The 55522-nt window shown below is 67.6% G+C and carries 54 protein-coding genes, 1 pseudogene and 1 riboswitch (1 of these 56 running past the window's edge); of the genes and pseudogenes, 29 read left to right on the top strand and 26 right to left on the bottom strand.

What is annotated here, in order from left to right:
* Positions 1–509: pseudogene (locus AB0L70_RS18280) on the top strand (hypothetical protein); the annotation flags it as partial.
* Positions 510–995: 486 nt separating this feature from the next.
* On the opposite strand, the gene AB0L70_RS18275 reads toward AB0L70_RS18280, so the two are convergent.
* Complete coding sequence (locus AB0L70_RS18275) at positions 996–1997, bottom strand: hypothetical protein (RefSeq protein ID WP_363685378.1); 1002 nt, start codon at positions 1995–1997, stop codon at positions 996–998.
* A complete protein-coding gene (locus tag AB0L70_RS18270) occupies positions 1991–2593 on the bottom strand; it encodes a hypothetical protein (RefSeq protein WP_363685376.1) in 603 nt (200 codons plus the stop codon). The genes AB0L70_RS18275 and AB0L70_RS18270 overlap by 7 nt, the downstream gene beginning before the upstream one ends.
* 118 nt (positions 2594–2711) lie before the next feature.
* Between AB0L70_RS18270 and AB0L70_RS18265 the strand changes: the two genes are divergently transcribed.
* Together AB0L70_RS18265 and AB0L70_RS18260 are read left to right on the top strand one after the other, a co-directional pair.
* Complete coding sequence (locus AB0L70_RS18265; protein ID WP_363685374.1) at positions 2712–3548, top strand: isoprenyl transferase; 837 nt, start codon at positions 2712–2714, stop codon at positions 3546–3548.
* A gap of 153 nt (positions 3549–3701) precedes the next feature.
* Entirely contained in the window at positions 3702–4544 is an 843-nt protein-coding gene (locus tag AB0L70_RS18260) for a hypothetical protein (protein ID WP_363685372.1), read from the top strand.
* Here the strand turns inward: AB0L70_RS18260 and AB0L70_RS18255 are convergent.
* The 4 genes from AB0L70_RS18255 to AB0L70_RS18240 are packed head-to-tail and all read right to left on the bottom strand — an operon-like array spanning position 4541 to position 8236.
* A complete protein-coding gene (locus tag AB0L70_RS18255; RefSeq protein WP_363685370.1) occupies positions 4541–5182 on the bottom strand; it encodes a response regulator transcription factor in 642 nt (213 codons plus the stop codon). The genes AB0L70_RS18260 and AB0L70_RS18255 overlap by 4 nt on opposite strands.
* Positions 5179–6522 (bottom strand): sensor histidine kinase, encoded by a 1344-nt coding sequence (locus AB0L70_RS18250; RefSeq protein WP_363685368.1) that lies wholly within the window; start codon positions 6520–6522, stop codon positions 5179–5181. Before AB0L70_RS18250 ends, AB0L70_RS18255 begins: the two co-directional genes overlap by 4 nt.
* The gene (locus AB0L70_RS18245; protein WP_363685366.1) at positions 6522–7346 is read right to left on the bottom strand and encodes an ABC transporter permease; all 825 of its coding nucleotides are present in this window, start codon (positions 7344–7346) and stop codon (positions 6522–6524) included. The genes AB0L70_RS18250 and AB0L70_RS18245 overlap by 1 nt, the downstream gene beginning before the upstream one ends.
* A complete protein-coding gene (locus AB0L70_RS18240; RefSeq protein WP_363685364.1) occupies positions 7346–8236 on the bottom strand; it encodes an ABC transporter ATP-binding protein in 891 nt (296 codons plus the stop codon). Before AB0L70_RS18240 ends, AB0L70_RS18245 begins: the two co-directional genes overlap by 1 nt.
* Positions 8237–8474: 238 nt before the next feature.
* On the opposite strand from AB0L70_RS18240, the gene AB0L70_RS18235 reads away from it, so the two are divergent.
* On the top strand, positions 8475–9569 hold the full coding sequence (locus AB0L70_RS18235) for an S-(hydroxymethyl)mycothiol dehydrogenase (RefSeq protein ID WP_363685362.1): 1095 nt from the start codon (positions 8475–8477) through the stop codon (positions 9567–9569).
* Here AB0L70_RS18235 and AB0L70_RS18230 read toward each other — a convergent pair.
* From AB0L70_RS18230 to AB0L70_RS18200, 7 genes are all read right to left on the bottom strand, one after another.
* Positions 9533–10060 carry a GNAT family N-acetyltransferase gene (locus AB0L70_RS18230; RefSeq protein ID WP_363685360.1) on the bottom strand — a complete coding sequence of 176 codons (528 nt, stop codon included), beginning with the start codon at positions 10058–10060 and terminating at the stop codon, positions 9533–9535. The two genes, AB0L70_RS18235 and AB0L70_RS18230, sit on opposite strands and share 37 nt — an antisense overlap.
* Positions 10061–10129: 69 nt before the next feature.
* Positions 10130–11125 (bottom strand): aldo/keto reductase, encoded by a 996-nt coding sequence (locus tag AB0L70_RS18225; RefSeq protein ID WP_363685358.1) that lies wholly within the window; start codon positions 11123–11125, stop codon positions 10130–10132.
* Positions 11126–11176: 51 nt separating this feature from the next.
* Positions 11177–11611, bottom strand: a complete 435-nt coding sequence (locus AB0L70_RS18220) for a MerR family transcriptional regulator (protein ID WP_363685356.1) — start codon at positions 11609–11611, stop codon at positions 11177–11179.
* Positions 11612–11661: 50 nt separating this feature from the next.
* Positions 11662–12051 carry a Fur family transcriptional regulator gene (locus tag AB0L70_RS18215; protein WP_363685354.1) on the bottom strand — a complete coding sequence of 130 codons (390 nt, stop codon included), beginning with the start codon at positions 12049–12051 and terminating at the stop codon, positions 11662–11664.
* 67 nt (positions 12052–12118) lie between these two features.
* Positions 12119–13123: a metal ABC transporter permease gene (locus tag AB0L70_RS18210; RefSeq protein ID WP_363685352.1), complete on the bottom strand. Its 1005-nt coding sequence runs from the start codon at positions 13121–13123 to the stop codon at positions 12119–12121.
* 115 nt (positions 13124–13238) lie between these two features.
* Positions 13239–13997 carry a metal ABC transporter ATP-binding protein gene (locus AB0L70_RS18205; RefSeq protein ID WP_363685350.1) on the bottom strand — a complete coding sequence of 253 codons (759 nt, stop codon included), beginning with the start codon at positions 13995–13997 and terminating at the stop codon, positions 13239–13241.
* Positions 13994–14941 (bottom strand): metal ABC transporter substrate-binding protein, encoded by a 948-nt coding sequence (locus AB0L70_RS18200; protein WP_363685348.1) that lies wholly within the window; start codon positions 14939–14941, stop codon positions 13994–13996. Before AB0L70_RS18200 ends, AB0L70_RS18205 begins: the two co-directional genes overlap by 4 nt.
* A 52-nt stretch (positions 14942–14993) precedes the next feature.
* Here AB0L70_RS18200 and AB0L70_RS18195 point away from each other — a divergent pair, with 52 nt between their 5' ends.
* Together AB0L70_RS18195 and eboE are read left to right on the top strand one after the other, a co-directional pair.
* Positions 14994–16319 carry a YibE/F family protein gene (locus AB0L70_RS18195; protein ID WP_363685346.1) on the top strand — a complete coding sequence of 442 codons (1326 nt, stop codon included), beginning with the start codon at positions 14994–14996 and terminating at the stop codon, positions 16317–16319.
* 104 nt (positions 16320–16423) lie between these two features.
* Positions 16424–17575 (top strand): metabolite traffic protein EboE, encoded by a 1152-nt coding sequence (eboE, locus tag AB0L70_RS18190; protein WP_363685344.1) that lies wholly within the window; start codon positions 16424–16426, stop codon positions 17573–17575.
* 1 nt (position 17576) lies between these two features.
* Here eboE and AB0L70_RS18185 read toward each other — a convergent pair whose 3' ends face one another.
* Positions 17577–17885: a DUF6703 family protein gene (locus AB0L70_RS18185; RefSeq protein WP_363685342.1), complete on the bottom strand. Its 309-nt coding sequence runs from the start codon at positions 17883–17885 to the stop codon at positions 17577–17579.
* 126 nt (positions 17886–18011) lie between these two features.
* Between AB0L70_RS18185 and AB0L70_RS18180 the strand changes: the two genes are divergently transcribed.
* The 5 genes from AB0L70_RS18180 (at position 18012) to dusB (ending at position 21995) form a co-directional block, all read left to right on the top strand.
* Positions 18012–18365, top strand: a complete 354-nt coding sequence (locus AB0L70_RS18180) for a YciI family protein (protein ID WP_363685340.1) — start codon at positions 18012–18014, stop codon at positions 18363–18365.
* A 62-nt stretch (positions 18366–18427) separates the two neighbouring features.
* Entirely contained in the window at positions 18428–18718 is a 291-nt protein-coding gene (locus AB0L70_RS18175; protein WP_363685338.1) for an antibiotic biosynthesis monooxygenase family protein, read from the top strand.
* A gap of 81 nt (positions 18719–18799) precedes the next feature.
* On the top strand, positions 18800–20185 hold the full coding sequence (locus AB0L70_RS18170) for a glycine--tRNA ligase (protein WP_363685336.1): 1386 nt from the start codon (positions 18800–18802) through the stop codon (positions 20183–20185).
* 2 nt (positions 20186–20187) lie between these two features.
* Entirely contained in the window at positions 20188–20871 is a 684-nt protein-coding gene (locus tag AB0L70_RS18165) for a hypothetical protein (protein ID WP_363685334.1), read from the top strand.
* Between the two features lie 2 nt (positions 20872–20873).
* Positions 20874–21995, top strand: coding sequence for a tRNA dihydrouridine synthase DusB (gene dusB, locus AB0L70_RS18160; protein WP_363685332.1), 1122 nt, complete (start codon positions 20874–20876; stop codon positions 21993–21995).
* Between the two features lie 5 nt (positions 21996–22000).
* Here dusB and AB0L70_RS18155 read toward each other — a convergent pair whose 3' ends face one another.
* From AB0L70_RS18155 to AB0L70_RS18140, 4 genes are read right to left on the bottom strand one after another with little or no spacing between them, the layout of a single operon-like run.
* On the bottom strand, positions 22001–22384 hold the full coding sequence (locus AB0L70_RS18155) for a PPOX class F420-dependent oxidoreductase (protein WP_363685330.1): 384 nt from the start codon (positions 22382–22384) through the stop codon (positions 22001–22003).
* An 11-nt stretch (positions 22385–22395) separates the two neighbouring features.
* Positions 22396–23316 carry an NAD(P)-dependent oxidoreductase gene (locus AB0L70_RS18150; RefSeq protein WP_363685328.1) on the bottom strand — a complete coding sequence of 307 codons (921 nt, stop codon included), beginning with the start codon at positions 23314–23316 and terminating at the stop codon, positions 22396–22398.
* On the bottom strand, positions 23313–23909 hold the full coding sequence (locus tag AB0L70_RS18145) for a dihydrofolate reductase family protein (RefSeq protein WP_363685326.1): 597 nt from the start codon (positions 23907–23909) through the stop codon (positions 23313–23315). The genes AB0L70_RS18150 and AB0L70_RS18145 overlap by 4 nt, the downstream gene beginning before the upstream one ends.
* A gap of 28 nt (positions 23910–23937) precedes the next feature.
* Positions 23938–24819 (bottom strand): helix-turn-helix transcriptional regulator, encoded by an 882-nt coding sequence (locus tag AB0L70_RS18140; protein ID WP_363685323.1) that lies wholly within the window; start codon positions 24817–24819, stop codon positions 23938–23940.
* Positions 24820–24989: 170 nt separating this feature from the next.
* Here AB0L70_RS18140 and AB0L70_RS18135 point away from each other — a divergent pair, with 170 nt between their 5' ends.
* The 9 genes from AB0L70_RS18135 to AB0L70_RS18095 are packed head-to-tail and all read left to right on the top strand — an operon-like array spanning position 24990 to position 34456.
* Positions 24990–26315 carry a hypothetical protein gene (locus tag AB0L70_RS18135; protein ID WP_363685321.1) on the top strand — a complete coding sequence of 442 codons (1326 nt, stop codon included), beginning with the start codon at positions 24990–24992 and terminating at the stop codon, positions 26313–26315.
* The gene (locus AB0L70_RS18130) at positions 26288–27619 is read left to right on the top strand and encodes a sugar ABC transporter substrate-binding protein (protein WP_363685319.1); all 1332 of its coding nucleotides are present in this window, start codon (positions 26288–26290) and stop codon (positions 27617–27619) included. The genes AB0L70_RS18135 and AB0L70_RS18130 overlap by 28 nt, the downstream gene beginning before the upstream one ends.
* 2 nt (positions 27620–27621) lie before the next feature.
* Positions 27622–28527 (top strand): sugar ABC transporter permease, encoded by a 906-nt coding sequence (locus AB0L70_RS18125; protein ID WP_363685318.1) that lies wholly within the window; start codon positions 27622–27624, stop codon positions 28525–28527.
* The gene (locus AB0L70_RS18120) at positions 28524–29417 is read left to right on the top strand and encodes a carbohydrate ABC transporter permease (protein ID WP_363685316.1); all 894 of its coding nucleotides are present in this window, start codon (positions 28524–28526) and stop codon (positions 29415–29417) included. The genes AB0L70_RS18125 and AB0L70_RS18120 overlap by 4 nt, the downstream gene beginning before the upstream one ends.
* Positions 29418–29420: 3 nt before the next feature.
* Positions 29421–30518 (top strand): ABC transporter ATP-binding protein, encoded by a 1098-nt coding sequence (locus tag AB0L70_RS18115; RefSeq protein WP_363685314.1) that lies wholly within the window; start codon positions 29421–29423, stop codon positions 30516–30518.
* The gene (locus AB0L70_RS18110; protein ID WP_363685312.1) at positions 30515–31441 is read left to right on the top strand and encodes an acetylxylan esterase; all 927 of its coding nucleotides are present in this window, start codon (positions 30515–30517) and stop codon (positions 31439–31441) included. The genes AB0L70_RS18115 and AB0L70_RS18110 overlap by 4 nt, the downstream gene beginning before the upstream one ends.
* Positions 31442–31444: 3 nt before the next feature.
* Complete coding sequence (locus tag AB0L70_RS18105; RefSeq protein ID WP_363685310.1) at positions 31445–32290, top strand: acetylxylan esterase; 846 nt, start codon at positions 31445–31447, stop codon at positions 32288–32290.
* Between the two features lie 54 nt (positions 32291–32344).
* A complete protein-coding gene (locus AB0L70_RS18100; RefSeq protein WP_363685308.1) occupies positions 32345–33463 on the top strand; it encodes an aminotransferase class V-fold PLP-dependent enzyme in 1119 nt (372 codons plus the stop codon).
* A gap of 9 nt (positions 33464–33472) precedes the next feature.
* Positions 33473–34456 (top strand): ATP-dependent DNA ligase, encoded by a 984-nt coding sequence (locus AB0L70_RS18095; protein WP_363685306.1) that lies wholly within the window; start codon positions 33473–33475, stop codon positions 34454–34456.
* A gap of 183 nt (positions 34457–34639) precedes the next feature.
* Here the strand turns inward: AB0L70_RS18095 and AB0L70_RS18090 are convergent, their stop codons facing one another.
* From AB0L70_RS18090 to AB0L70_RS18070, 5 genes are all read right to left on the bottom strand, one after another.
* The gene (locus AB0L70_RS18090) at positions 34640–37948 is read right to left on the bottom strand and encodes a hypothetical protein (RefSeq protein WP_363685304.1); all 3309 of its coding nucleotides are present in this window, start codon (positions 37946–37948) and stop codon (positions 34640–34642) included.
* Between the two features lie 26 nt (positions 37949–37974).
* Complete coding sequence (gene mug / locus AB0L70_RS18085) at positions 37975–38487, bottom strand: G/U mismatch-specific DNA glycosylase (protein ID WP_363685302.1); 513 nt, start codon at positions 38485–38487, stop codon at positions 37975–37977.
* 105 nt (positions 38488–38592) lie between these two features.
* A complete protein-coding gene (locus tag AB0L70_RS18080; protein WP_363685300.1) occupies positions 38593–39270 on the bottom strand; it encodes a hypothetical protein in 678 nt (225 codons plus the stop codon).
* A complete protein-coding gene (locus AB0L70_RS18075; RefSeq protein ID WP_363685298.1) occupies positions 39270–39554 on the bottom strand; it encodes a hypothetical protein in 285 nt (94 codons plus the stop codon). The genes AB0L70_RS18080 and AB0L70_RS18075 overlap by 1 nt, the downstream gene beginning before the upstream one ends.
* Complete coding sequence (locus AB0L70_RS18070) at positions 39554–39874, bottom strand: hypothetical protein (RefSeq protein ID WP_363685296.1); 321 nt, start codon at positions 39872–39874, stop codon at positions 39554–39556. Before AB0L70_RS18070 ends, AB0L70_RS18075 begins: the two co-directional genes overlap by 1 nt.
* Positions 39875–39963: 89 nt before the next feature.
* On the opposite strand from AB0L70_RS18070, the gene AB0L70_RS18065 reads away from it, so the two are divergent.
* The 6 genes from AB0L70_RS18065 (at position 39964) to AB0L70_RS18040 (ending at position 47270) form a co-directional block, all read left to right on the top strand.
* Positions 39964–40491 (top strand): hypothetical protein, encoded by a 528-nt coding sequence (locus AB0L70_RS18065; protein ID WP_363685294.1) that lies wholly within the window; start codon positions 39964–39966, stop codon positions 40489–40491.
* 10 nt (positions 40492–40501) lie between these two features.
* Entirely contained in the window at positions 40502–41671 is a 1170-nt protein-coding gene (locus AB0L70_RS18060) for a serine/threonine protein kinase (RefSeq protein WP_363685292.1), read from the top strand.
* A 52-nt stretch (positions 41672–41723) separates the two neighbouring features.
* Positions 41724–42458 (top strand): Clp protease N-terminal domain-containing protein, encoded by a 735-nt coding sequence (locus AB0L70_RS18055; protein ID WP_363685290.1) that lies wholly within the window; start codon positions 41724–41726, stop codon positions 42456–42458.
* A 9-nt stretch (positions 42459–42467) separates the two neighbouring features.
* Positions 42468–43748 carry a serine hydrolase domain-containing protein gene (locus AB0L70_RS18050; protein ID WP_363685288.1) on the top strand — a complete coding sequence of 427 codons (1281 nt, stop codon included), beginning with the start codon at positions 42468–42470 and terminating at the stop codon, positions 43746–43748.
* Between the two features lie 44 nt (positions 43749–43792).
* The gene (locus AB0L70_RS18045; RefSeq protein WP_363685286.1) at positions 43793–45190 is read left to right on the top strand and encodes an ATP-binding protein; all 1398 of its coding nucleotides are present in this window, start codon (positions 43793–43795) and stop codon (positions 45188–45190) included.
* Positions 45191–45311: 121 nt separating this feature from the next.
* Positions 45312–47270: a VWA domain-containing protein gene (locus AB0L70_RS18040; RefSeq protein ID WP_363685284.1), complete on the top strand. Its 1959-nt coding sequence runs from the start codon at positions 45312–45314 to the stop codon at positions 47268–47270.
* Positions 47271–47308: 38 nt separating this feature from the next.
* Here the strand turns inward: AB0L70_RS18040 and metE are convergent, their stop codons facing one another.
* Both metE and AB0L70_RS18030 read right to left on the bottom strand, forming a co-directional pair.
* Positions 47309–49726, bottom strand: coding sequence for a 5-methyltetrahydropteroyltriglutamate--homocysteine S-methyltransferase (gene metE / locus AB0L70_RS18035; RefSeq protein WP_363685282.1), 2418 nt, complete (start codon positions 49724–49726; stop codon positions 47309–47311).
* 127 nt (positions 49727–49853) lie between these two features.
* Positions 49854–50077, bottom strand: a riboswitch (cobalamin riboswitch).
* 43 nt (positions 50078–50120) lie between these two features.
* Positions 50121–50987 carry a cobalamin-binding protein gene (locus AB0L70_RS18030; protein ID WP_363685280.1) on the bottom strand — a complete coding sequence of 289 codons (867 nt, stop codon included), beginning with the start codon at positions 50985–50987 and terminating at the stop codon, positions 50121–50123.
* A 556-nt stretch (positions 50988–51543) separates the two neighbouring features.
* On the opposite strand from AB0L70_RS18030, the gene ppdK reads away from it, so the two are divergent.
* From ppdK to AB0L70_RS18015, 3 genes are all read left to right on the top strand, one after another.
* A complete protein-coding gene (ppdK, locus tag AB0L70_RS18025; RefSeq protein ID WP_363685278.1) occupies positions 51544–54195 on the top strand; it encodes a pyruvate, phosphate dikinase in 2652 nt (883 codons plus the stop codon).
* A 40-nt stretch (positions 54196–54235) separates the two neighbouring features.
* Complete coding sequence (locus AB0L70_RS18020; protein ID WP_363685276.1) at positions 54236–55042, top strand: class I SAM-dependent methyltransferase; 807 nt, start codon at positions 54236–54238, stop codon at positions 55040–55042.
* A 133-nt stretch (positions 55043–55175) separates the two neighbouring features.
* Positions 55176–55454, top strand: coding sequence for a YciI family protein (locus AB0L70_RS18015; RefSeq protein WP_363685274.1), 279 nt, complete (start codon positions 55176–55178; stop codon positions 55452–55454).
* Here AB0L70_RS18015 and AB0L70_RS18010 read toward each other — a convergent pair.
* Positions 55447–55522, bottom strand: partial view of an acyl-CoA thioesterase/bile acid-CoA:amino acid N-acyltransferase family protein gene (locus tag AB0L70_RS18010; RefSeq protein WP_363685272.1) — the final stretch only. The gene runs 1178 nt beyond the window's last position; the window shows 76 of its 1254 coding nt (coding positions 1179–1254); its start codon lies off the right edge, out of view; the stop codon is at positions 55447–55449. The genes AB0L70_RS18015 and AB0L70_RS18010 overlap by 8 nt on opposite strands.

Raw genomic sequence — 55522 nt, 5'->3', positions numbered from 1 at the left:
CTCCGCAGCTGGGATTGTCGCCGTATGTCCAAAGTGCCACCCATGAAGGCATCGTCAATGTTCCGATCTGGATGTGGGTCAGCGATCCAGGGGCGACGACGACCGGTCCGCAAACCAAGCGGGCGGCGGTCGGCGGCGTCGCAATCGAGGCGACCGGGACTGTGGACCGGATTGAGTGGTCGATGGGCGCGGGCGAGACGATCACTTGCAAGGGAGCGGGTACGCCGTTCAGCCGCGCGATGGCCGAGGGCAAATCACTCAAGGACATACCGGCGTCGCCGACCTGCGGATACAAGTACCGGAAGACGTCACGCTGCGCGAAGTCCGGCAGCTACCAGGTCACCGCGACCGCGTACTGGAACGTCCACTGGACCGGCGGCGGGATGGAAGGCGACATCCCCCTCAACTTCAGCCGCTCAACACCCCTCAGAGTCACCGAGCTCCGCCCAGTCCTCGTCGACCCAGCCGGCGCCCCAGCAACGACACCACCCGCAACCCGCACTTGCTGATCGCGCGACAACCCGTCGCCCGCAGTTGCTGACTACACCACCACAGCCGGTCGTCAATCAACCGTTCACCGGCATCGCGATCGTCAGCGGACTAGGTGCCGCCGGCAACACCGGTCCACGACCACCATCCATCTGAGCAAGCATCTGCCTGATGCGTTCGCCTCCGGTCTTCCGAAGCTTTGCCGCGGATCGAGGACGAAGGCCGAGCGTTAGCGTGCGGTTCTCGGGCAGGTAGCGGGACGTTGGAGTGTCGCGTCGATAGATGCATGAGCTGCGAAGACTCGGGGAGTCTTGCCAGGACGCGAGGACGCGAGGACGCGAGGACGCCCGGACGCCAGGACGGGGATGGCGAAACCACTGTGGCAGGAGGACGAATGGTGTCTCGCTTGGACGCGGTGTGGGTCTCCACTTGGATTGCCCGTAGCGAGCGTCTGCGTGCGGCAACGCTGGCGCGCCCGGCGGTCTGAAGGTGCCGCGGCGGGCGGCTCAGCAGGTGGTGTTGGTGGGGGCGGCTTGGTGCGATCCGCCGTCGGGGTCGACGAGGACGGGGACGGCTTCGGCTATGCGGAGTTGGGTGGGGGCTTGTTGGGTCATGGAGATCTGGCCGGTGTCGCCGAGGGTGCTTTGCCAGGTGATGTTCCATTGGGCGGTAGCGGTCACCGGGTACTTGCAGTTCGGCAGCTCGCGGGACGTCTTCTTGTAGCGGTGCCCGCAGTCAGGAGAGTCCTTGACTTCCATGGACTTGTCGTACGGCGTCCCTGGGCCCGCGCACCGAATGGTGTTCCCGTCCCCGAGCGACCAGTTGACCGCCTTCACCTGAGCAGTAGCAGTAACAGTCAGCCCAGGCACACTCGCCGACCGCACAATCGGCCCCCAAGTGTTCTCCGTCTTATCCACCCAGAACCAGGCCGGCATATTCACCAACCCAACCTGCCCAACCCCAGGCGCCGTCTTAACAAGAGGCGGCGCCAACTGCATGGCCGCAATAGCCTGATACGCGAGGGTGACCGGATCGATCACCACGGTGTCAGGCCGTCCAGGCAGCCACACCCATTCCGTCACGAGATGCCGACCTTGGTCGTACCCGATCTCCCGCACACAAGCCCAAATGCTGCCGTCGGTGTGCCCTTTCCAGCGCGGGTCATTGGGCTGAGGTTGTGGCACTTCCCGGCGCATGTAGCACTGCTGGCTGTTCGACCAGTTACCGAGCTGCGTGTCGACGCATGCCTGCGCGGCACCATGGAACTCGCACACAGGCTTCGTTTTCTGGTCGTGCGTTCCAGCTTTTCCGGGCTTACCAGGCGTGGGTGTGGGACTCACGAGGCTGGTGGCGACCCATCGGCAGTAGCGGAGGGCACAGACCCATTCGTAGTTGGGACCTGGTGGTGGCGGCTTGTCGAGCGCCGACGCGGTGCTGCCACAACAGGCAATGACGCTGGCCAGAATCACCAAACCGATCAGGGCGAGTTGTCGAGGTCGACTCAGCATGTTCCGGAGTCCTTGTCGGAGATCAAGAACCACATCTTTGTCCCACCCGGAGCGGGTGGGGCATACACCAGACGAGACGCAAACTGGTGACGACGCCCGTTGTCGGGGCCTGTTGGTACCGGCTTACCGTCCTTTTTGAATCTGATGACCAGCTTCGAGCTGTCGAGGCAGTTGGTGAGCTTCACCTCTGGTTGTGCTCCGCCTGCATTCACTGACGTGACTGCCGTGCTGGCAACCACGGTCCTGCCGGTCTGATACCAGCCGCTACGCGTCATTGACCTGGCTTGATCGATGACGGTGATGATCCATTCCCCGCCGACGCCAGCCTTCTCGAGAGACGCACGATTCAGTGCGGCCGGGTTCGCGAGCGCTTGATCTACTGCCGCGGTGGCTGTCAGATAGCGGGCCTTGGCGGCGGTGATCGCGGTTTGTTGTTCTGGGGTCCAGGTTGGGGTGGACGGGGCTGTTGGGGTGGGGGTGCTGGTGGGGGGCGGTGGGGTTGTGTTGGGGTGGCCGGCCTCGGGGGAGCCGGTGCAGGCGGTCAGCAGGAGGAGGCTGAGCGTGGCGGCGGCTGTGGTCAGGGGTCGGCGGGTCATGCGAGGCGGCTCCGTTCGGTTGCGGGTGGTGTAAGGGTGTCATACGGAGGGTGTTCGACGGGGTGGGTTATCCACAGGCGGGCGGGGGTGGGAAATGGGTGGATGGGAGGATCGGGGTATGTCGCCATTGGGTCGTCGTCGGGGTCGGGTTGCGGGGCTGCGGGCGGGGGAGAAGGTGGTGGTGCCGCCGGAGGTGCATCCTTCGGGGGCCCGGGCGCCTCGGATTCCGGCGGAGTTGGTGCCCCGGCATGTGGCGATCGTGATGGACGGGAACGGGCGGTGGGCCAAGCAGCGCGGGCTGCCGCGGACCGAGGGGCACAAGGCGGGCGAGGCTTCGCTGCTGGATGTGATCAAGGGCGGGATCGAGATCGGGGTGAAGTACATCTCGGCGTACGCGTTCTCGACGGAGAACTGGGCGCGCTCGCCGGAAGAGGTGCGGTTCCTGATGGGGTTCAACCGCGAGGTGATCCACCGCAGGCGGGACGAGCTCGACGCGATGGGGGTCCGGGTGGTGTGGTCCGGGCGCAGGCCGCGGCTTTGGAAGTCGGTGATCGACGAACTGGAGTACGCCCAGGAGCGGACCAAGGACAACGACACGATCACCCTGCAGTTCTGCGTGAACTACGGCGGGCAGGCGGAGATCGCCGACGCGATGAAGTCGATCGCGGCGGAGGTTGCCGCGGGCAAGCTCAAGCCGGACCGGATCACCGAGAAGACGATCGCGCGGCACCTCTACGCCCCGGACATCCCGGAGGTGGACCTGTTCGTCCGCTCGTCCGGGGAGCAGCGGACGAGCAACTTCCTGGTCTGGCAGCTCGCGTACGCCGAGATGGTCTTCCTCGACACCCTCTGGCCGGACTTCGACCGGCGTGACCTGTGGCGTGCGATCGAGCTCTACGCCCAACGCGACCGTCGGTACGGCGGCGCCGTACCGAACCAGGTCGCCGGCCAGTAAGCCGAGCCGAACAGCTCCACGGTAAGTACGCCGACCCCACCGGGACCCGGCCCAGCAGGACCCCGGCCCACCGGGAACGCGGAGGACCCGTCGCACGTCTACGATCGTTGATCGCCCCCGACCGCACAACCGCACCGAGGAGCAAAGCACCGCATGGCCGACGAGCTGGAAGTTGCCTACCGCACCGGTCAGGTCACCATCGCGCTGGCCGATGCCCGGGCGACGCTGGATGCGGCCGGGCGTGGCCTGCAGGCGGACTCCGAGTTCGGCCGCGCGCTGAGCCAGCGGCTGGACGACGTCAAGGTGCTGAGCACGAGCGTGGAGGTGCTCAAGTTCCTGGAGAGCAACTCCAGGCAGGCCAGGAACGACGACGAGCGGAACACCGCGGACATGCGCCTGCGGGAGGGATTCCACTATGTTCAGGACGAGGCCGGTCCGATGATCGCGCAGTTCGGCGACATGCAGCAGGAGTTGAACGATCTGCGCAAGGACCTACCCGATCGGGCCGAGGCACTCGCGGACGGTCTGGCTCACCTGGACAAGCTCGAGCAGCTGACCGGCGGCGAGACCGAAGAGACCAAGAAGCTGCGCGGCGACCTGACCGGCCTCCAGAACCAGGTCAAGCTCACCACCGTCACCCTCAAGGAGATCGACGCCCGGCTGGACACTGCCCGGACCGCGGTCGGAAGGTTCTCGGTGGCCGAGCTGCCGGTCACTGATCAGGGCAGGCACTACGCCGCGGCGAGCAGCACCCGGCACGCCGTGAACAACGAGGTATTCGCGGCCACGCGCCAGGCGAACGCGCTGTCGCAGCACCTCACCCAGGTCCCAGCTGAGTCTGCAGCCGCGACGGCGGCCCGGGTCGAGACCGAGCGAGCGATCGGCGCAGGTCTGCCGCCCCGGCTGGCACCTGGCGACGAGATCGTCATCGACCAGACCTACAGCTACAGCGAGCGCGACGGGCACGGTCGCAGCAGTACCGTCAACGAGCTTTAACGCCCGGGGGACGGCAGCAGGCCGCGCTCGATTGCTACTGTGACGGCGCGCGTACGGTCGTCGACGTCCAGTTTCGCGAACAGGCGCTGGAGATGCGTCTTCACCGTGGCCTCGCCGATGAACAGTTCCCGGCCGATCTCCGCATTGCTGAGGCCGCGGGCAACAGCGGCGAGGACCTCGAGCTCACGGGGTGAAGGTTGTGCGGCCGCGGACGGTGCCGGCGTACGCAGACGTGACATCAACCGCGCCGCAACCGGTGGCGCGAGGACCGTCTCGCCACGTGCTGCCGCGCGAACCCCGTTCAGCAGCTCGGCATGCGGCGTGTCCTTCAACAGATAGCCCGCCGCGCCGGCCTCCACCGCGTGCAGGATCTCGGTGTCTGTGTCGTACGTCGTCAACACAAGCACCCGCGTGGACGGGTACTCCGGCACGATCGCACCCGTCGCGGCGACGCCGTCCATCCGCGGCATCCGCAGATCCATCAGTACGACGTCAGGACGCGTCGACTCGACCATCGCCACGGCCTCCTGACCGTCGCCGGCCTCGCCGACCACCGTGATGTCGTCGGTCGCCGCGAGCATCCCGATCAGCCCGGACCGCACCACCGGATGGTCGTCGACCACCAAGACCCGAATCACGCATCCTCCCCAGCAGGAATCAAAACCTGTACGCGCGTCCCGTTGCCCGGCGAGCTCTCCACCTGCACCGACCCACCCGACTCCTCGACCCGCCCTCGCATCGCGTTCAACCCGAAGCCACCGGACACGGCAGCCGGAGTGAACCCGGACCCGTCGTCGCGGATCTCGATCCACACCCCGCCGTCCGACAGCCCCAGCGTGATCCGCACCTGCGTCGCCCCAGCGTGCTTGCGTACGTTCGCCAGCGCCTCCTGCGCCGACCGCAACAACACCACCTGCTGCGCCTGCGGCAGCGCCGCGACCTCCTCATCCGGAAGATCCAGCGACACCTGTACGTCGACCCCTGTCTCGGCCGCGAACCGCTCGGCCTGCCGCCGCAACACCTCTGTCAACGTTGCCCCCGACAACGCAACTGGGGTGAACGCGGCAACCAATGCCCGCGCCTCGGCCAGGTTCTCCCGGGCGGTGTCCTCGATCGCCTTCAACCGAGCCGAGGCGTCGGCCGTCGCGCCACGGTCCAGCTCGACCGACGCTGCCTGCGACAGCATCACGATGCTCGTCATCCCCTGCGCGAGCGTGTCGTGGATCTCCCGCGCCATCCGCTCCCGCTCGGCCATCACGCCAGCACTGTGATGTACCTCGTTCAACTCGTCCCGGGCCGACTCGAGCTGCTCGATCAGCTCCGCCCGCTGCTGACTCTGGGTGATCACCTTCTCGATCCAGATGCCGAAGAGCAGGCTCACCACCAGGCTGACCAGCATCCACGGCAGGATCTCCCAGAACGCGTCCCAGCCCCACCCCGCACTCCACAGCTGCGCGGTGCCCACTCCGGTCACCAGCACCAGGCTGAGCACGGCCCCCTCGCGCACGTCCTGGCAGAGCAGCCAGATCTGCGCCGACGCGATGAACATCAGGAACACCGACTGCGGATACAGCCCGATCAGCACCATCAAGCAGGCGATCAGCACCAGCCGATAGGCGTACGACGGAACCCGCCGCCGGGACTGGATCGCGGGCCGGGCGATCAGCTGGTACGCCGTCCCGAGCACGACCACCGCGCCGACGAACACGATCTGCCGGGTCTGACTGAGCCCACCGGTGAACGACAGCACCAGCGTCGTCCCGAGCAGCACCCAGAACACGATGTGCCACCCGATCAGGGCGCGCGTCCACACAGGCTGGTCGATCGCGCCGGCAGAGTTCTCCACGGCGCCTATCTTCCTCCACACCAGGATCCAGACACGAGGTCCGGTCCAGACAGGGGTACGACGGTCCGCCTCGGAGAGCACGGTACGACGCCGGGCCGGAGCGGCCGACGTCGTACCGGGGAGCTCTTCCATCAGCCCGCGTCCCGGCGGGTCCAGCGGAAGACGCGCTGGGCGATGATCAGGCCGACCACCAGCCAGACCGTCAGGACGATCGCGCCGAGCCCGAGCTGCCAGGACCCGGCCGGCTCGGTCGCCTCGAACCCGGCCGGCAGGAACACCGACCGCATTCCCTGCGCCAGCCACTTCAGCGGGAAGACCGAGGCCACGCCGCGCATCCAGGCCGGCAGGCTGCTGTAGACGAAGTACACACCGGACATGAACTGCAGCAGCAGCACCACCGGGGTGACCACCGCGGACGCGGCCTTGCCGGACTTCGGTACGACGCTGAACGCGATCCCCAGTACCGACCCGGACGCCGTACCGAGCACAAAGATCCAGACGAAGTTGAGCCACTTGGCCGGGTCGGTCGGGATGTCCACGCCGAGCAGCAGCCCGGAGATCGCCAGCAGCAGCGCGAACTGGGCGATCGAGGTGACCAGGACCTGGCCGATCTTGCCGATGAAGTACGACTGCGGAGGCATCGGCGTACCGCGCAGCCGCTTCAGCAGGCCCTCGTCACGCTCGAGCGCGATGCTGATCGACAGCGACTGGAAGCTGCTCAGGAAGATGCCGGAGGCGATCATCCCGGGAGTGAAGTACGTCGCCGCGTTGACGCCGTTGAAGTCGGTGTCGCCGAAGACGGCGGAGAAGATGCCGAGGAAGATGATCGGGAAGAAGAAGGTGAAGATCAGCGCCTCGCGCTCGCGGAAGAACTCGCGGACCTCGAGCTTGGTCCGGGCCAGGCCCACCGACAGGGTCGAGGGCAGCGGCTTCGTAGTGGTCGTCGAGTGAGCCATCAGAGTGCTCCAGCTTCCATCGCAACAGCGGCAGGGTCGGCCGCGGAGGCCTTGCCGATCAGGTCCAGGTAGATGTCTTCGAGGCTCGGGCGGCGGACCTCGAGCTCGGGAACCTCGCCGCCGAAGCGGGCCATCAGTGCGGCCACCTCGGCCGAGGGCTTGTCGGTGCGCAGCTCGTGCGGTCCGTCGGCGTCGCTCCAGGAGACCCGCGCGGTCCGGGCTCCACGCCCGCCGAGCGTCTCCGGCGTACCGACCTCGATCATCTTGCCGTCCGCGATCACCCCGACCCGGTCGGCCAGGTGCTCGGCCTCGTCCAGGTAGTGGGTGGTCAGCAGGATGGTGGTTCCGCCCGTCCGCAGGTTCTCGATCAGGCTCCAGAACTGGCGGCGCGCTTCGGGGTCGAAGCCGGTCGTCGGCTCGTCCAGGAACAGCAGTTCCGGGTTGCCGATCACGCCGAGGGCGACGTCGAGGCGCCGGCGCTGACCGCCGGACAGCTTGCGCGGCCGGGTCTTGCGCTTCTCCTCGAGGCCGACGGCCGCGATCACCTCGTCGGGGTCACGCGGGTTCGGGTAGTAGCCGGCGTAGTGGTTGACCAGCTCCGACACCGTCGACTCGGCCTCGTCGCGCGAGGTCTGCAGGACGATCCCGATCCGGCTCCGCCAGAGCCGGTCGGCGTGTCCCGGGTCGCTCCCGAGCACGCTGACCTCACCCTCGTCCGCACGGCGATACCCCTCGAGAATCTCCGTGGTCGTGGTCTTGCCGGCTCCGTTCGGCCCGAGCAGGGCGAAGACCTCACCCCGATGGATGTCCAGGTCGACCCCGTCGACGGCCACCTTGTCCGAGTACCGCTTCACCAGGCCCCGCACCCTCACTGCGTTGTCTGTTTCCATGTCTCAACTTTCCCGCCCAGGCACCGTCCACCGGGAGCACCGCCCGGGCTACCCGCTGTCCCCCGACCGGTGGACAGTGGCGTACCCAAGGACAGGTAGTAGTCGTCCCGCCGGACGGCATCGGAGGCTGCTCAGGCGGGCGGGAGGATGTACGTAGACGCCTACTACCTGTCCTTAGGTACGCCGCCACGCCCGTGAAGGATGACGGGATCGGTCGGAGGCGGTTAGCGTTCGGGGCATGGCTCAGACGGTGCGTGGTGTGGTGGCGAAGGGCAAAGGTCTGCCGGTGTCGATCGAGGAGATCACCATCCCCGATCCCGGCCCGGGGGAAGCGGTGGTGAAGATCCAGGCGTGCGGCGTGTGCCACACGGACCTGCACTACCGCGAGGGCGGCATCAACGACGAGTTCCCGTTCCTGCTCGGTCATGAGGCGGCCGGGATCGTCGAGTCGGTCGGTGACGGTGTCACGGACGTCGCGCCCGGCGACTTCGTCGTACTGAACTGGCGGGCTGTCTGCGGCAACTGTCGCGCCTGCCTGCGTGGTCGCCCCTGGTACTGCTTCAACACGCACAACGCCAAGCAGAAGATGACGCTGGCCGACGGCACCGAGCTCAGCCCGGCCCTCGGCATCGGCGCGTTCGCCGACAAGACCCTGGTCGCGGCCGGTCAGTGCACCAAGGTGGACCCGGCCGCCAAGGCCGAGGTCGCCGGTCTGCTCGGCTGCGGCGTGATGGCCGGCCTCGGCGCCGCCATCAACACCGGCAACGTCGGCCGCGGTGACACCGTCGCCGTGATCGGCTCCGGCGGAGTCGGTACGGCGGCAGTCGTCGGAGCCCGCCTGGCCGGGGCCGCGAAGGTCATTGCCATCGACATCGACGACCGCAAGCTCACCGTGGCCCAGGAGCTCGGCGCCACCCACGCGATCAACTCCAAGGACCTCGACCACGACGGAGTCGTCGCGGCGGTCCAGGAGCTGACCGGTGGGTTCGGTGCGGATGTGGTGATCGACGCGGTCGGCCGCCCGGAGACGTGGAAGCAGGCGTTCTACGCCCGGGACCTGGCCGGCACCGTCGTCCTGGTCGGCGTACCAACGCCGGACATGACCCTGGAGATGCCGCTGCTCGACTTCTTCGGCCGCGGCGGTTCGCTGAAGTCGAGCTGGTACGGCGACTGCCTGCCGAGCCGTGATTTCCCGCTGCTGATCGACCTGCACCTGCAGGGCCGGCTACCGCTGGATCGCTTCGTCTCCGAGACGATCGCGCTCGACGAGGTCGAGGCTGCGTTCACCAAGATGCATCACGGTGACGTGCTGCGCTCGGTCGTCGTGTTCTGAAACTCGGGGATCTGAAACGAGATCCAGACGTCTGGAGTGGCTTCGGGACGTCCGGCGATCGGCCGGCGTTCTGACGTCCAGGCGTCCCCGGACAGCTCGGTTGCGACCCGCTGCCAGAACCGCACGGCCTTCGGGTTGTTGTCCTGGAACGCGACGTCGCACGGCCCGGGGTGCTGAGCAAGCACTTCGAGCACCGCGCGCAGCCCGAGTCCCTGCCGCCGGACCGGTCGGACCACGAAGAACGCGTTGAGCACCCGGGCGGGTTGGCTGAGCGCGCGCAGGAAACAGAAGCCGACCGGGCTCTCCCCACTGAAGACCAGATACCCGGCCCACTCGGGATCGCCGGTGAGGACGTTCTCCAGCCATTCGCTCCGATAGCTCCCGTCCGGCCGCGGGAGTTGACCCTGGAACTCGGACAGGTCGTGCCGGAACAACAACCACAACCGCTCCATCACGGCGCGATCCTCAGCGGTGATTCGCCGTACGAACATAAGCCTCCTCAGGACGCAGAAAAGCCTCCCGCCGGAAGGTCCGGAAGAAGGCTTACTGCGGTCAGTTTATCAGTCCAGGGTGGCAGTGTTCCGGTCGACCCAGGTCATGTCCGGGTAGCGCTCGCCGCTCGGGGCCAGCTTGGAGAGCGCGGCCAGGTCGTCGGCCGCCAGTTCGAGGTCGAGCGCCCGGGCGTTCTCCTCGAGGTAGCGGCGCCGCTTCGTCCCCGGGATCGGCGCAACGTCGTTGCCCTGCGCAAGCACCCAGGCGAGCGCGACCTGTCCCGGGGTGGCGTCGTACCGCGCCGCGACGGCACGGATCTCCTCGACCAGGGCGAGGTTCGCCTTCAGATTCTCGTCGTGGAAGCGCGGCAGCGAACGCCGGAAGTCGTCGTCGGCGAGGTCCTGCGGTACGCCGGTCAGCATTCCACGGCCGAGTGGTGAGTACGGCACGATCCCGATCCTGAGCTCACGACACGTCGGCAGTACCGAGTCCTCGATGTCGCGGCTGAACAGCGACCACTCGGACTGCACCGCGGTGATCGGGTGGACGGCGTGCGCCCGCCGGATCGTGTCGGCCGATGCCTCGGACAGCCCGAGATACCGCACCTTCCCCGCATCCACCAGCGAGGCCATCGCCCCGACCGTCTCCTCGATCGGTACGCCGGGATCCGCGCGGTGCTGGTAGTACAGCTCGACGTGGTCGACACCCAGCCGCTGCAACGAGGCGTCGATCGAGGCGCGCACGTACTCCGGCGAGCCGTTCACGATCCGCACGGCCCGGTCCCGCGGATCGCCCATGATGCCGAACTTGGTGGCCAGGAACACCTCGTCCCGGCGGTCCGCGATCGCACGGCCGACCAGTTGCTCGTTGACGCCGGCGGCGTACATGTCGGCGGTGTCCAGGAAGGTGATGCCGAGGTCGAGTGCGCGGTGCACGGTAGCGACCGACTCGGTGTCGTCGCCCTGGCCGTAGGCGAAGCTCATGCCCATACAGCCGAGGCCGAGCCGGCTCACTTCGGCGCCAGTGGTGCCCAGTTTCATCGTGATCTCCAGAGAAGTTGACATGGCTCCGCCCACCGACGGGCCCGAGTGGCCGGCCGGTCAGGTGAAGGTGGGTTACGGGGCGGCGGTGCCGCCGTACACGGTGATCTTGTAGTCGGTCACCGCGAGTGCGAGCCGCAGATCGTGCAGCTGCTGATGGATCCTGGCCCGGTGCTCCTCCATCAGGGCGAGCCGCTGGGGCTCGGTGTGATCGCCCTGGAGGACCAGGTCCAGGTAGTGGCTGACCGTGCCGATCGACATGCCGGAGGCACGCAGTCGCGTGACGAACACGATCCGGGCCATCGCCTGCTGGTTGTAGCTGCGGTAGCCGGCGTCGTCGCGGCCGACCTGGACCAGGCCGATCCGTTCGTAGTAGCGCAGGGTGTGGGCGGTCAGCCCGGTGATCGCGGCCGCCTCCGCGATCGAGAGCCGCTCCGGCAGGTCGTCGGGAAGTTCCAGCAGACCCAGCAACTGCCGATCGACCGGCTTCAGCAACTCCGTCGCGCTCATGTCTTCGACCGTACGCCTTTGAGTGCGCTCAAAGGCAAAGGTGATCTAGGTCACTTCTGGCAGTCGGCGCAGGTGCCGAAGATCTCCAGCGTGTGGCTGATGTCGGCGTACCCGTGCTCGGCCGCGACCTTGTCCGCCCAGCGCTCGACCGCCGGGCCTTCGACCTCGACCGTGCGGCCACAGTTGCGGCAGACCAGGTGGTGGTGGTGACCCTTCGAGCAGCGCCGGTACGCCGTCTCGCCGTCGGCCGTCCGCAGTACGTCGACCTCGCGGGAATCGGCGAGTGCCTGCAGGGTCCGGTAGACCGTGGTCAGGCCGACGGCCTCACCGCCGGACCGGAGCTCCTGGTGGATCTCCTGGGCGGTCCGGAAGTCGTCGAGGGCGTCGAGCGCCGACGCGACCGCCGCGCGCTGACGGGTCGAGCGTGTTCCGATGGCCACCGTTCCTCCTGTCCTCTCGTCACCGCTGTTCCCCGGTAACCCGCCAATTCTCTCAGAAGTCAGCAAATCAGTGCTCGTCCCAGTGATCACCGTGTGCCGCGTGCAGGTGACCGTCGTGCACGTAATCGACGTGATCGCCGTGTTCGACCTTCTTGTGACCGCACGCCTGACTGTGCGCGTGTGGGTGCCCGGGGCTGACCACATGCGGCTCCGGCGCCGGTACGCCGACCTCCGGCTCCTCGTCCGCCAGCGGGCGCACCCGGCCGGACCGCCGTCGCAGCAGCGTCCCGATCGTTGCCGCCACCACGAATCCGGCCAGCGCCAGTACGACGATGGTCGCGCCGGGAGCCACGTTCGCGTTGTACGACGTGATGATGCCGGCCAGACACGCGACGACGCCGATGATGCATGCCGTGACGAACGTGCTGCGGAAGGACCTGGTCAGCTGCTGAGCGGTCGCCACCGGGACCACCATCAGCGCGCTGACCAGGAGCAGACCCACGGTCCGCATCGCCACGGTCACCGTCACCGCGGCCATCACCGCGATCACCAGGTTGAGCAGCTGGACCCGGAGGCCCGTCGTACGCGCGAACTCCTCGTCCTGGCAGACGGCGAACAGCTGCGGGCCAAGGCCGATCGCGACTACCAGGACGGCTACGGCCAGGCCGACTACGACGTACAGGTCGCTGGGGGACACGGTGGTGAGTGAACCGAACAGATAGGTGTTCAGAGTGGCCGCGCCTTGGCCGGCTAGCCCGATCAGGAGCACACCGCCCGCGATACCGCCGTAGAAGAGGAGTGCGAGGGCTACGTCGCCGCTGGCCTTGCCGCGGGCGCGGACCAGCTCGATCGCGGTCGCACCGGCAATCGACACGATGATCGCGGTGAACACCGGCGCAGTCCCGGTGAGCAGGCCGAGGGCGACACCGGTGATCGCGATGTGCCCGATCCCGTCACCCATCAGCGACAGCCGCCGCTGCACCAGGAACGTGCCGATCGCCGGCGCGGACAGACCGGTCAGCAGCCCGGCGATCAAAGCCCGCTGCATGAACTCGAGCTCGAACATGGTCATGGGGCCTCCCGCCCTGGACTGAGGAGCGCAGGGAGCGAAGCGACTGGAGTGACGAGGGAAGGGCGGGAGTCACAGCCCCATGACCCGCCGAGCGGCAGCGAGGCAGTCAATACAGTCACGAGGTCAGCCACCCCGGGTCGTCTTCGGTGTGGGAGTGGTGGACGTGGGCGTGGGTCTGGGAGGCGTGGGGTGGGCCGTCGTACACGATCCGGCCGCGGCGGAGGACGACCGAGCGGTCGATCAGTGCGTCCATCGGACCGAGATCGTGGCTGACCATCACCACGGTGGTGCCGCGGGCGACCCGCTCGTGGATCGCGTCCGCGAAGATCTGCTGGCTGGCCAGGTCCACCCCGGCGGTCGGCTCGTCGAGGATCAGCAACTCCGGATCCGACACCAACGCCCGGGCGATCAGGACCCGTTGCTGCTGCCCGCCCGACAGCTCGGCGACCGCGTCCCTGCGCCGGTCCGCCATGTCGACGATCTCCAGCGCCTGCTCGATCGCCTGCTTCCCGGCAGCGCCCAGCGGACGGAACATCCGTCGCTTGGACAGCAACCCGGACGAGACCACCTCGTACACAGTCGCCGGTACGCCGCCGGCCGCGGTGATGCGCTGCGGGACGTACCCGATCCGGCTCCAGTGCCGGAACCGGGGGACCGGCGTACCGAAAAGACGAACCTCGCCCCGGGCGGCCGGGAGCAGGCCGACGACGGTCCGGATCAGCGTGGACTTGCCGGAGCCGTTGGTACCGAGGACCGCGACCACCTCGCCCGGGCGGATCTGCAGGTCGACGCCCCGGAGCACGAGCCGGCCGCCCAGCTCGACCGACAGATCGGCGACCTGAACGGCCTTCGCGGTGCTGTCCTGAGGTGTCACGCGCAGCTGTTCGCCTTTCGGAGCTCCTGCAGGTTGCCCCGCATCAGGGTCAGGTAGGTCTCGGCGGAGTTCGCGTCCGACAGCCCCTCGATCGGACTCAGTACGGCGGTCTGTACGCCGACGTCCCGGGCGATCGTCTCGGCCACCTTCGGGCTGACCAGCTCCTCGTAGAAGATCGTGGTCACCTGCTGGGCCTTCACGATGTCCTGGACCTCCTTGATCCGGCTCGGCGTCGGCTCGGCGTCCGGGGTGAACCCGGCGATGCCGACCATCGTCAGACCGTATCGCTTCGCCAGGTAGGCGAAGGCCTGATGACTCGTCACGAAGGTCTTGAGTCTGCAGTCGGCCAGGCCGGTCTTGAAGTCGGTGTCGAGCTTGCCGATCTGGGTCAGCAGGGTCTTCGCCCGCAGGTGGTACCCCTCGGCGTTTGCGCTGTCGGCGGAGACCAGCCGCTCCTCGACCGCCTTGACGACATCGGCGTACCGGAGCGGGTCGAGCCAGAAGTGCGGGTCGAGAGCGTCCTCGGTGTGCGCGGCCGGCTCGACCTCACCGGGCTGGTGCTCCTCGAAATCGGCGCCGGTCGCTTCCAGCTTGGCGGCCGGGGCGACGTCGAAACCGGCGTCCTTGGCGTTCTGCTCGACGGCCTCGTCGACGGCCGGCTGCAGACCCTTCTCGTACACGACGACCTTCGCGGTGGCGACGTGGCCGACCTGCTTCGGGGTCAGTTCGAGATCGTGCGGCTCGACTCCCGGTGCGGTCAGGGTGGTCACCTTGACCGCGTCGCCACCCACTGTGCGAGCGATGAACTCGAGCGGGTAGAACGACGTCACGACGTCGAGTTTCCCGTCGCCGGAGTTGTCGGCGGCCGAGCCGCCGCACCCGGCCAGGGTGATGGCAGCCAGGGCGGTGATGCCGGCGACGACGGCACGATGAGAAGATCTCATGACAATCATTTTCAGTTTATTGGAAGTCATTGTCAAAACAGGGAGTTCACCGATGGCCAGCCGTACTGTCGGGCGCAGGCGCGCCGACCACCGGAGCAACCGCAAACGCAAGCTGAACATTCCGGGCGGCCACGGGCACGGACACAGTCATGGGCACAGTCATGGGCACGGTCACGGCCACGGCGATCACGTGGTCGACACCTCGGTGGTGAATTCGGACGCGATCGTCGCCCGCCGGGTCCGGATCGTCGTCGCCGCGATCCTGATCCCGCTGATCACGGCGGCCGTGGTCGCGATGATCGTGATGTGGCCGGGCGGCGGTGTGAAGGTCACGTCGTACCAGACCGACACGGCTCGTGGTCAGGTGACGGGGCTCAAGGCGTGCACGGATCCGAAGGACAAGTGCGAAGAGGCGGCGGTCAAGCTGGCCAGCGGCCCGGACAAGGGGAAGGTCGCGGCCGTCCAGGTGCCGACCGGCGATCAGGTCCCGATCCCGGTCAAGGTCGGCCAGACGGTCATGCTCGGCGTCCAGACCAGCGCGACGACCCTCAACGACCGGTACCAGTACGTCGACCACGACCGGACGAAGCCGTTGTTGCTGCTGGCCGCGATCTTCGCGGTTGCGGTGGTGGCGCTGTCGCGGTGGCGTGGATTCGCGGCGTTGATCGCGCTCGCGGTGACTGCGGTGATGCTGACCCAGTTCATCCTGCCCGCGATCCTCAAGGGCTCGAATCCGTTGGTGGTCGCGGTGGTCGGCGGTGCCGTGATCATGGCGATAGCGCTGTTCCTCACGCACGGGATCAATGCGGAGAGTTCGATCGCGCTGTCGGGAACGATCGCGGCGCTGGGGCTGACGGTGTTCCTCGGGTGGTTCTTCACCAAGCTCTGCCAGTTGAGCGGCCTCGCCTCGGACGGGGCCTCGGCGGCGAAACAGTTCGCGCCGGACATCAACCTCACCGGGCTGCTCGTGGCCGGGATGGTGATCGGCGCCTTGGGGGTGCTCGACGACGTCACGGTCACGCAGGCGGCAGCGGTCTGGGAGCTGTCCGCCGCGAACCCGGCGGCGAACCGGCGTGAGCTCGTCGGCGCCGGCCTGCGGATCGGCCGCACCCACGTCGCCTCGGTGGTCAACACCCTCGTTCTCGCGTACGCCGGTGCCGCCATGCCCATCCTGATCACGTTCGCGATCCAGGGCTTGCCCGGCCGGTATGTACTGTCCACCGAACTGGTCGCGATGGAGGTCGTCCGCGGCCTGGTCGGCAGCCTCGGCATCATCGCGGCCGTCCCGCTCACCACCGCCCTGGCCGCGATGGCGGTCGCCGACCGCTCCCGCGAGCTGGTCAGCGCCGAACCGGAACACATTCACGCCACCAACTGAAAATCAGCCCTTCCACCCACGCTCATCGGCTCCTAGAGTGCAGATAGGTCACAGAGAGTCCGCCCACGATTACCTTCTGTGGCTCACGGGGTTGAGGAGAGCTGATGAGGTTCCGTCATCGGGACGGCTCGACCGTCCGCCTGGGATACAGCACGACCGTTCATCCCGCCGACGACCTGGACGGGGTGATCGCCGGCCTCGACGGCTGCGCGGCGCTGGTCCGGGAGGAATTGGATGTGCCGGTGCTCGACATCGGCCTGTGGTTCGCGAGCTCGCTGGCCGATCGGCTGGCGAACTCGCCGACCGCCCTGAACAAGCTGCGCCGGTCGCTGACGCGGAACCAGCTGGAAGTCGTCACGCTGAACGGCATTCCGCACGACCACTTCACCGACGAGGTGGTCGGCACCAAGCTGTTCTGCCCGGACTGGACCGAGCCCGAGCGACTCCGATACACGGTCGATCTGATCGACGTACTGGCCGAGTTGCTCCCGGCGGACGCGTCGTACGGCTCGGTCTCGACGTTGTCGCTCGCCTGGCGGGTGCCGTGGTCGAAGGCGCGCAACAAGGCGGCTCGCGAGGCGTTCGACCGGGTCGAGCAGCATCTCGCCCGGACCGAGAGCCGCACCGGCCGGCGGATCCGCCTCGCGGTCGAACCCGAACCGGGTGCCGTACTCGAGATGATCGGCCAGGCCGCCGGCTGGCTCAGCCGCTACGCGAGCCCGTACGCCGGTTCGTCCCGGATCGGACTGGGATTCGATGCGTGTCATCTGGCGGTGCAGTTCGAGGAGCCGGCGGACGCGTTCGAGACGTTGTGGCGGGCCGGCGTCGACGTGGTGAAGGCCCAGCTGTCGGTGGCTCCGACTCTGGTCGACCCAGGCGATCTGGCCGGTCGCTACGCACTCAATCTGCTCGGGACTCCGAAGTACCTGCGGCAGGTCCGCGAGTGGGGTGGGCCAGGCGTCGACGATGTCGCGCAGGCGTACCAGCTGTCCGGTCACTCGGCCTGGCGCATGCACGCCCATCTGCCCGCCCACACCGCGCCACCGGTCCCGCTCTCGGCGACGACGCTGGGCTTGGAGGACTGCCTGAACAGGCTGGTCGGCGGCGGGCATCCGCTCACGCATCACCTGGAGTCGGAGGTCTATTCCTGGCCGCGCGTGCCTAGGACCAAGCAGCAACTGGCCAAGCGGATCGCCAAGGAACTGGGCTGGATCCGCGACCGCCTGACCGCCCTAGGGCTGCAGGAGGTGCACTGAGTCAGCTGCTGGCGATGCGGGAGACGGCGAAGAGCAGGATCACCAGGATCGAGAAGATCCGGAGCAGGCGGGGGCCGGTGGAAACGACCGGCCAGGAGAGGAAGCCGAGCCAGGACAGCAGGAGTGCGAGCAGGATCAGGGCCGGGACGGCCGCCGGAACGGGAGCGAAGACTCCGATCAGCGCGAGGACGAGCGTGATCCCGGGCAGGGTGAGCTTGGGCATCCCGTGCAGCCTGGCCACGTACGGGTAACTGATCTTCGTGATCCGCTGCCGGAGCGGACTCACCGGCTGACTGCTGGAGGAGCTCATTGCCCCATTGTTCCAGGCCGGGGCTACGGTGAGAATTTCTGCCGGTGACCTGTCGGATCGGGGCCGCCGCGTTCGTTGCTGGGGTGAAGGTGGCCGGCGGTGGCTGCCAGGACAAGGAGAGTAGAGATGTCGCGGTACTTGATTTCGTTCGGGAACGGTTCGATGGACCACATCCCGGAGGAAGACTTTCCCGCGGTGGTCGAGGCCTCCCACGCGGTGATCCAGGAGGCCAAGGACGCCGGTGCGTACGTCGTCGGCGGTGGGCTGATCTACGACGGCAACGACGTGGAGCACGCGGTCGTGGGGACCGACGGGACGATCACGGACGCCCCGTACGCGGACAGCAAGGGCCTCCTCGGTGGCGCGACGATCGTGAACGTGCCGACCCGGGACGAGGCGCTCAAGTGGGCCGCGAAGATCGCGGTCGCCTGCCGGTGCGCGCAGGACGTCCGCAAGTTCGGGGAGGACCCGGAGGCCTGATCGGGCCGGCCCACCCGGGCCTGTGGACAACGGCGTACCGGGTGGGCCTTAGGGTGGGCCGGGTGTTCGTGGTGATCAGGTTCCGGGTGGGGGAGCCAGAGCAGGCGGAGTTCGCCGTCCGCGCTCAGGCTGCCGTCGACGTACTGGCGCAGCAGAAGGGGTTCGTGTCGGCCCAGGTCGGGCGCAATCTCGACGACCCTGAGTTGCTGGCGCTGAACCTGGAGTGGGAGAACGTGGGCAGCTATCGTCGGGCCCTGTCGCCGTACGAGGTGAAGCTGACCGCCGTGCCGCTGCTGTCCCGGGCGATCGACGAACCCACCGCCTACGAGGACCTCGCCGAGTTCCTTCCGTAGCACGGATGCGACTTCGGCCACCCCGGACCGATAGCCTGGACCTTTCCGTATTGCAACTGTGCCCCGTTCTGGAGTTTAAAAGTGCCCGTGGAAACCGTCGATGCCGTCGTCAGCCTCAGTAAGCGGAGAGGCTTCGTGTACCCGTGCGGCGAGATCTACGGCGGAACCAAGTCGGCCTGGGACTACGGGCCGCTGGGCGTCGAGCTGAAGAACAACGTGCGGACCCAGTGGTGGCGCGCGATGGTGACGAGCCGCGACGACATCGTCGGCCTGGACTCCTCGGTGATCCTGCCGACCAAGGTCTGGGAGGCGTCCGGGCACCTGTCGGAGTTCGTCGACCCGCTGACCGAGTGTCAGTCCTGCCACAAGCGGTTCCGCGACGACCACCTGCGCGAGGACTACGCCCGCCGGAAGAACAAGGACGCCGACGAGGTCAAACTCGCCGAGATCGCCTGCCCGAACTGCGGTAACAAGGGCACGTTCACCGAGGCGCGGATGTTCAACGGCCTGCTCAAGACCTACCTCGGCCCGGTCGAGTCCGAGGAGGGCCTGCACTATCTGCGCCCGGAGACCGCGCAGGGCATCTTCATCAACTTCGCGAACGTGATGGGCACGGCCCGGAAGAAGCCGCCGTTCGGCATCGCCCAGATCGGCAAGAGCTTCCGCAACGAGATCACCCCCGGCAACTTCATCTTCCGGACCCGCGAGTTCGAGCAGATGGAGATGGAGTTCTTCGTCGTCCCCGGCTCGGACGAGGAGTGGCACGAGTACTGGCTGAAGGCGCGCTGGGACTGGTACACCGGCCTCGGGCTGAACCCGGAGAACATGCGGTTCTACGAGCACCCGCAGGAGAAGCTGAGCCACTACTCCAAGCGCACCGTCGACATCGAGTACAAGTTCAACTTCGGCGGCAAGGAGTTCGACGAGCTCGAGGGCATCGCGAACCGGACCGACTTCGACCTGTCCACGCACTCCAAGCACTCCGGCGCCGACCTGTCGTACTTCGACCAGGAGAAGGGTGAGCGCTGGACGCCGTACGTGATCGAGCCCGCGGCCGGGCTGACCCGCAACGTGCTCGCGTTCCTGCTCGACGCCTACACCGAGGACGAGGCGCCGAACGCCAAGGGCGGCGTGGACAAGCGGACGGTGCTGCGCTTCGACCCGCGGCTCGCGCCGGTCAAGGCCGCCGTACTGCCGTTGTCCCGCAACGCGGACCTGTCCCCGAAGGCGAAGGACCTGGCCGCCGAGCTGCGGAAGAACTGGAACGTCGACTTCGACGACGCCGGTGCGATCGGCCGCCGTTACCGCCGCCAGGACGAGATCGGTACGCCGTACTGCATCACCGTCGACTTCGACACCCTCGAGGACCAGGCGGTGACGATCCGGGAGCGCGACTCGATGAAGCAGGAGCGGGTCGCGCTGACCGAGGTCACCGGATACCTGGCCCAGCACCTGGTGGGTTGCTGACCATGCGGATGTCGAGGGATCGGTTGCGCTTCGGCCTGGCTGTCTTCGGCCTGTCCGCACTCGCGGTGTTCCTGCTGTCCGCGTGCTCGGACAGCAAGCCGGACGCGAGCAACACGCCCGCTCCGTCGACACCGGCTTCGAGCGGTCCGTCGAGTGCGCCGATCCCGACCGCTTCGTCGCCGTCGCTGACCCCGCTGCCGACCCCGTCGAAGCCGTGGCCGACGCCGAAGGTGACCGGCACCCCGGAGAACGACGCGCCGCTGGCCGAGCGGATCCGGTTCGCGATCGCCAAGCAGGCCCAGATCGCGGCCGGCCGCGCCGCGGCCACGACGGTCAAGTGCCCGGGCATCGAGACCGCCGAGACGCCTGGCAAGCACGACCTCACCTGCACAGTCACGTACGCCGGGAAGTCCTACAGCGGCTCGTTGACGGTCGACGCGAAGCAGTACACCGCGTCGTACAAGTTCACTTCCGAGTCGGTCGCGATCGTGAAGCCGAAGGTGGTCGACGCGGTGCTGCGGACCGTGACCGACGCGGCCAAGGTGACCTGCACGATGGATGATGTTGCCGTGGTCAAGCATTCCGGTGCGCCGATCGCGTGCGACGTGACGACGACGGCGAACGCCGTACAGCCTTACAAAGCACAGGTTTCCGGCAACGGCCAGGTGCTGGTGGCGAAGGCTTAACGATGTTGAAGCTGGGCAACCTCACGATCGACACGCCCGTGGTGCTGGCGCCGATGGCCGGCATCACGAATGCGGCGTACCGGCGGCTCTGTGCCGAGCAGGGTGCCGGGCTGTACGTGTGCGAGATGATCACCTCGCGCGGGATCGTCGAGGGTGACCAGAAGTCGCTCGACATGCTCACGTTCGACGAGCGTGAGACGGTCCGCTCGGTGCAGTTGTACGGCGTCGACCCCACGTACATCGGTCGCGCGGTGCAGATCCTCTGCGATCAGTACGGCGTCGCTCACATCGACCTGAACTTCGGCTGCCCGGTCCCGAAGGTGACCCGCAAGGGCGGCGGCGCCGCGCTGCCGTGGAAGCGCAACCTGCTCGGCGCGATCCTGCGCTCGGCGGTCCACGCCGCGACGCCGTACGGCGTACCCGTCACGATGAAGACCCGGATCGGGATCGACGCCGACCACCAGACCTACCTGGACGCCGGCCGGATCGCGGCGGACTCGGGTGCCGCGGCGATCGGGCTGCACGGACGAACGGCGGCCCAGGCGTACTCGGGTCAGGCGAACTGGTCGGCGATCGCCGAACTGGTCGACCACGTGAGTATCCCGGTGCTCGGCAACGGCGACATCTGGGAAGCCGGGGATGCGCTGCGGATGGTCGCCGAGACCGGATGCGCCGGGGTGATCGTCGGGCGCGGGTGCCTCGGCCGGCCGTGGTTGTTCCGCGACCTCGCCGTCGCGTTCGCCGGTGGTGAGGCGCTGAATCTGCCGACGCTGGGCGAGGTCACCACGGTGATGCGGCGTCACGGCGAACTGCTGGCCGACCTGATGGGGGAGCAGCGCGGCCTTCGCGACTTCCGCAAGCACGTGCCCTGGTACCTGAAGGGATTCCCGGCCGGCGGTGAACTCCGCGCCGCCCTGGGAATGGTGGAATCCCTGACCCAGCTGGACGAACTGCTGAGCCAGCTGGACCCGACCATCCCCTTCCCGGCCGCCGAACTGGGCGCCCCCCGAGGCCGCCAAGGCAGCCCCCGGGACCACATCGTCCTGCCCCACGGCTGGCTGGACGACACCGACGGCCTGACCACCGACCTCTCCGAAGCCGAAATAGGCGTCTCCGGCGGCTGAACCGTTCAGCTCATGCCGGCCTTTTGGTGGTCGGGCTCAATTACTGCGACGACGCGTTCCTGCCCTCGCGGGTACGGCTGGCCGACGTACTTCATCGCGAGCTGGTCGACGATCTCCCAGGCCGCATCCCCTTCGATCCACTCGACAACCCGCCCACGCACCACCACGGGCTCGTAGGGATTGCCGACGGGCGCGATGGACAGCGCGAGGCGCGGGTCGCGCCGCAGGTTGCGCGCCTTGCGCATGCCCGGGCCGGTGAAGAAGACGATCTGCTCGCCACGGGCGCCCACGTAGACCGGGGTGCTGTGGGGCGAGCCGTCCGGCAGAACGGTGGCGAGGTGTGCGAACGAGGCGGTCTCGAGGACCTCGCGGATGGCGGGATCAAGCATGGTGTGCTCCTTCAGCGGGCGTTGTCGGTGCGCCAGGAGATGTAGTCGGCGACTGCTTTGGCAGGGTCGAAGTCTGGGGTGAAGCCGGTGTCCTCGGTGAGGCGGGTGATGTCCAGGTACGGGTCCTCGCCGGGGCCAGACTGGCGGCCGGGGAGGAGGTCGAGGTCGAGGCCGGGGATGTTCGCCTGCACGGCCTCAACGAGCTCGCGGTTGGTTGCCGGGCGGCCGCTGGAGACGTTGTAGATGCGGTGGCGCAGAGTCTCGGTGGTGGTGAGGAGGGCGATCGCACGTCCTGAGTCGGGTGCGTAGCAGAAGTCGCCGCCGTCGTCGGCGTACAGAGGTGGTGGCTTGTCGCCGCGGAGGATGGCGCTGACGTACGGCGGCATCGGATTGAACGGTGATTCCGGGTCCATCAGCGGTCCCCAGGTGCTGCCGATCCGGAGCAGGATCGGCTGGATGCCGGTGTCCTGGAGACTGTGTACGGTCAGTGGCTCGACGGCCTTCTTGAACGCGATGATGAGCAGCGGCAGATCCGCGTCCGGCAGCGCGAGCCCTTCGTGCCAAGGGATTTCGGGCCGGCCGATGTAGTTGCCGATGCTGCTGGCGACCGCGAACCGGCGGACACCCCAGGCGCGCGCGGCGTCCAACGCGTTGAGCAGACCGGTCAGGTCGGTCCGGAAGTACGCGACCGGGTCGTCGCCGGGGATGCTGCCGGCCAGATGGACGATGTCGGTGATCGCATAACGCTTGCCCAGGGCAAGGAACTCGTCCCGGTCGGTGACATCGAGAGTCTCCACCGCGACCTTGCCCGCCAGGAACGAGGGCACGTCGGTACGGCGATGTCCCGTGATCACCACCTCGTGGCCGAGGTCGACGAGTGCGCGAGCGGTGTGGGCGCCGATCATGCCGAGCCCACCGGTGACGAGGATCATCGGACCACCTCGTAGTGCAGGTGTGTCACGCCGGGCGCCGGTACGACGTTCAGCAGCCGGAGGTTCACGTGCTTCGGCAACTCCTGGAAGAAGCTGCGGCCGCTGCCGAGCAGGATCGGTACCTGGTGCAGGATCACCTCGTCGACGAGGCCCGCGGCCAGCCCGGACGTCAGCGCGCCGCCGCCCATCAGGGCCACGGACTTGTCACCCGCGACCTTGCGGGCCGCCTCGACCGCGTCCTCGATGCCGGTGGTGATGACGGTCTGCCGCTCGTCCTTCAGGTCCGGTATCGGACGGTGAGTGAGCACGAACAGCGGCGCGGTCGGATGTGGCGCCCCGCCGTTGATCCAGCCGGAATCGTCGTACGTGTTGCGTCCGGCCACGGTGGCGCCGATGCGGGCGGCCTCCGCGTCGAAGACGGCGAGGCTCGGCTCGCTCAGCCGGAAACCGTCGAACACCTGGCTCGGCCGGTCCCCGTCGAAGTACCAGTCGAACAGCATCGACGCGTCGCCGAGGCCGCGCCCTTCGCCGGGGTCGCGGCCGGTGATGTAGCCGTCGACCGAGACGGAATGGGCGCCGATCACCTTGCTCATAGCAGTTCCTCGCTCTCAACCAGGTAGGTCACCCGGTTGAGATTAGGAGCCGGCCCGGTGCCTGGTCTTGAACGAATCGTGCAGGCGTCGAACGGCTCGCAAGGAACGGCAGGTACGACGCCGAGTGGTCATGACCGCAGGAACACCGGTCGAGATCACCGCCGAGCAGTTGGCTGGGAGTGACGCCGGTCAGGCGAAGGCATTCCCGGCTGAGATGGGCCTGATCGGCGTACCCCGCATCGATCGCCAGCCCCGCGACACCGTCGGCGCCACGACGTCCCGAAGCCGGCGCACCCGCTTGGGCGAGCGCGAGAAATCCCTGAAACCTCAGTGTCCGCTGGAGAACCTTGGGGGTCACCCCCACCGCTTGCAGGCAGCGGCGACGCAACTGGCTCTGCGAGAGCGCCAAATGGTTGGCCAATGCATCGATGTTGAGCGGCTGCCAGGGCATCAACGCATGCACGGCCGCGCCGACGAGGGAATCCACCGTGCTCGTACGACGAAACTCCTGGACGAGATGGGACTGCAAGAACACCAGCGCCCGTTCGGGTGTCGCGGCCTTGGCCATCGTGTCGACCAGGCGGTCCTCGAGACTTCCCCACAGCTCCACGAGGCCGATCCGCTGATCCACCAGATCGTCGAGCACGGTCGGAAGTGGCGGCGCAGTCCCTGGATGGAACCGCACGCCCACGATGGTCGTGCGCGCCGGGATCACCTCGACCGCCGGACCGGTCAGCGGCCCGACCAGCTGCGGACGACCACCGATCGGGAAGTGGATCTCGACCCCGCCCGTCGGCAGATGCCTTTGGACGTACGCCGTTTCGCCGGTCCGCTGGATCCATACGGTCCGCACCACGCGTGCCAGTTCCGGCAGCGGTGGGGCTTCGACGTACGACTCCATGCCGGCCATCCTGACAGCGAACCGGCCGACCGGGCAGCCGTCAAGATCCGGCGGTCGCTCTGTGTTTCCGGCGAATTTCTTTGCGTTGATCCCTTGACCTGAGCACCCGAGTGGAGAGAGTTTGGTCGGCATCGGATTTACGAGTCACTTCCGAACATGGTTCGTAAAGGTGGTGCTGTGTGGCGCTCGTCATCGGGGTCGTGACCCACTCGACGCACGGGGTGCTGTTCCGCGAGGCGGCCAGCACGCTCGGCGGCGTCGACCTGGAGTGGGTCAGCTACGACCACGAGGACGAGATCCGCGACAGGGTGGCCGAGTTCCTCGGCAGCACCCGCGTCGACGGATTCCTCGCCGGCCCGGTCCCGTACACGGCCAGCCGCGAACTCCTGCCGCCTGGTTTGCCGGTCGGCGTGATCCGGTCGTCGGCGCTCGACCTGACCCTGGCGCTGTACCGCGCCCAGGAGCAGGGCTGGGGTCGCACTCCGGTCAGCATCGACACCTTCCCGGCCGAGGCCGTCGAAGCGGTTGCGACCGCGCTCGAGCTCGACCAGGACGAGATCGCCTGCTTGCCCTACGCACCGACCCAGTCTGTCGAGGAGATCGTCGAGTTCCATCGCGACGCGTTCCACCGGTTCGGCGGGCGCAGCTACGTGATCAGCGTGCGTGCCGCCGTCCGTGAACTGCTCAACGGCGAGATCACGATCATGAGCGGTATGCCGGTCCCGGCCACGATCCGGACCGAGTTGCACGAGCTCGCGCTGCGGATCGAGTCGGAGCGCGCCAGTGCACAACGGTTCGCGGCCGGTGTCTTCCTCATCTCGCAGTCCGCCGATGAGGAGCGGGCCCGGATCGGCCTGATGAATCTGTTGCTCAACACCCCCGAATTCGCCGGTGCCTGGATCGAGAACCGTGGCCGGCGTGGCGTCGTCGTCTTCGCCCACAAGGCCCTGTTCGAGCGCATCACCCGCAACTGGGTCGCCGTACCGGCTCTGGCCGAGGCGGCAGCGGCGCTCGGCGTGCATGTGTCGGCCGGTTTCGGTGTCGGAGTGTCCGCCCGTAGTTGTGTGCTCCTCGCGGAGCAAGCGGCCGGGCGGGCGGAGCTGGCGAGTGAACCGTGCGCGTACCTGTTCGAGGACAGCGGCGTGATCATCGGCCCGATGGGACCGGCCGGTGAGGCGCTGCGGTACTCCTACCGCGAACACGGCGAGGACATCGAGCAACTCGCGAAACACGTCGGTCTCAGCGCCGTGACAGTCTCCCGGCTGGCGGCGCTGGACCACGAACTGGAAGGCCGTTCGCTCTCGCCTGGAGAGCTCGCCGGCCATCTCGGCATCACGGATCAGAGCGGACGCCGGCTGATCCGCACCCTCGACGCAGGCGGCCTGGTGAGCGTCGAGGGGACCGCACAGCACCATCCCAAAGGACGCCCCACGCGTCTTTATCGACTGCGCATCGCCCAAGCGTTGGAGAAACCACCATGGAGCTCACCCGCCGCCAGATCCTGAAGTACGCCGGTCTCGGTCTGACCGTCCCGGCCGTATCACCGCTGCTGTCCGCCTGTTCGAACGACGCCAAGTCCGGAGGCTCCGGCGACGGCAGCGTCAAGTTCGAAGGATGGGACTACGAGGCCGCACTGGTCCAGCAGAACGTCGACCGCTTCAGCAAGGCCAACAACATCAGGGTCGACTACACCCCGATCACCAGCGCGCAGTACGTGCAGAAGGTTGTTGCCGAGTTCACCGGTGGCGGTGGCCCGGACGCCCTCTACGTGTACGACGATTCCCTCGCGGCCTGGGTCGAGGGCGAGTACCTGCAACCACTCGACGGCATGCCCGGGGTCGACGAGGTGTACGCCGGGATCTATCCGGGCAACGCGGAAGCGATGACGTACCAGGGCAAGCGGTACGGCCTGCCGTACTACACCGACTCGAACTGCCTGATCTACAACGCCGAGATTCTCGCCAAGGCCGGATTCACCAAGCCACCGGCGAGCCTGGAGGAGTTGGAGGCGCAGGCGGTCAAGATCAAGAGCGCCGGTCTGCTGGAGTATCCGATCGGTCTGCCCGCCCAGCTGTCCGACACGTGGTGGGCCTGGGTGTGGGCGCTCGTCTTCGGTAGTGGCGGCAACATGTTCGACGATCAGCAGGCGCCGATCATGAACACCAGCGACACCGTCGTGAAGGACGTCCTCACCTGGATGCAGAACGCGGCGAACAAGTCGAAGGTGCTCGACCCGGCCTCACTGCAGTTGCTGCCGGTCCCGACCGACAACGCGATGAAAGCCGGCCGGTACGCCTACACGATCGGCGCCCGGTACGCGCTGCGCGACTACAACGACCCGGCCAAGTCCAAGACCGCCGGCAAGATGAAGATGGCGCTGATGCCTAGCCTGGACGGCAAGGAGCACGGGACCGTCAGCAACACCCGGCTCTACGGCCTGGCGAAGGACACCGAGGTCAAGGACGACGCGTTCAAGCTGCTCACGTATCTCGGTGGGCTGGGTGAGGACAAGAAGCCGTACACGGCGAAGTTCTGGTTCGAGCAGCGCGGACTCGGGTTCGCCTACAAGTCGATGGCGACCGACCCCGAGGTGACCGCGACGCTGAAGAAGTTCGCCGACCCGGCGATCTACGCGCACCTGGCCGAGATCGCCAAGCCGCGCAACGTGCTGGGTGTGGCCTGGTACACCGAGTTCGAGACCGAGATGCACAAGGTCGTCCAGGGTGTGATCAGCAACCAGACGCAGCCGTCCGCGGCGGTCGCCTCGCTGGCCCAGACCGCGGAGACGCTCAAGAAGAAGTACAACTGAGGATGAGTGTCCTCGCCGAACGACGGCCGCTGGGCGACAACGCCAAGGCCTGGGCGCTGAACGCCCCGGCCATCGTGGTGATCGCCCTGCTGGTCGCGTATCCGATCGGGTACTCCTTCTACGTCAGCCTGCAGAAGAACAATCTGAAGCGACCGCGGGCCAAGCGTTTCATCGGCTTCGACAACTACACGTCCCTGCTGTCGGACCATGCGTTCCTCTCGGCGCTCCGGGTCTCCGCGCTGTTCGTCGTGGTGGTGCTCGGGCTGACCGTCGTACTCGCGCTGATCCTGGCGCTGGTCCTGAATGAGCGGTTCCGGGGTCGCGGTCTGCTGCTCAGCCTGGCTTTGTTGCCATGGGCAATGCCCGGGGTGGTGAACGGGCTGATGTGGCGGACGATCTTCGACGCGAAGACCGGTGCGCTGAACGGCCTGCTGACCCAGCTCGGATGGATCGACCATTACCACGCCTGGCTGACGTCCGGCACCGGCGCGTTCCTGTTCACCGCGCTGGCGCAGGTGTGGAACACGTTGCCGTTCTCGGTCATCATTCTGCTCGCCGGATTGTCGACAATCCCCTCAGAGTTGTACGACGCTGCCACGGTCGACCGGGCCGGTGCCTGGCGGCGCTTCACGCAGGTCACTGTGCCGTGGTTGCTGCATCCACTCCTGATCGTGCTGATCCTCGAGACGATGAACGCCTTCCGCGCCTTCGACACGATCTACGTCCTGACCGGCGGCGGGCCCGGTGACGCGACCACCACGATCGCCCTCCTCGACGTCCAGACCGTCCTCACCTTCACCGACTTCGGCCTGGGCAGCGCCTACGCCTGGGTGATCACCGCGATCACCCTCCTCATCTCGGTCGGCTACATCGGGCTGCTCTACCGGAAGGGGAATTTCGAGGTATGAGCACTGTCGTGAAAGTGCCGCTGCGCTATCGGATTCCGTGGAAGAAGATCGTGCTGTACGTGCTGGCTGTCGCCTTCGCGCTGTATCTGGTGCTGCCGTTCTACTGGATCGTGGCGATGAGCTTCATGCATGAGGTGGATGCGATCTCGGTGCCGCCGCACTGGATTCCGACCCATCCGACCTTGGAGAACTATCTCGGCTTCATTCATCCTTCGGCGGCGCAGCAACTGGTCGGGGGCCGGGCGATCGACGAGACGCCGTACTCGTTGCGGAACAGTCTGATCGTGGCGACCGCGACCGCTGTGCTGAACCTGGCGCTGGCGACGTTCGCGGCGTACTCGTTCTCGCGGTTGAAGTTCCGGGGGAGTCAGGTGTTGCTGGTGCTCTACCTGCTCACGCGGATGGTGCCGGGGATCGCGATCATCATCCCGTTCTACCTGCTGATGCGGACGTTCGGGCTGCTGGACACCTATCTGGCGCTGATCCTGTCGTACACGACGTTCGCGTTGCCGATCACGATCTGGATCCTGAAGGACTTCTTCCGCTCGGTGCCGCGTGAGTTGGAGGAGGCCGCCCGGGTCGATCGGTGTGGCTGGTTCCGGACCATGTGGACGGTGTTCCTGCCGGTTGCGGCGCCGGGGCTGGTCGCGGCTGCGGTGTTCGCGTTCATGACCGCGTGGAACGAGTTCATGTTCGCGCTGTTCCTGACCAGCACCAAGGCAGCGAAGACGATCCCGGTGGTGGCGGCGAACTTCGCCACCGACTTCAACACCCAGTTCACCGTGATGGCCGCGGCCGGTGTGCTCGCGGTTGTCCCACCCCTGGTACTGGCCCTGCTCTTCCAGCGCAAGCTGGTCCAGGGCATGGCCGCCGGATCTGTGAAGGGCTGACAGATGGCAGAGGTACGGCTCGAAGGCGTGACCAAGTCGTTCGGCGGTAAGACCGCGGTGAACGACCTCAACCTGACCGTCGAGGACCAGGAGTTCCTCACACTGGTCGGACCGTCTGGTTGTGGAAAGTCGACAACCCTACGGATGATCTGCGGCCTGGAACGCGCGAGCGAGGGCAACATCTACTTCGACGGCAAGCCGGTGAGCTGGCTGCCGGCCAACAAGCGCGACGTGGCGATGGTGTTCCAGAGCTATGCGCTCTACCCGCACAAGACGGTCCGGCAGAACATCGGCTTCGCGCTGAAGATGATGCGGGTGCCGAAGGCAACGATCGCCGAGCAGGTGTTGCAGGCGGCACGGACGCTGGACATCGAGGATCTGCTGGATCGCAAGCCACGTGAGCTTTCTGGTGGCCAGCGGCAACGAGTCGCGCTCGGCCGGGCGATCGTCCGCGACGCCGGCGCGTATCTGCTCGACGAACCGCTGTCGAACCTGGATGCACAGCTCCGGGTGCTGATGCGCGCGGAGATCAAGCGGCTGCATGTCGACGTCGCCCGTACGTTCATCTACGTCACCCATGACCAGGTCGAGGCGATGACGATGTCGGACCGGATCGCGGTGATGCGTGACGGCATCATCCAGCAGTGCGCGACGCCGGAGGAGATCTACGAACGCCCGGCCAACCGGTTCGTCGCGTCGTTCATGGGCTCACCGCCGATGAACTTCGTCACCGGCTCGTTGGCTGACGTCGATGGTGTGCGGACGTTCCGCTCGCCTGCGCTCACTCAAACCGTCGACCTGCCTGCCGGGCCGGACGACCCGGCGGTGGTGCTGGGAGTGCGGCCCGAGGACGTCACCCTCTCCAGCACCCCAGTCGTAGGCCATCATCCGGGGAAGGTCTTCGTTGCCGAACCACTTGGGCCTGACGTCCTCGTCACCGTGCGGATCGAAGGCGAACTGATCAAGGCCCGCGTCCCGACACCGTTCCGGCTGGGCCACGACAGCACGGTGTTCGTCGGCTTCAACCCCAGCCGTCTGCATCTGTTCAACGCCTCCGACGGCACCGCAATCCACGCTCCGAACCGAGAGGAACGCTCTTGAGAGACCCCGAGAACGCGACCGTCGAGGTCGAGCTACCGGACGACTTCGACGACTTCTGGGCGGCCGGCCTGGCGGACTGTGCGTCGTACCCGCTGGATCCGGTCCTGACCGAGATGCCGTCGCTCTCCACAGACAAAGTGATTGTCTACGATCTGCGCTACACGAGTTACGGCGGTCTGCGGATCGCCGGCTGGTACACGGTCCCGCGCGGCCTGTCCGCGCCGTACCCGGCTCTCGTCACGATCCCCGGGTACATCTCGGAGCCGACGATCCCGAAGGAGTGGTCCGAGCTCGGGTACGCCGCTCTCGCGGTGGCGCCACGCGGGAAGCTCCGGTCGAACACCGTCTTCAATCCGGGCTACCCGGGGTTGTTGACGCACAACATCGTGGACCCGAACACCTACGGGTATCGCGGGTTCTACCTCGACGTCGTGCGGGCGGTTGAGGTATTGCTCGATCGTCCTGAAGTCGACAATCAGCGGATCGGACTGCAGGGATCGAGTCAGGGCGGCGGGCTCGGCATCAGTACGGCGGCGATGATGCCCGACGTGATCCGGTGCGTGGCCGCGGGAGCGCCGTATCTGTGCGGGATCATGACCGCGCCGACGCTGACGCGGTCGTATCCGTACGAGGAGATCAACGAGTACCTGCGATTGCACCCGAAGGATGTCGACCGGGTGCGGGAGACGGTCGCGTACTACGACGGGCTGAACTTCGCGCCGAAGGTGCAGGCGCCGACGCTGTTGTACCTCGGGCTCGAGGACGACGTGTGCCCGCCGGAGACCGGGTTCGCGCTGGAGCGCGTGCTGACCTGCGAGACCACGTTGCACACGTACCCGCACTGCGCGCACCACGCCGGCCTGCCTGGCGTGATGCGGATCGTGGAGGACTTCCTTGCCAAACACCTCACCCCTGGACGGTGACCGATGAACTTCGACAGCTACTGGGCCGCGGTCGACGAGGAACTGGCCGCGATTCCGGGCCGGCCGGTGCTCGACCTGGTGCCGCAACGAGCCACCGACGAGGCGACCAGCTACACCGTGCGCCTGACCAGCACCGGGCCGTACCGCGTCTTCGGTCACCTCAGCATTCCGACCGGCGACGGCCCGTTCCCGGCATTGCTCCAGACACCGCGCTACGGCAGCGTCAACCACGTCCCACACCCGAACGACCGAAGCCGGTACGTCGTGCTGGGTCTGATGCATCGTGGTCAGCGGCTGGCCGACGAGGGGTTCTCCGCGGCGTACCCGGGATTGTTGACAATGGACATCGACGATCCGGCGTCGTACATCTATCGCGGGATCGCGGCCGACTGCTTGCGCGGCGCGGAGTTCCTGATGGGGCTCGCGGAGGTGGATCGTGCGCGGGTCGCGGTGACCGGGGACGATCTGGCGGTACTGACGGCTGCGCGGCGGCCTGGGTTCAGTGCGGTCCGGGTGACGGAGTTGCTGTTCTACCGGGCGATGGAGGCTCGGTTGCGGTCGAGTCATTACCCGTTGGAGGAGCTCAACGATTACCTGCGGGCCGGCTCGTCGGCGGAGATTGTCGACAAGACGATTGCCTACTTCGATCCAGCCCGGCATGCGCCGGCGGTGGCCGGGCGGACGTTGCTCGCGGTGGACGATCCCGACTGGTGTGCGCCGCTGACCGGGGCGTTTCCGGCGGCGAGCGTGTATCAGCTGACGCATCTGGACGGGACGGATAACGACTTCCTGGATGCCTGGCTGGCCGAGCTCTCCGGCGTCCGCCCGATGTCGAGGTACCTGGCATGACGAAGAGGTTCTCGGGATGGATCGGGTTGCGGGTATGAGGATGGGGTTCCTGGCATGACGAATCCGTTTGGGGTGCGGCCGGTGATCAATGCGTCGGCCACGCTCACCGTGCTCGGCGGATCGTTGATGGCGCCGCCGGCCGTCAAGGCGATGGTCGACGCGGCGGCTCACTTCGTTGACATGCACGAGCTGCACGACCGCGTGAGTGAGCGGCTTGCTGCTCTTACTCGCAACGAGGCGGCGTACGTGACCTCGGGCGCGGCTGCGGCGATCACGTTGACGGTTGCCGCGTGCATCACGGCTGAGGCGCAGGCGTTCCCGATCGACGCTGAGGTCGTCATGTTCGCCAGCCAGCGCAACGGCTATGACTACTCGGCTCGCATCACTGGCGCGCGGATCGTCGAGATCGGGCCTTCGGCTGACGAGCTCCGGGACGCGTTGGCTCGTCGGCCCGCTTGCGTCCTGTGGTTCGCCAACTCGAACTACGCGGTCGGCGCGTTGCCGATCGAGGACGTGGTCCGGATCGCTCGCGAAGCCGGTGCCGAGGTGCCGGTGATTGTCGACGCCGCGGCACAGATTCCGCCGGTGGCCTCGTTGTGGCACTACACCACGGAGGTTGGCGCGGATGCGGTGATCTTCAGCGGGGGTAAGGGGCTGCGGGGTCCGCAGGCGAGTGGGTTGGTGCTGGGGACGCAGTGGATTGTCGACAGGTGCCGCGCGCATGCATCGCCGTACCAGGAGATCGGGCGCGGGATGAAGGTGGGGAAGGAGGAACTGCTCGCCCTCCTCGCCGCGGTCGAGTGGTCGCTCGAGCAGGACGAGGAGGCGGTGATCGCCGGGTACGAGCAGATTGTCGACCGGTGGATTGTCGGATTGCAGAACTTGCCGGGAGTGGTCGTCGAGCGGCGGTATCCGAGTGAGGCGGGCCAACCGCACGGGCGCGCCATCGTCCGATTGTTGACAACCTGCGTGTGGACACGCGACGAGTTGGTACGGGCGTTGTGGGAGGGCGACCCGCGGATCGCGGTCGGTGACTTCAGAGTCGGCGACGACGAGATCGCGCTCAACCCGCAGACGCTGGAGCCGGGGGAGGACCTGGTGGTTCTCGAGGCCCTGGTCCGCCTTCTAGGCCGGTCCGATGATCCCGCGCCTACTGCACTCGGCACGGCCTAAGCTCTGGGAATGGCGAGCAAGCCGGATGAGACCCGCGACGGGGTAGACCTGACCAACCTGGATCAGCCGCTGTTCGACGGCGCTGACGCGACGAAGCGGGACCTGGTCGACTACCTGGACGCTGTCCACGAGCGGATCCTGCTGGAGCTGCGGGACCGGCCGTTGTCGGTGATCCGGATCCGGCCGGGGCAGCCGAAGTTCATGCAGAAAAATGTTCCGAAGTACACACCGGACTGGGTGAAGACCGTGCCGGTGTGGGCGGAGGCGTCCAAGCGTGAGGTGTCGTACGCGTTGTGCGACGACCGGCGGACGTTGCTGTGGTTCGGGAACCAGCGGGCGGTGGAGTACCACCCGACGCTGGTGCGGGCCGATCGGTGGGATCACGTCACGCATCTGGTGCTGGACCTCGACCCGCCGGAGGGGGGCGACACATTCTCGAAGGCCGTGCAGGCGGCGTTCCTGGTTCGGGAGGCGTTGAGCGGCGCCGGGTTGGTTGGGGCGGTCAAGACGAGTGGCGCCAAGGGTGTGCATGTGTTCGTCCCGATCGACGAGTCGGTGTCGATCGAGGATGCGGCCGCCGCGACCCGGGCGATCGCGGCGCGGGCGGAGAAGATCGATCCGGCTGTTGCGACTACGGCGTACATCAAGGAGGACCGGCACGGAAAGGTTTTCGTCGACTCGACCCGGTCGGGTGGGGCGACGGTTGTCGCGGCCTACAGTCCGCGGGTGCGGCCTGGTACGCCGGTGTCGTTCCCGATCGGCTGGGACGACCTCGACCGGGTCACACCCCGCGACTTCACCGTCCGCAACGCCGTCGACCAGCTGGGCTCGGCCGACCGTTGGGCCGACCAACTTCCCTCGCCCCAATCCCTCCCCGGAGACCTCCTCGAGGAAGGCCGAGCCATCCCGATCGCCCGCGTCATAGCCATGCACGAAGGCAAACGCCGCAAACGAGCCCGAGAAGCCGCCGAAAACCCCAAGACTTCTGAGTAGGTTGCCGGAGGTTGCTGTGGTCGGCGATGCGGCCGACCCTGCAGTCGGTGGTTGTTCGCCGCTCCGTCCGGAGTTGTGTATCCAGCCGATCTCCGGTGGTGGTGGCGTGGGGCTGGGGTCGCCTTGGCGTGCGGTGGTTGGCGTTGGCCAAGGCTCGGGGTGGTGCTGGTACGAGCCCGTGGGTTAGGGCTCGGGGGTTGGGGTTTGGTCTAGGGCTCGGCGGCGGATGGTGGGGGACGGGTGGTTGCGGAGGGCAATCAACTGTTGGCGCCAGGTGGCGGGCCAGCCGGCTCGGGGGGCTGCGGCTGTGATGAGGGCTTGGGCCAGGAGGCCCGAGGGAAGGTCTGGGGCTGCCACGAGTTCGGTGGTGGGGGCTAGGAGAGCGGCTGGGCTCCAGGCTGGCTCGGTGGTGGCTAGGCGGGTTTGGACGAGGTCGGCCGCGGTCAGTGCCGCTAGGGGGTCGTCGGCTACCGCCTGGCGGAGGGAGGTTAGCTCTGCGGCGAGGGATGACTGGTCGAGGGACGTGACCAGTAGCTGCAGGCGGTGGTGCAGGAAGTCTGGGGTGGTCAGCTCGGCGGCTACCTGCTTGAGGAGTTGGCGGGTCTCGGCCGAGCGGTTCGACAGCTGGGCGCAGAGTTGCGTGATGAGGTACGACAGCCGCTGGCGAGCAGGGTGGTCACGCGTGCCGGTCGCGTTGGGAAGCGCCGGATCCGCCTCGGAACGGATCAGCGAACGGACCGTGTCGACGAGCTCGTCCAAACCGTCGGCCGGATTCGTCGCGACTATGCCAACGAGGGAAACAACCGCACTGGGCCACAACCCAGTCCGGTTGAGATCAACCACGAAGTCCGCGCAAACACGCGACGCAGCCCGGTTGTGACGAGCCCACTGCCGCAACGCCGCCAGCGCATGCCGGAGTACGTCGGGCTCGCTCCGAGTCGTCACCGCGATCAACAGATCCGCATAGCGCGACCGGTACGCCGCAGGCATGTCGTACGCACGCCGCTCGGTCAACACCACCGCAGTAGCCGCCGAATCATGCACGGCCTGCTCCAACACGGCCCAAGCCGCCGGGGCATACAGCAGGTACTGCGACACCGTGCTAGCGATCGCAGCCCGCACATCCCGATGAGCCCCGGCCCAAGCCTCAGTCAGTACGGCGCCCGCGCCAGGTGCACGCAAGGACCCGAGCAGCCGCACCGCCTCCTTCCGAGACGTCACCTTCACGCGTTCACCAGTCAGCACCGGCTCCAGCAACCCGGGAAGCAGACTCGGCCGCACAAACCGAGCGGCCCGCGAAGCGGCGTACATAGCGACCCGAGCCCGATCATCACCCGCATGTGCCAGCAACACCGGCAGCACGAGATCAGGCCGATCACTCCAAGACAGTCCGGCGAGCGCAGCCTCCTGCATCAGTACGTCGTCACTCGCCAGGAACTGATCCAGCGCAGCCCCCGGCACGTGCCCGATCGCCGTCACCGCGAATCCGCGATACCACTCCGGCATCCGCTCATCCCGAGCCGCACCAACAAGCAGTTCGGCGTACCGGGCCTGCTGCCGAGGCAGCCACTGCCGCAGCGCGTAATCCGGCACCGCCCAGACCGCACCGTTGCGATCGAACCGCCGGATCCGATCGGCCGCGGCCAACACCGGATCGAGCAGATCGGTCCGGAACTCCGTCACAACCCGCCAGACCGGCTGCCACCGAGCCATCCGCACATCCCGCCGGATGATCCGCTCAGCCCGCTCACCCCGGGTGCGTGGCGCCTCCAACCAGTACCGGCAGGCCCGCTCGACGGTGTTCTCCTGGTTGGACCACACCGCCTGCTCGAGCACGTCCTGCAGGTGACCCAACGGCCAGGCCCGCCGCTCGAACGCAGCCGCCACCGCGAACGCCAGCCCGAACTCGTTCCGCTTGGCCGAAGCCTCGATCGCCGGCCGCAGTACGTCGTACACCTCGACCTCGCGCCCGCGCGGCAGACCGTCGATCAGCCCGGCCAGACTGATCGAGCCCTGGTTCTCCGACAGCCGCCCGTGCGCCCGCAAACCCCAGTCCAGCAAGGCAGATCGGTTGCCCAGAGCACCTTGTACGACGGCACGCTCGGCCAACTGGGTGAGCGCCCGCCGCGTCGCCCACGAGGCGTCCCGCGCAGCCAGCCCGTCCGTAAGCAACAGCTCCAACGCATCCACATGCTCGACACCGAACAGCGAGGGAGGTACGGCGATCACCGCATACAGCACCGCGGCCCGCACGGTGTCGCGATCATTGCGAACCCGCTCGGCCGCCCACCGCATGGCCTCGGCCAAAACCTCAGGCTGCCGCGATCGCCCCGCCGCCAGCAGCACGGCCCGGTACACACCACCACGCTGGTCAGCGTCAGGCCGTCGTACCTCCGACTCGAGCTCCGCGAAAGCCTCCTCATACGGAAGCTGAGCGAGCACCTGCCACCGATAGAGCGTGTCATCCACGACGACCGGAAGCTGGATCATCCGCCGGGCCTGCTCGTGCCGGGTGTCATGCGGGAGTACGTCGAGCAGTTCCTCCGACAGCAGGGCCTGGCTCAGGTCGATCGACTCGGTGACGGCCGCAAAGATGCGAGCCCGGCGGCTCGGCGCCAGATCGTGCAGAAGCCCGCTCAGATCGGGCCAGACCAACCGGCCAAGCCTGATCAGTTCCTCGTCCGAATACCGGTGCAACCGGCGACGCAACGCCGGAGTGAAAGCATTCCGTACGACGGCCTGCCGATCAGGTGCGAGCAGAAGCGCCAGCACCCCGGCCGGATCATGATCGATCAGCCGACCCAGGATGTCGAGCACCGCGACCGGCAGCTCGTGCGCCGGGATCGCCTGCATGATCAGCGCCGCCACCGCATCCGGATCGTCATCGAGCGCCGCGGTCACGCCGTGCCCGACGCCCTGCCACCACTCATCCCGATCCTCGCCGGTCGGCAGCGTCTCGCGGGCGAACGCGAGCACTTCGGAGGCGTGCCGTGCAGCGAGCCGACGCCAATCGCCGGGCGCCAAGCAGTACGCCAGCTCGGGCAGCAGACGGGCCACAGTCGCGCGATCGGTGGCCGAGAGCAACCCGATCGCGGCCACATCACCCCAGCGAGCCCGGTGCTCGTCGATCAGCCGAGTCGCGAGGTGCTCCCGCCGAGTGCGCCGTACCAGGGCGACGAGTTTGGTCCGCAGCACCGCCGGCGCATCGTCGTACAAGATCCGGAGGTCGTCGTCCGAGACCGGGACACCCCGCGCGACCGCCACGAGAGCGCGGGTCTGCACGGCCGGAGTCGCGTCGCGAAGACAGCTGGCGACGTACGCCGTATCCCGGGCCGCCTCGGCGATCTGGAGCCCGAGCGTCCGCGCGAACGCGTCACCCCGCCCCAGTTCGTCGAGGAGTCCGATCAGCTCGTGCCGCTGGGTGGCGAGCAGCCGGGCCCGTTGGCCGTACGAGAGTCCGTCGATCGACCGCAGCAGCTCCGTGACGCGCATACCCCCATCCTGCCGAACCCCAGGTGTCAGCCGGCCCGCGACGCGTCGTGTTCGAGCTCCGCGAACGCGGCGGCAAGCTTCGGCAGCGTGTAATGCGCGTTCAGGCCGCTCGGGTTGGGGAGGACCCAGACGCGGGTGTTGCCGATCATCCGGTCCTGTTTGCCGATTGCCGCCGTACGGTCCCCGAAAGCGTCCCGGTACGCCGTGATGCCGACGATCGCGAGCCACTCGGGCTGGTACTCCAGCACCTTCTTGACCAGGTTCTCCCCGCCGGCCAGGAACTCCGCGCGCGAGAGCTCGTCGGCTCGCGCGGACGGGCGGTCGACGACGTTGGTGATGCCGAGGCGGTAGGTCAGCAGCTCACCTTGCTCGGCCGGTTGCAGCTGGCGCGGCGTGAACCCACTGAGGTGCAACGCCGGCCAGAACCGATTCCCCGGCCGAGCAAAGTGATGACCGGTCTCCGCGGACATCAGCCCGGGATTGATCCCACTGAACAGCACCCGCAACCCCGGCGCGATGACATCGGGCAGAGGTTGCACGTGCGACACCGTACCGAAGGACGGGTAGTAGTGGTCAGTTCGGGCTGAGGTCTCGCCTGCCGCGCTCCTAAGGCGCCTACCACTACCCGTCCTTCGGTACGCCTTTCAGTCGTTCTCGTTGTTCAGGCCGCTGGGGAGCTGCGACGCGATGCAGCTGCGGGCGACGAACAGCCAGATGGTCTCGCCCAGCGCGTCGACCCGGATCATGGCGGCGCCGAGGTCGTTCGTCGAATAGCGGTAGCCGCCGGCTGCTGGGAGTGCGAAGCCGGCCGGGTCGTGCAGGCTCCCCGAGGCGTAATTGCTGTCGACGAAATAGTTGTAATACCCGGTGCACGCCGACGGGTTGATCGGCACGATGATCGCGCCGTTGCCCGTGTGCGGTGCCGCGTCGAAGTCACGACCGAACGTACGGCGATGGGACAGCCGCTCACTCGTGTCATCGCTGCAGCTCGATGCGACCGAGGTCGAGTGCGAGGTGTCCAGCGCACCCGGGACCAGGAAGGCGCAGAAGTTCGAGCCGTCCCCGGCCCGCCACCGGCCGAAGTGGAAGTTGTTCGCGGTCGTGGTGTGAACGTCGAAGTGGGTCCCGGCGATCGCCGTCCCCATCACGTAGCCGCACGACTTGTTCGCGAGCCAGCCGCCGGCCGGCATGATCCCGTGGTTGTTGCAGGCCTCGGGTTTCGGCACGTTCCCGATGGTCGTGTACTGGTTGACGGCGTGGGCCGGGGCGCTGAGACCACACAGCAGCAGAGCCGCGGCCGCGATCGCGAGCAGCCGCCGCATCAGCAGAACCAGCCGTCCTGGACCCAGCCGTCGTGGTTGATGTCGCCGTACGCGAATCCGTAGACCCAGCTGCCCGAGATCTGCTTGACCAGGAAGGTCTGCGGATTGTGCAGGGTGCCCATCCGGGCGCCGAGCGGTTCGGTCCGGAGCTCGAGGTCCTGGGCGCAGACGGTCTCGCGGACACCGACGTGACCGTTCGCGGCGCTGGCCGGAGCCGAGGTCAGTACGGCGGCGCCGACGAGCAGGGCGCCGGTCAGGGCGGTGGTGCGCAGCAGTCGGTTCATCACCAGGACCCCCAACCGCCGAGGCACTCGATCCGGACGTAGCCCCAGTCGTTCGGGCCGAAGTCCTGGATCGAGGCCCAGCCGTTGTAGACCGGGTGGGCGCCGCGGGTGTGGCCGACCTTGTCGCCGTAGCCCAGCGTGCGCAGCGGGTGCGACGGGCCCGGGATGGCGAAGTCGTAGTTCTCGTACATGGTCGCCGACTCGCACACGATGATCGCGTGCTCAGGGACCTCGGCCGCGTGGGCGGCCGGTGCTCCGGCAGTGAGCGCGGCACCGGTGACGGCGAGCGCGCTGAGGAGGAGGGCGGGTTTCCGTGTCATCAGAACCTCCGGTTGATTGTCATCTGTGATGACGTTACGAGGTGTCGTCAGAGATGGCAAGAGGTGTCACCAGTAGCTACGCTGACCGGGTGACGCAACGCAAGGCCTTCTACGGGATCGCTGAGATCGCCGAGGCCCTCGGCCTGAACCGGCAGCTGGTCACGGCCTGGCGTCGGCGGCGTAGCCACGGCATTCCGGAGCCCGACGGCGAGCTGTCGTCCGGGCCGATCTGGCGCGGTACGACGATCGAGCCGTGGATCGACGCGGTCCGTGAGCAACGGGACGCACCCGCCCAGCCGATCAGCTCGGAGTTCGCCCTGAAGGCGGGCCGCCGGATGCTGCGGGTCGCGGCCCTGCTGCTGGAGGAGCCGATCCGGCTCAAGCTGCTCAGCCAAGCGCTCGCCGAGGCACGTGAACTGCTGCCGGTGGCCGACGATGCCGCCGATGACCAGCTTGGTCGGGCCGTCCGGCAACTGCTGTCGCCACTGCGCGCAAGTGCTGACGACCCGAGCAATCTGCGCCGTTTTCGTCGCAAGGTGCTGGCTGAAGTGGCACAGCTGGAACCTCTCGTCGAGCTGGCAGCAGAATCCCTTCCGGGAGCGGACAGTGGCAGTTAATGTGCGAGCCGTGATCGTCGAGGTACCTGGCTACCGCCTCGCGGAGCCGCTGGGTGCAGGTGCGACCGGCGTGGTCTACGCGGCGGAACGGCTCGCCGACGGGGCTGCTGTCGCGATCAAGGTCGTCCATCCCGAGTTGGTCGACGCGCAGTACCGCGACCGCTTGCGCCGCGAAGCCCGGCTGGCGGCCGCGGTCGTCCACCCGGGCGTCGTGCGCGTCCACGAGGTCGGCGGCGAACGTGATCAGGCCTGGCTGGTGATGGATCGCCTAAGCGGTCCGGATCTTCAACACCGGATGGATGCCGAGGGCCCGCTGGCGGTCGAGCGTGCCGCGGAACTCCTGACCCAGGTCGCCGACGCGGTCGACGCGATGCACGCGGCCGGGGTCATCCATCGGGATCTCAAACCGGCCAACATCATCCTCGATCACGATCGCCCGCTGGTCGCCGATTTCGGTGTCGCCCGCCAACTCGTCAGCCTGGAATCGACGACCGGGCTCGACCTCAGCGGTGACGCGGCCTGGCTGCACACCGGAGCGCCGTCCGGGCCTGCCCTCGGATCGATGGCCGGCACGGTCGCCTACATGGCTCCCGAGCAATGGCGTGGTGAGGATGTCTCCGCCGCAACCGACGTGTACGCGCTCGGCGGCACGCTGTTCAGTCTCCTCACCGGCAAACGCCCGTACGAACGTCGCACGTTGCCTGAGCTCGCCTATGCGGTCGCGATGCTGCCGCCTCCGGTGCCCAGTGCGTACGGCGTTCCCGGGTACGACGCCGTGGTCCGGAAGGCGATGGCGAAGGAGCCGGCCGAACGATTCTCGACCGCGGCCGAGTTCGCGGCGGCCGTGCGTACTGCGGCGATCGCTCGTCCGGTGATTCCGCGCACCCGGCGACGGGCGGGCCGGTGGGTCGCGGTTGCGGTGCCGGTGCTCGTCGTGGGCGCGGTCGGTACGACGTTGCTGGCTCGAGTGCATCAGGTGTCCGAGGACCAACTGACCGTCTGCGCGCAGGATGCGACGGTCCGGGATGCGCCACGGAGCCGGGCCGTGGTGGCGACCGTGTATCGCGGGGATCGGCTGACTCCGATCGCACCGCGGGACGGAGACACCTGGGTGCACGTGCGCCTGCCGGACGGCCGGACCGGGTGGTCGCTGACCGACTACGTGCGGCATCGTTGCTGAGTGCGTCAACCTGGGGTTGACGATTCATGATCGTCAACCTAACGTTGACGACATGACTCCTGGGCCTGATCTGCAGCAACTCATCAACACCATCAAGACCGACGCCGGTAGTGAGGACGAGCTCGAGCAGCTCGCGACCGCCTCGGCGACGATCAACGACATGACCAGCACCAGCGATGCCGCGCTCGGGTTCTTCGTGGACCGGGCCCGCGGCGCGGGGAAGTCCTGGCTCGAGATCAGCGCCGTGCTCGGCGTCAGTAAGCAGGCCGCGCACAAGCGGTTCGCCGACTCGTGGTCCGCCCGGCCGGGCTTCCGCCGCTACACGGCTCGGACGAAGGCTGTGGTCGACGCTGCGAAGGACGTCGCGCGCAGCCGGCACCATGCGTTCATCGGCACCGAGCACCTGCTGCTGGCGTTCTTCACGCAGCCCGAGGCTCTGGCCACGAAAGTGCTCCTCGCGCACAACATCACCGAGGAATCGGTCCGAGTCGCGATGGATATCAAGAGCCCTGCCGGGTCGCCGGACGATGCGGAGACCGTCGAGAAAGCGCTGGATGACGACAACCCGCCGTACACCCGCCGTACTGCGCATGTCCTGCAGGGCGCGGTGAACGAAGCGCTGACTTTGGGCCACAACTACGTCGGAACCGAGCATCTGCTGCTCGCTTTCTACCGGGACTCGGCCGGGATGGCGACGCAGATCCTGCAGGAGCAAGGCCTCGACGAGAACACTGCTTGGACTGCGATGCGGGCCCTGTTCGAGGAGCTGACCAAGGCCAAGAAGTAGGTTTGGTGCATGCCTGACTGGTCTGCGCGGTTGCGTGAGTTGGCGGTGGCGGCTGAGGTCCCCGGGGCGGTGCTCGGGATCTGGCACGACGGGGAGACGACGATCTCGCCGTACGGCGTGGTGAATGCCGCGACCGGGGTGGAGACGACCGCCGACTCGGTCTTCCAGATCGGATCGGTCACCAAGCCATGGACCGCCACGATGATCGTCCAGCTGGCCGCCGAGGGACGGTTGGACCTCGACGACGCCGTGGTGAAGTTGTTGCCGGAAGCACCGATCGACGCGCGGATCACGGTCCGGCACCTGCTCAACCATACGAGCGGCATCGACGGCGACGTGTTCACCGACACCGGCCGCGGCGACGACTGCGTCGAGCGGTACGTCGCTCTGCTCGGTGACGTGGACCGGCTCTTCGAACCGGGTACGGCGTACTCCTACTGCAACACGGGATTCGTGCTGCTCGGCCGAATCATCGAGGTGCTCGACGGCCGGACCTGGAACGAGTCACTCAAGGCCCGGTTGGTCGAGCCGCTCGGCCTGACTCACACGGTCACGCTGGCGGAGGAGGCGATCCTGCACCGCGCCGCCGTCGGTCATCTGGCCGCGGACGGGACGCCGGTCAAGACCTGGCAGCTGCCCCGCAGTATCGGACCGGCCGGCGGGGTCATCGCGACCGCGAGTGACCTGCTCGAGTTCGCTCGGATGCATCTGACCGACGATCGCTATGCGTCGATGCAGGAGCCGCAGGTGCCGTACGCCGGTGGCATCGGCGGCTTCTCCGACCTCGGCCTGTCCTGGCGGATCTACGACTGGGACGGCCGCGTGTTGTTCGGCCACGACGGTACGACGATCTCGCAGCTGGCGTTCCTGCGGATCGACCCCGAGGCCGGCGTGATCATGTGCCTGCTGACCAACTCCGGCAACGGCAGCGTGCTGTTCGAGCCGCTGGCCACTGAGGTCTTCACGCACTTCACCGGCGTCGGTCACCCGAGTCCGCCGCAGCCTGTCGACGCGCCGATCGACGATCAGCATGTCGGCCGGTACGAGCGCGCCAGCGTGCGGCTGGACGTCGTACGCCGCGATGACCGCCTGGTCATGACCTACCAGCCGACGGGGGACAGGCTGGCGTTCACCGATCAGGCGGCGACGCAGGAGTTCGAGCTGCGACCGACGATCCCGGCCGACGGCAACCATTTCGTCAGCCGGGATGCGCCCGGTCATCCGTGGGTTCCGATCACCTTCACGCCGACCCACGTCTTCGCCTCGGGCCGGGTCACGCCCAAGGTCTGAAATACCGGGGTGCATTTTGGGGTGACCGAGCTAACGTCTTCAGGGTGACTAGTGCACCTGCTGAACTTCCCCGTAAGGCCGGTGACCTCCGGGCCGCCGGATATCTCCCTCGGTCGATCAAGGCCGAACTCCGTGACAATCTGTTGACCCGGCTCCGGGCCGGCGCTGACCCCTGGCCCGGCATCGTCGGCTTCGGCCGCACGGTGATTCCGCAGCTGGAGCGCGCCCTGATCGCCGGGCACGACGTCGTACTCCTCGGTGAGCGTGGCCAGGGCAAGACCCGCCTGCTGCGCACGCTCGTCGGGCTGCTCGACGAGTGGACCCCGGTGATCGAGGGCGCAGAGCTGCCCGAGCACCCACTCGACCCGATCACGCCCGCCTCCCGCCGCCGCGCGGCCGAGCTCGGCGACGACCTCCCCGTGGCCTGGCTGCACCGCAGCCTCCGGTACGCCGAGAAGCTGGCGACGCCGGACACCTCCGTCGGCGACCTGATCGGCGACGTGGACCCGGTGAAGGTGGCCGAGGGCCGCAGCCTCGGCGACCCCGAGACCATTCACTTCGGCCTGGTCCCGCGGGCGCACCGCGGCATCGTCGCGATCAACGAGCTGCCGGACCTGGCCGAGCGGATCCAGGTCGCGTTGCTGAACGTGATGGAGGAGCGCGACATCCAGGTCCGTGGGTACACGCTGCGGCTGCCGCTCGACGTGTTGCTGGTGGCAACGGCCAACCCGGAGGACTACACCAACCGCGGCCGCATCATCACGCCACTGAAGGACCGGTTCGGCGCCGAGGTCCGGACCCACTACCCGCTCGACATCGATGCCGAGGTGGACGTGATCCGGCAGGAGGCCGAGTTCACCGCCGAGGTGGGCGAGCCGTTGCTGGAGGTGCTGGCCCGGTTCGTCCGGCACCTGCGGGAGTCGACCGCGATCGACCAGCGGTCGGGTGTTTCGGCCCGGTTCGCGGTCGCCGCGGCCGAGACGATCGCCGCCGCCGCGTTGCGCCGGAGTGCGATCACCGGTGAGGAGCCGGCGGTTGCGCGGCCGGTCGACCTGGAGGCTGTGCCGGCGGTGCTGCGCGGCAAGCTCGAGTTCGAGCCCGGCGAGGAGGGGCGCGAGATCGAGCTGCTCGAGTACCTGCTGCGCCGTTCGGTCGCGGACACCGCGCGTGAGCGGTTCGCCGGTCTGGACCTCAGCCCGCTGGCTCATGCCGTTGCCGACGGCCACTTGGTGACCACGGGCGAGCGCGTGCCCGGTCGCGACGTACTGGCGGCTCTGCCCGAGTTGCCCGTACTGCATGATGTCGCGGCCCGTGCGGGTGTCGAGCCGGACGAGTCGCCCGGCCGGATCGCGGCCGCGGTCGAGCTCGCGCTGGAGGCGCTGTACCTGTCGAAACGACTCGCCAAGGACGCCGACAACGACACCACGGTGTACGGAGCCTGAGCATGACGGTGCATATTGCCTCGCTGCCGCTCGGCGGGTCATGGGGCTGTGACTCCCGGCCTTCCCTCGTCGCTGCAGTCGCTACGCTCCTTCCGCTCCTCAGTCCAGGCCGGGAGGCCCCATGACCAGCTCCCTACCGGAAGGCTGGTCCTACGGGCCGTGGCACGACGGGCCGGATCCGCTCGCCGCGCCGGCCGACCTGCGTGACGCGTTGGACGAGATCGGGCGCGACGTGATGAACGGGTCGTCGCCGCGGTCCGCGCTGGAGGAGATGCTCCGGCGTGGCACCCGGAACACCCAAGGCCTGGACGACCTCAGCCGCAGGTTGTGGGAGCGCCGCCGCGAGATCCAGCGACGGCACAACCTCGACGGTACGCTGCGGGACGTCCAGCGCCTGCTCGACGAAGCGCTCGCGGCCGAGCGACACGATCTGTTCCCCAACCCGTCCGACGACGCCCGGTTCCGGGAGGCTCAGCTCGACGCACTCCCAGCCGGTACGGCGGCCGCCGTACGGGAGCTCGCGAACTACGACTGGCAGTCGTCGGAGGCGCGGGAGAAGTACGAGCAGATCCGTGAACTGCTCGGACGTGAGCTGCTGGGCTCGCGGTTCGAGGGCATGAAGGAGGCGCTGCAGCAGACCACGCCTGAGGACGTCGAGCGGATCAACGAGATGCTCACCGACCTCAACGCGCTGCTCGCGGCGCATGCGCAGGGCCGGCCGGAGGTGCCGGAGCTGTTCGAAGAGTTCATGACCCAGCACGGCGAATTCTTCCCGGAGAATCCACGTGATGTCGACGAACTGATCGACGTACTGGCGCAGCGGGCGGCCGCGGCGCAGCGGATGATGAACTCGATGACGCCTGAGCAGCGGGCCGAGTTGATGGAGTTGTCGCAGCAGGCGTTCGGCAGTCCGCAGCTCGCGCAGCAGTTGGCGCAGCTGGATTCGCAGTTGCAGTCGCTTCGGCCGGGGGAGGATTGGTCCGGCGGCGAGCGGATGAGCGGCGAGGATCCGCTCGGTCTGTCCGACGGCGCGCAGGCGATGTCGGATCTGGCCGAGCTGGACGCGTTGGCCGAGCAGTTGGCACAGTCCTATCCGGGTGCGCGGTTGGAGGACATCGACCTCGATGCGTTGACCCGGCAACTAGGCGATGAGGCAACGGTTGATGCGCGTCGGCTGTCCGAGCTCGAGCGACAGCTTCGCGATCAGGGGTTGCTGGAGCGGGCGCCAGACGGTTCGTTGCGGTTGTCACCCAAGGCCTTGCGGCAACTGGGTCAGACGGCGTTGGCCGACGTACTGCGGACTGCGCGGGGATCCGGTGAACGGGACGCGGCGAACGCGGGCGCGGCTGGTGAGCTGAGTGGGTCCACGCGGCAGTGGGAGTTCGGCGATACGCAGCCGTGGGACGTGCCACGGACGGTGCGCAACGCCGTACTGCGAACTGCGTCGCGGAGTGGGTCCGTGAAGCTGGACGTGGCCGATGTGGAGATCGCCGAGACCGAGCACCGGGCTCGGGCTGCGGTGGCGTTGCTGGTGGACACGTCCTGGTCGATGGTCCAGGAGAATCGCTGGCTGCCGATGAAGCGGACGGCGCTCGCGCTGCATCAGCTGATCTCGACTCGCTACCGCAACGACGCTTTGCAGTTGATCACCTTCGGCCGGTACGCCGGGGTTGTCGAGTTGCCGCAGTTGATCGGGATGGAAGGCACGTGGGAGCAGGGCACCAACGCGCACCACGCCCTGCTGCTCGCCGGCCGTCATCTGCGTCGTCATCCGGATGCGCAGCCGGTCGTGCTGATGGTGACCGACGGCGAACCGACTGCGCATCTCGAGCCGGACGGCACGGCGGAGTTCTCGTATCCGCCAGAGCCGGCGACGCTGCGGAAGACGATCTTCGAGGTGGACCGGCTGGCGAAGCTTGGTGCTTCGCTGACTGTGTTCCGGCTTGGAGACGATCCGCGGTTGAACGCGTTTGTCGATCTGCTGGCTCGCCGCAGTGGCGGACGGGTCCTGGCTCCGGACGCGGACGGCCTTGGTGCCGCAGTGGTCGGCGACTACCTGCGGACCCGGCGCAAACTCTGAGGTGGTTGCCGTGGGCACCTAGGTGCCCACGGCAATCGTCAGCGGGCCGAACGCGCTGCCTCTACCAGGTGCCTGAGTGCCGGCTCGACCTCCGCGTAGGTGCGGGTCTTCAGGCCGCAGTCCGGGTTGATCCAGAGTTGGTCGGCGGGGGTGGTGGCCAGGGCTGCCTGGATCAGGCCCGTGAGTTCCTCGGTGCTCGGAACGCGGGGCGAGTGGATGTCGTAGACGCCGGGGCCGACGCCGCGGCGGAACCCGACGCCAGCGAGGTCCGCGAGCACCTCCATCCGTGAACGTGCTGCCTCGATCGTCGTGACGTCGGCGTCGAGACCGTCGATCCCGGAGATCACCGCGCCGAACTCCGAGTAGCACAGGTGCGTGTGGATCTGGACGCCCGCCGGTGCTCCACCGGTCGCCAGCCGGAACGAACCGACGGCCCAATCCAGGTACGCCTTCTGGTCCGCGGCTCGAAGTGGCAGGAGCTCGCGCAGCGCGGGCTCATCTACCTGCACGATCTTGATGCCGGCCGCGACCAGATCAGCCACTTCGTCGCGCAGTGCCAACGCGACCTGGTCGGCGGTGACGGCGGCCGGTTGGTCATCGCGGACGAACGACCAGGCCAGGATCGTCACCGGGCCGGTCAGCATGCCCTTCACGGGCCGGTCGGTCAGCGACTGCGCGTACGACGACCATTGCACCGTCATCGGAGCCGGCCGGGACACATCGCCGTACAGGATCGGTGGGCGGACGCAGCGGCTGCCGTATGACTGCACCCAGCCGAGTTTGGTGGTCGCGAACCCGTCGAGTTGTTCGGCGAAACACTGGACCATGTCGTTGCGTTCTGGCTCGCCATGGACGAGCACGTCCAGCCCGATGTCCTCCTGAAGCGCGATCACTTGGGCGATCTCGGTACGCATGCGTTCGTCGTACGTCGCCTGGTCGATCCGGCCGTTGCGGAGCTCGGCGCGGGCACGACGGATCTCTGCGGTCTGCGGGAACGAGCCGATCGTCGTGGTCGCGAGCTCCGGCAACCCGAGCGCGGCCTGCGCGGTCCGGCGTTCGTCGTACGGCGGACGCCGGCGATCCTCGGCGCGGATCGTGGCGACTCGATCGCGAACGGCCTGCTCACGGGTGAGGTCCGACTCCTTGAGTGGGCCGCCGGTCGGATTGTTGACATCCGCGACGACGCTCGAGTTGAGAGCACGGCCCAGGAGGACGACCTCGTCGACCTTCTGTTGCGCGAAGGCGAGTCGGGCGCGGACTCGTGGGTCGAGCTCGTCCTCGACGTCGACGTCGTACGGGACGTGGAGGAGTGAGCAGGAAGTCGAGACCTCCAGTTGGCCGACGGAGCCGATCAGGGCGGAGCAGGTGGAGAGCGCGTCACCCAGAGCGGTTTGCCAGACGTTGCGGCCGTCGACGACGCCGGCCACGACGGTTTTGCGTTGCAGGGATGGCAGTTTGGGGATTTGGTCGACCAGGCCGGGTGCGGAGACCAGGTCCAAGGCGACGCCGTCGATCGCTGTTGACACGAGCACCGGCAGGGCAGGGCCGGGGTCACCGAGGTAGGTCGCGACCAGGAGACGCGGGCGCTCGGTCAGAGTGGAGAGCTTGTCGTAGGCGCGGCGGAGTGCATCGAGTTCGGCGGGGGTGCGGTCTTGTACGAGGGCTGGTTCGTCGAGCTGTACGCAGTCCACTCCGGCGGCGTCGAGTTGGCCGAGGAGGTCGGCGTACGCGTCGACGAGTTGGTTGAGCAAGCTGAGCGGTTCGAAGTCGGGGGTGGTGGACTTCGAGAGGAGCAGGAAGGTGAGGGGGCCGATCAGGACCGGGCGGAGGTTGACGCCGTACTCGCGAGCTTCGGACAACTCGGTCAGGATCTTGACCGGGTTAAGTTTGAAGCGGGTCTCGCGGTCGAGTTCGGGGACCAGGTAGTGGTAGTTGGTGTCGAACCACTTGGTCAGTTCGAGCGGTGCGACGCCGTCACGACCGCGGGCCATGGCGAAGTACGTGTCGAGCTCCGACAGACCGAGCTCGCGAAAGCGCGCCGGGGTAGCGCCGAGCAGCTGCACCTGGTCAAGCACCTGGTCGTAGTACGAAAAGGTGTTGCCGGGAATCGTGTCGAGACCACGTGCCTTAAGGTCCAGCCACGTCTCAACCCGAAGCCGCGCCGCCGTCCCCTCAAGCTCCGCGAGACCCTCTGACCGGGACCCACCAGCTGTCGCCGCATCGAGCTTCGCCGGGTCGTCCGACCGGGACTCACCGGGTGTTGCTGCGTTGAGTTGCGCCGGGTCGTTCGACGGGGACTGACCGGGTGTTGCTCCGTCGAGTTTCGCCGGGTCATCCGATCGGGCCTTGGCGGGGGTGGTTGTCTCGGTGGAGGCCCAGTACTGCTCTAGGGCGTGCTTGAGTTCGCGGTGCGGGCCGATTCGGGGGTAGCCCAGGATGGTGGTGCTGGTGTTCACGTCTCTCTCCTCGCGAGCGTGCCGATTGGGTCGGCGGATGCTCACGGAGAAACGCGGGGACCACGGACGTACGGCCGTGGTCCGGGCGGGTCCTCCCACGAGACCACCGATCCCACCGCGCACCCGGATGGGCGCACGGACCGGCGGCAGGTCTTCGGACTCACGGGCAGGCCGGCCCAAGGCCGGTGGACCTACTGGCCGTCGCTTCCCGGACGCTGCGCGCCCAGTGCTTGTGACGACGTTCGTTCCCGTTCACCGCTGCGGGGCAGTCCCGGATTCCCACCGGATTCCCTCTTGCCTCGTCCGATCACAACCCACATGACCGTCCGAACCACCAGCACCTCCAACCCTACGCGCGCCACCCCCACCCCGCCGCAAGCCGAGACAAACCCCACTACCGCAGTCGCCGGGCGATGGAGGGATCCGGGGAGTCGTCGTGAAGGAGAGCAGCGAGGGCTTCGATGCCGTCGACCAAGCGCGGGCCGGGACGGGCGAAGTAGCCGTTCGCGTCGACCGCCCAGACCGGGATGGTGGGTGGGAGTACGCCGTCATCGAGGAGGGACCGGGTGAGTGCGGCAGCGCCGTCCAGATCGAAGCCACAGGGCGCCGCGACGATCAGGTCAGGCTGCGCGTCGGCCACGTCCTGCCAGGTGATGGGCGTTGACCGTTGGCCGGCCTGCCCGAGCACGTTGACGCCACCTGCCCGGATAACCATCTCCGGCAACCAATGCCCAGGTGCATACGGCGGATCCGTCCACTCAAGCAGCGCCACCCGAGGGGAAGCGGTGCCGAGGGTGAAGTCGTCCAACCGCGCTCGGAGGTCCTCGACCAGAGTTGAGCTTTCGCGGTTGATTGTTTTGGCGATGGACTCTATGGACGTGATGACGTCGTCCAGGGTGTGTGGGTCGGTGGTGACCACCTCGGCTTGGCAGCCCAAGTAGTTGAGTGCCTCGGTTACGTCGTCCACGTCGATTGCGCAGACCTTGCACAGGTCCTGACTGATCACCACGTCCGGGTTCAGCTCGCGAAGTGCACCCGCGTTCAGGTGATAGAGGTCCTCGCCGGCCGCGACCCTCCGACGGACGAATTCGTCGATCTCACCCGGCGTGAGACCCTCCGGCAGCGCGGTCGTGGACACGATCCGCCGCGTACGAGCAGCCGCCGGATAGTCGCACTCGAACGTCACACCCACCACGTCATCACCCGCCCCCAGCGCAAAGCAGATCTCAGTCCCCGAAGGCAGCAACGAAACGATCCGCACCCCCAAAACCTACCCCGCCCCCCACCCGAACCCCCGACGAAACGTCGCCATCGAAGCATCCCGCCGCTCGCGCGATCCGCGACGAATTGTCGCCTCGGATCTACCCCACTCCCACCCGAACCCCCGACTAAACGTCCCCTCGCATCACCGCCGTGGCTCGCCCGATCCACCACGAATCGTCGCCTCGGATCCACCCCGCTCCCCGCCCGATCTCACGACCAATCGTCGCCATAAATCGACCCCGCTGCTCGCCCGAACCCGCGACCAAACGTCGCCATGAATCCGCCTCGCTGCGCGCCTGGATCTCCGGCGAAACGTCGGGATCGTCATGCTCGGGCTGTTCGTCGGTGGAGGGGGTGATTGTCTTGCGTTGTCAGGTAGGGAAGGGTTTTCCGGGCTTTGATCTGTGGGCAGGCTCACGTCGGCATCGTGAGACCAGTGTTCAACTGGACTGGTTTTTTGGCTTACTCTGAAAGCACGCCCCCGCCACCGGAGTCGATGGGCCAGCGGCCACCACGCCGCGACTCATGCACCGCCTGCAACCCAGGGAGTGACCGTGCCGAAACTCGTCTACGACTTCGCCGAAGGCAACAAGGACCTGAAACAGCTCCTGGGTGGCAAGGGGGCCAACCTCGCCGAGATGACCAACCTCGGCCTGCCCGTTCCGCCCGGATTCACGATCACGGCTGACGCCTGCCGTGCGTACCTGGAGACCGGTTCGGTGCCGCCGGAGCTGGCTGACGAGATCGACCACCACGTCGACCTGTTGCAGCAGACGATGGGCAAGAAGCTCGGCCAGGCCGACGACCCGCTGCTCGTCTCGGTCCGCTCCGGCGCGGCCGTGTCGATGCCCGGGATGATGGAGACGGTGCTCAACGTCGGCCTCAACGACGACTCGGTGAACGGGCTCGCGCACCAGTCCGGCAACCCGCGATTCGCCTGGGACGCGTACCGGCGGCTGATCCAGATGTTCGGCAAGACCGTGCTCGGCATGGAGGGCGACGTCTTCGAGGACGCGATCGAGGCCGCCAAGAACGCGAAGGGCACCGACAACGACCTCGACCTGGACGAGGCCGATCTGAAGGCGCTGGTCGAGACGTTCAAGCAGGCCGTGCAGGACCACACCGGCCGCGAGTTCCCGCAGGACCCGCGGACCCAGATGGACCTGGCGATCGAGGCCGTCTTCGGCTCGTGGAACTCCGAGCGCGCGATCCTCTACCGCCGCCAGGAGCGGATCCCGACCGACCTCGGTACGGCGGTCAACATCTGCTCGATGGTCTTCGGCAACCTCGGCATGGACTCCGGCACCGGCGTCGCCTTCACCCGCGACCCGTCGACCGGCCACCCCGGTGTGTACGGCGACTACCTGCAGAACGCGCAAGGCGAAGACGTGGTGGCCGGCATCCGCAACACCGTCCCGCTCGCGGACCTCGAGCAGATCGACAAGGCGTCGTACGACGATCTGATGGCGATCATGGCCAAGCTCGAGGGCCACTACAAGGATCTGTGCGACATCGAGTTCACCGTCGAGCGCGGCAAGCTGTGGATGCTGCAGACCCGGGTCGGCAAGCGCACCGCGGCGGCTGCGTTCCGGATCGCGACCAGCTTGATCGACGAGGGTGTGATCGACACCGACGAGGCACTGCGCCGGGTGCAGGGTGCACAGCTGGCGCAGCTGATGTTCCCTCGGTTCGACGCGGACGCGGCGAAGGACCTGATCACCAAGGCGATCGGTGCGTCGCCGGGTGCGGCGTCCGGCAAGGTCGTGTTCACCTCGGCCGCCGCGGTCGAGGCGGCCGATCGTGGCGAGAAGGTCATTCTGGTCCGGCGCGAGACCAACCCGGACGACCTGCACGGCATGATCGCGGCGCAAGGCGTCCTGACCAGTCGCGGCGGCAAGACCTCGCACGCGGCCGTGGTCGCCCGCGGCATGGGCAAGACCTGTGTCTGCGGCGCCGACGAACTCGACGTGAATGTTGCCCAAGGCACCATCAAGGTCAAGGGCGAGGTGATGGAGGCAGGCGAGCTGATCTCGATCGACGGCACCACCGGCGAGGTGTTCCGCGGTGAGGTCCCGGTCGTCCCGTCGCCGGTCGTGCAGTACTTCGAGGGCACGCTCGCACCGGAGGACGGTGACGAACTCGTCGCGGCCGTGCACCGCCTGATCACCCACGCCGATGAGGTACGGCGTCTCGGCGTACGGACCAACGCGGACACGGCGGACGACGCGGCCCGAGCCCGCCGGTTCGGTGCCGAGGGCATCGGATTGTGCCGGACCGAGCACATGTTCCTCGGGGAGCGGCGCGAGGCCGTCGAGCGGTTGATCCTGGCCGACGACGACGCCGAGCGCGACGCCGCGCTGGCTGAGCTGGAGCCCTTGCAGCGTGGCGATTTCCTCGAGCTGCTGACTGCGATGGACGGGCTGCCGGTGACGATCCGGTTGATCGACCCGCCGCTGCACGAGTTCCTGCCGTCGATGGAGGACCTCGCGGTCAAGGTGGCGCTGGCCCGCGAACGTGGTGAGGAGTCGGGCCGCGACGCCAAGCTGCTCGTCGCCGTCCAACGGCTGCACGAGCAGAACCCGATGCTCGGCCTGCGCGGGGTGCGGCTCGGATTGATCGTCCCCGGCCTGTTCGCGATGCAGGTCCGGGCGATCGCGTCCGCGGCCGTCGAGCTGCTCGGGCAGGGCAAGGACCCGCGGCCGGAGATCATGATCCCGCTGGTCGGCGCCGTACAGGAGCTGCACCTCGCCCGGGACGAGGTGGAACGGGTCATCGCCGAGGTCGGCGTCGACCGGACCATTCCGATCGGCACGATGATCGAGCTGCCGCGCGCGGCCGTGATCGCGGACCAGATCGCCGAGGCGGCCGACTTCTTCTCGTTCGGCACCAACGACCTGACCCAGACCACCTGGGGCTTCAGCCGGGACGACGTCGAGGGATCCTTCTTCACGCGCTACCTGGAGAAGGGCATCTTCGCGGTGTCGCCGTTCGAGTCGATCGACCGCGAGGGTGTCGGCGCGCTGGTCCGCACCGGCGTCGACCGTGGCCGGGCGGCCAAGCCGGACCTGAAGCTCGGCATCTGCGGTGAGCACGGCGGTGACCCGGACAGCATCCACTTCTTCCACGACGTCGGCCTGGACTACGTGTCCTGCTCGCCGTTCCGGATCCCGATCGCCCGGCTCGAAGCCGGCCGCGCGGCCCTCTAAATCGCACGCGTTCGCGGCTCACTCCCACTAATCTGCGGGAGTGAGCCGGGAGCAGCTACGCCAGACCTTCGGCGAAGACGCCGACCTCTACGACCGCGTCCGCCCGACCTATCCCGTCGAGTTGTACGACGAACTCGCCACCTTGCTCGATGTCGGTCAACCGCGGGTGCTCGAGATCGGACCCGGAACCGGCCAAGCGACCCGGCCGATGGTCGAACGCGGCTGGTCGGTCACCGCGGTCGAGCTCAGTCCTGACCTCGCGCGGGTGGCCCGACGCAACCTGCCCGATATCGAGGTGATCGTCGCGGACTTCGACAGCTGGGAGCTTCCGGCGTCGACGTTCGACCTGGTCGTTTCCGCGACCGCGTTCCATTGGCTCGACCCCGCGACCCGAGTCCAGCGGTGTGCCGACGTACTGCGGCCGGGCGGCCTGTTGGCGGTGGTGTCGACGCATCACGTCGCCGGCGGCAGTCAGCAGTTCTTCCGCGACGCGCAGCGTTGCTACGAGCGTTTCACCGACGACGCGGACAAGGACGGCGGCGAGGGACCGCAGCCGGCCGACACCATTCCGCGGGATGCGTCGGAGTTCGACGAGTCCGGCCGATTCGGCCCTGTGGAGTTCCGTAGATACGAGCGGGAACAGGCCTATTCGGCCGCTGAATATCTGCAACTTCTGTCATCATATTCAGGTCATCGGGCCTTGACATCGGAGCGACGTGACGGACTGTACGACTGCATCGGCGCTCTTGTCGAGGCGGCCGGAGGCTCCGTCACGAAGCGTTACCTGACCCAACTTTCCGCAGCAATTTCTCTTAACCAACCCCTTGCAAATCGAGGCTCGGGGTAGCGAGAATGACCGGGCGGGAAGGGCGATCACTCGTCGACTTTCGGGTCTGACCTGAACCAGCCGCTGTGGCGGCTCGTGACTCCCTTCCCGCACCAAATCTCTTGTTTCCAACGCTTGTTATAGGGTTTTCGGCATGGCCCTTTATGTCCTGCAGCTGCGCTTCGACCTCGCCGAGTCCGATCGCCGGATGGAGGTTCGTCCGGCTCACCGCGACTACCTGCACGAGCTCAAGGCAGCCGGCAAACTCGTCACTGCCGGTCCCTTCCCGGACCAGACCGGCGCCGTCTTGATCTACGACGTCGCCGACGAGGCGGAGCTCCGCGACATCCTCGCGAAGGACCCGTACACCCCGGCCAACGTCTACGAGATCGCCACCCTCTCGGAGTGGCAGCCACTCTTCCCGATCAACTGAGCGACCCCAGCAGCGCGAGGGTCTTCGGCCACACCTGCCGGAGCGCGGCCTCGTTGACCGCGCGACTT

The organism is Kribbella sp. NPDC051952, from assembly GCF_040680855.1.
In the GTDB taxonomy this organism is placed as follows: Bacteria; Actinomycetota; Actinomycetes; order Propionibacteriales; family Kribbellaceae; genus Kribbella.
This window is presented reverse-complemented; position numbering and strand designations above follow the sequence as displayed.

Coding starts and splice junctions, on each gene's coding strand:
- AB0L70_RS18245 (WP_363685366.1), bottom strand. CDS start 7,346: ATGGCTCACTCGACGACCACTACGAAGCCGCTGCCCTCGACCCTGTCG.
- AB0L70_RS18275 (WP_363685378.1), bottom strand. CDS start 1,997: ATGCTGAGTCGACCTCGACAACTCGCCCTGATCGGTTTGGTGATTCTG.
- AB0L70_RS18105 (WP_363685310.1), top strand. CDS start 31,445: ATGAACTTCGACAGCTACTGGGCCGCGGTCGACGAGGAACTGGCCGCG.
- AB0L70_RS18070 (WP_363685296.1), bottom strand. CDS start 39,874: ATGACACGGAAACCCGCCCTCCTCCTCAGCGCGCTCGCCGTCACCGGT.
- AB0L70_RS18115 (WP_363685314.1), top strand. CDS start 29,421: ATGGCAGAGGTACGGCTCGAAGGCGTGACCAAGTCGTTCGGCGGTAAG.
- AB0L70_RS18130 (WP_363685319.1), top strand. CDS start 26,288: ATGGAGCTCACCCGCCGCCAGATCCTGAAGTACGCCGGTCTCGGTCTG.
- AB0L70_RS18185 (WP_363685342.1), bottom strand. CDS start 17,885: ATGAGCTCCTCCAGCAGTCAGCCGGTGAGTCCGCTCCGGCAGCGGATC.
- AB0L70_RS18195 (WP_363685346.1), top strand. CDS start 14,994: ATGGCCAGCCGTACTGTCGGGCGCAGGCGCGCCGACCACCGGAGCAAC.
- AB0L70_RS18095 (WP_363685306.1), top strand. CDS start 33,473: ATGGCGAGCAAGCCGGATGAGACCCGCGACGGGGTAGACCTGACCAAC.
- AB0L70_RS18180 (WP_363685340.1), top strand. CDS start 18,012: ATGTCGCGGTACTTGATTTCGTTCGGGAACGGTTCGATGGACCACATC.
- AB0L70_RS18200 (WP_363685348.1), bottom strand. CDS start 14,941: ATGAGATCTTCTCATCGTGCCGTCGTCGCCGGCATCACCGCCCTGGCT.
- dusB (WP_363685332.1), top strand. CDS start 20,874: ATGTTGAAGCTGGGCAACCTCACGATCGACACGCCCGTGGTGCTGGCG.
- AB0L70_RS18140 (WP_363685323.1), bottom strand. CDS start 24,819: ATGGCCGGCATGGAGTCGTACGTCGAAGCCCCACCGCTGCCGGAACTG.
- AB0L70_RS18090 (WP_363685304.1), bottom strand. CDS start 37,948: ATGCGCGTCACGGAGCTGCTGCGGTCGATCGACGGACTCTCGTACGGC.
- AB0L70_RS18165 (WP_363685334.1), top strand. CDS start 20,188: ATGCGGATGTCGAGGGATCGGTTGCGCTTCGGCCTGGCTGTCTTCGGC.
- AB0L70_RS18100 (WP_363685308.1), top strand. CDS start 32,345: ATGACGAATCCGTTTGGGGTGCGGCCGGTGATCAATGCGTCGGCCACG.
- AB0L70_RS18270 (WP_363685376.1), bottom strand. CDS start 2,593: ATGACCCGCCGACCCCTGACCACAGCCGCCGCCACGCTCAGCCTCCTC.
- AB0L70_RS18225 (WP_363685358.1), bottom strand. CDS start 11,125: ATGTCAACTTCTCTGGAGATCACGATGAAACTGGGCACCACTGGCGCC.
- AB0L70_RS18050 (WP_363685288.1), top strand. CDS start 42,468: ATGCCTGACTGGTCTGCGCGGTTGCGTGAGTTGGCGGTGGCGGCTGAG.
- AB0L70_RS18260 (WP_363685372.1), top strand. CDS start 3,702: ATGGCCGACGAGCTGGAAGTTGCCTACCGCACCGGTCAGGTCACCATC.
- AB0L70_RS18080 (WP_363685300.1), bottom strand. CDS start 39,270: ATGCGGCGGCTGCTCGCGATCGCGGCCGCGGCTCTGCTGCTGTGTGGT.
- AB0L70_RS18150 (WP_363685328.1), bottom strand. CDS start 23,316: ATGATCCTCGTCACCGGTGGGCTCGGCATGATCGGCGCCCACACCGCT.
- AB0L70_RS18125 (WP_363685318.1), top strand. CDS start 27,622: ATGAGTGTCCTCGCCGAACGACGGCCGCTGGGCGACAACGCCAAGGCC.
- AB0L70_RS18145 (WP_363685326.1), bottom strand. CDS start 23,909: ATGAGCAAGGTGATCGGCGCCCATTCCGTCTCGGTCGACGGCTACATC.
- eboE (WP_363685344.1), top strand. CDS start 16,424: ATGAGGTTCCGTCATCGGGACGGCTCGACCGTCCGCCTGGGATACAGC.
- AB0L70_RS18220 (WP_363685356.1), bottom strand. CDS start 11,611: ATGAGCGCGACGGAGTTGCTGAAGCCGGTCGATCGGCAGTTGCTGGGT.
- AB0L70_RS18120 (WP_363685316.1), top strand. CDS start 28,524: ATGAGCACTGTCGTGAAAGTGCCGCTGCGCTATCGGATTCCGTGGAAG.
- AB0L70_RS18015 (WP_363685274.1), top strand. CDS start 55,176: ATGGCCCTTTATGTCCTGCAGCTGCGCTTCGACCTCGCCGAGTCCGAT.
- AB0L70_RS18155 (WP_363685330.1), bottom strand. CDS start 22,384: ATGCTTGATCCCGCCATCCGCGAGGTCCTCGAGACCGCCTCGTTCGCA.
- AB0L70_RS18055 (WP_363685290.1), top strand. CDS start 41,724: ATGACTCCTGGGCCTGATCTGCAGCAACTCATCAACACCATCAAGACC.
- AB0L70_RS18240 (WP_363685364.1), bottom strand. CDS start 8,236: ATGGAAACAGACAACGCAGTGAGGGTGCGGGGCCTGGTGAAGCGGTAC.
- AB0L70_RS18040 (WP_363685284.1), top strand. CDS start 45,312: ATGACCAGCTCCCTACCGGAAGGCTGGTCCTACGGGCCGTGGCACGAC.
- AB0L70_RS18265 (WP_363685374.1), top strand. CDS start 2,712: ATGTCGCCATTGGGTCGTCGTCGGGGTCGGGTTGCGGGGCTGCGGGCG.
- AB0L70_RS18235 (WP_363685362.1), top strand. CDS start 8,475: ATGGCTCAGACGGTGCGTGGTGTGGTGGCGAAGGGCAAAGGTCTGCCG.
- AB0L70_RS18250 (WP_363685368.1), bottom strand. CDS start 6,522: ATGGAAGAGCTCCCCGGTACGACGTCGGCCGCTCCGGCCCGGCGTCGT.
- AB0L70_RS18075 (WP_363685298.1), bottom strand. CDS start 39,554: ATGAACCGACTGCTGCGCACCACCGCCCTGACCGGCGCCCTGCTCGTC.
- AB0L70_RS18230 (WP_363685360.1), bottom strand. CDS start 10,060: ATGTTCGTACGGCGAATCACCGCTGAGGATCGCGCCGTGATGGAGCGG.
- AB0L70_RS18210 (WP_363685352.1), bottom strand. CDS start 13,123: ATGACCATGTTCGAGCTCGAGTTCATGCAGCGGGCTTTGATCGCCGGG.